58 protein-coding genes and 1 riboswitch (2 of these 59 running past the window's edge) are annotated in these 55,061 nt (G+C 60.6%); of the genes, 39 read left to right on the top strand and 19 right to left on the bottom strand.

All coding sequences use genetic code 11. From position 1 onward, the window contains the following. The 3 genes in view from B9Z48_RS07865 to B9Z48_RS07855 are tightly spaced (each overlapping or abutting the next) and all read right to left on the bottom strand, a layout consistent with a single transcriptional unit that may run on beyond the window. Positions 1-363: the beginning of a M14 family metallopeptidase gene (locus tag B9Z48_RS07865; RefSeq protein WP_108377746.1), read on the bottom strand. The gene continues 708 nt to the left of window position 1, outside the view; only the first 363 of its 1,071 coding nucleotides appear in the window; the start codon lies at positions 361-363; its stop codon lies beyond the left edge, outside the window. Then, a complete protein-coding gene (locus B9Z48_RS07860; protein ID WP_108377745.1) occupies positions 360-1,235 on the bottom strand; it encodes a DMT family transporter in 876 nt (291 codons plus the stop codon). Before B9Z48_RS07860 ends, B9Z48_RS07865 begins: the two co-directional genes overlap by 4 nt. Further along, positions 1,232-2,191, bottom strand: coding sequence for a helix-turn-helix domain-containing protein (locus tag B9Z48_RS07855; protein WP_158273234.1), 960 nt, complete (start codon positions 2,189-2,191; stop codon positions 1,232-1,234). Before B9Z48_RS07855 ends, B9Z48_RS07860 begins: the two co-directional genes overlap by 4 nt. A gap of 155 nt (positions 2,192-2,346) precedes the next feature. On the opposite strand from B9Z48_RS07855, the gene B9Z48_RS07850 reads away from it, so the two are divergent. The 10 genes from B9Z48_RS07850 to B9Z48_RS07805 all read left to right on the top strand — a co-directional run bounded on the left by B9Z48_RS07850 (position 2,347) and on the right by B9Z48_RS07805 (position 13,649). Then, positions 2,347-3,084, top strand: a complete 738-nt coding sequence (locus tag B9Z48_RS07850; protein ID WP_108377743.1) for a type 1 glutamine amidotransferase — start codon at positions 2,347-2,349, stop codon at positions 3,082-3,084. Then, the gene (locus B9Z48_RS07845) at positions 3,081-4,346 is read left to right on the top strand and encodes a cytochrome P450 (RefSeq protein ID WP_108377742.1); all 1,266 of its coding nucleotides are present in this window, start codon (positions 3,081-3,083) and stop codon (positions 4,344-4,346) included. The genes B9Z48_RS07850 and B9Z48_RS07845 overlap by 4 nt, the downstream gene beginning before the upstream one ends. 23 nt (positions 4,347-4,369) lie before the next feature. Further along, entirely contained in the window at positions 4,370-5,662 is a 1,293-nt protein-coding gene (locus B9Z48_RS07840) for a glutamine synthetase family protein (RefSeq protein ID WP_108377741.1), read from the top strand. An 18-nt stretch (positions 5,663-5,680) separates the two neighbouring features. Beyond that, positions 5,681-5,995 carry a 2Fe-2S iron-sulfur cluster-binding protein gene (locus B9Z48_RS07835; RefSeq protein ID WP_108377740.1) on the top strand — a complete coding sequence of 105 codons (315 nt, stop codon included), beginning with the start codon at positions 5,681-5,683 and terminating at the stop codon, positions 5,993-5,995. A 41-nt stretch (positions 5,996-6,036) separates the two neighbouring features. Next, positions 6,037-7,521, top strand: coding sequence for an aldehyde dehydrogenase (locus B9Z48_RS07830; protein WP_108377739.1), 1,485 nt, complete (start codon positions 6,037-6,039; stop codon positions 7,519-7,521). Positions 7,522-7,538: 17 nt separating this feature from the next. Continuing rightward, positions 7,539-8,903, top strand: coding sequence for an aminotransferase class III-fold pyridoxal phosphate-dependent enzyme (locus B9Z48_RS07825; RefSeq protein ID WP_108377738.1), 1,365 nt, complete (start codon positions 7,539-7,541; stop codon positions 8,901-8,903). Then, entirely contained in the window at positions 8,900-10,159 is a 1,260-nt protein-coding gene (locus B9Z48_RS07820) for a Tm-1-like ATP-binding domain-containing protein (RefSeq protein ID WP_108377737.1), read from the top strand. Before B9Z48_RS07825 ends, B9Z48_RS07820 begins: the two co-directional genes overlap by 4 nt. Further along, the gene (locus tag B9Z48_RS07815; protein WP_108377736.1) at positions 10,152-10,832 is read left to right on the top strand and encodes an HAD-IA family hydrolase; all 681 of its coding nucleotides are present in this window, start codon (positions 10,152-10,154) and stop codon (positions 10,830-10,832) included. Before B9Z48_RS07820 ends, B9Z48_RS07815 begins: the two co-directional genes overlap by 8 nt. 186 nt (positions 10,833-11,018) lie before the next feature. Then, positions 11,019-12,014, top strand: coding sequence for a tripartite tricarboxylate transporter substrate binding protein (locus B9Z48_RS07810; RefSeq protein ID WP_089960923.1), 996 nt, complete (start codon positions 11,019-11,021; stop codon positions 12,012-12,014). 75 nt (positions 12,015-12,089) lie between these two features. Beyond that, complete coding sequence (locus B9Z48_RS07805; RefSeq protein WP_108377735.1) at positions 12,090-13,649, top strand: malonyl-CoA synthase; 1,560 nt, start codon at positions 12,090-12,092, stop codon at positions 13,647-13,649. A gap of 75 nt (positions 13,650-13,724) precedes the next feature. Here the strand turns inward: B9Z48_RS07805 and B9Z48_RS07800 are convergent, their stop codons facing one another. Both B9Z48_RS07800 and B9Z48_RS07795 read right to left on the bottom strand, forming a co-directional pair. Beyond that, entirely contained in the window at positions 13,725-15,035 is a 1,311-nt protein-coding gene (locus B9Z48_RS07800) for an ABC transporter substrate-binding protein (protein ID WP_108377734.1), read from the bottom strand. Positions 15,036-15,147: 112 nt separating this feature from the next. Next, the gene (locus B9Z48_RS07795) at positions 15,148-15,591 is read right to left on the bottom strand and encodes a universal stress protein (RefSeq protein WP_108377733.1); all 444 of its coding nucleotides are present in this window, start codon (positions 15,589-15,591) and stop codon (positions 15,148-15,150) included. Between the two features lie 107 nt (positions 15,592-15,698). Between B9Z48_RS07795 and B9Z48_RS07790 the strand changes: the two genes are divergently transcribed. From B9Z48_RS07790 to B9Z48_RS07750, 9 genes are all read left to right on the top strand, one after another. Beyond that, a complete protein-coding gene (locus B9Z48_RS07790; protein WP_108377732.1) occupies positions 15,699-18,101 on the top strand; it encodes a cation-translocating P-type ATPase in 2,403 nt (800 codons plus the stop codon). 20 nt (positions 18,102-18,121) lie between these two features. Beyond that, entirely contained in the window at positions 18,122-18,259 is a 138-nt protein-coding gene (gene ccoS / locus B9Z48_RS07785) for a cbb3-type cytochrome oxidase assembly protein CcoS (protein WP_108377731.1), read from the top strand. Positions 18,260-18,330: 71 nt separating this feature from the next. Then, complete coding sequence (ccoN, locus tag B9Z48_RS07780) at positions 18,331-19,767, top strand: cytochrome-c oxidase, cbb3-type subunit I (protein ID WP_108377730.1); 1,437 nt, start codon at positions 18,331-18,333, stop codon at positions 19,765-19,767. Positions 19,768-19,780: 13 nt separating this feature from the next. Continuing rightward, positions 19,781-20,407, top strand: a complete 627-nt coding sequence (ccoO, locus tag B9Z48_RS07775; RefSeq protein WP_108377729.1) for a cytochrome-c oxidase, cbb3-type subunit II — start codon at positions 19,781-19,783, stop codon at positions 20,405-20,407. A gap of 9 nt (positions 20,408-20,416) precedes the next feature. After that, positions 20,417-20,557, top strand: coding sequence for a cbb3-type cytochrome c oxidase subunit 3 (locus B9Z48_RS07770; protein ID WP_090046611.1), 141 nt, complete (start codon positions 20,417-20,419; stop codon positions 20,555-20,557). 41 nt (positions 20,558-20,598) lie between these two features. Next, on the top strand, positions 20,599-21,531 hold the full coding sequence (ccoP, locus tag B9Z48_RS07765) for a cytochrome-c oxidase, cbb3-type subunit III (RefSeq protein ID WP_108377728.1): 933 nt from the start codon (positions 20,599-20,601) through the stop codon (positions 21,529-21,531). A 131-nt stretch (positions 21,532-21,662) separates the two neighbouring features. Continuing rightward, complete coding sequence (ccoG, locus tag B9Z48_RS07760; protein ID WP_108377802.1) at positions 21,663-23,057, top strand: cytochrome c oxidase accessory protein CcoG; 1,395 nt, start codon at positions 21,663-21,665, stop codon at positions 23,055-23,057. A 27-nt stretch (positions 23,058-23,084) separates the two neighbouring features. Then, complete coding sequence (locus tag B9Z48_RS07755; protein ID WP_108377727.1) at positions 23,085-23,426, top strand: nitrogen fixation protein FixH; 342 nt, start codon at positions 23,085-23,087, stop codon at positions 23,424-23,426. 18 nt (positions 23,427-23,444) lie between these two features. Beyond that, positions 23,445-23,681, top strand: a complete 237-nt coding sequence (locus B9Z48_RS07750) for a hypothetical protein (protein WP_108377726.1) — start codon at positions 23,445-23,447, stop codon at positions 23,679-23,681. A 15-nt stretch (positions 23,682-23,696) separates the two neighbouring features. Here B9Z48_RS07750 and fnr read toward each other — a convergent pair whose 3' ends face one another. Then, positions 23,697-24,419, bottom strand: a complete 723-nt coding sequence (gene fnr / locus B9Z48_RS07745) for a fumarate/nitrate reduction transcriptional regulator Fnr (RefSeq protein WP_089960881.1) — start codon at positions 24,417-24,419, stop codon at positions 23,697-23,699. 206 nt (positions 24,420-24,625) lie between these two features. Here fnr and hemN point away from each other — a divergent pair, with 206 nt between their 5' ends. From hemN to B9Z48_RS07730, 3 genes are all read left to right on the top strand, one after another. Next, positions 24,626-26,008: an oxygen-independent coproporphyrinogen III oxidase gene (hemN, locus tag B9Z48_RS07740; RefSeq protein ID WP_108377801.1), complete on the top strand. Its 1,383-nt coding sequence runs from the start codon at positions 24,626-24,628 to the stop codon at positions 26,006-26,008. A 64-nt stretch (positions 26,009-26,072) separates the two neighbouring features. Continuing rightward, on the top strand, positions 26,073-26,750 hold the full coding sequence (locus B9Z48_RS07735; RefSeq protein ID WP_108377725.1) for a sulfite exporter TauE/SafE family protein: 678 nt from the start codon (positions 26,073-26,075) through the stop codon (positions 26,748-26,750). 101 nt (positions 26,751-26,851) lie between these two features. Then, a complete protein-coding gene (locus B9Z48_RS07730; RefSeq protein WP_108377724.1) occupies positions 26,852-27,592 on the top strand; it encodes an SIMPL domain-containing protein in 741 nt (246 codons plus the stop codon). A 46-nt stretch (positions 27,593-27,638) separates the two neighbouring features. On the opposite strand, the gene B9Z48_RS07725 is transcribed toward B9Z48_RS07730, so the two are convergent. The 3 genes from B9Z48_RS07725 to B9Z48_RS07715 all read right to left on the bottom strand — a co-directional run bounded on the left by B9Z48_RS07725 (position 27,639) and on the right by B9Z48_RS07715 (position 29,258). Beyond that, entirely contained in the window at positions 27,639-28,454 is an 816-nt protein-coding gene (locus tag B9Z48_RS07725) for a sulfite exporter TauE/SafE family protein (protein WP_089960870.1), read from the bottom strand. A 268-nt stretch (positions 28,455-28,722) separates the two neighbouring features. Beyond that, on the bottom strand, positions 28,723-29,034 hold the full coding sequence (locus B9Z48_RS07720) for a cell division protein ZapA (protein WP_108377723.1): 312 nt from the start codon (positions 29,032-29,034) through the stop codon (positions 28,723-28,725). Positions 29,035-29,045: 11 nt separating this feature from the next. Further along, a complete protein-coding gene (locus tag B9Z48_RS07715; RefSeq protein WP_108377722.1) occupies positions 29,046-29,258 on the bottom strand; it encodes a DUF904 domain-containing protein in 213 nt (70 codons plus the stop codon). Between the two features lie 105 nt (positions 29,259-29,363). Next, a riboswitch (cobalamin riboswitch) is annotated at positions 29,364-29,611 on the top strand. 67 nt (positions 29,612-29,678) lie between these two features. Here B9Z48_RS07715 and B9Z48_RS07710 point away from each other — a divergent pair. Genes B9Z48_RS07710 through B9Z48_RS07675 form a run of 8 tightly spaced genes read left to right on the top strand, consistent with a single transcriptional unit; the run spans position 29,679 to position 37,577 of the window. Then, positions 29,679-31,532: a TonB-dependent receptor gene (locus tag B9Z48_RS07710; protein ID WP_108377721.1), complete on the top strand. Its 1,854-nt coding sequence runs from the start codon at positions 29,679-29,681 to the stop codon at positions 31,530-31,532. Between the two features lie 13 nt (positions 31,533-31,545). After that, a complete protein-coding gene (locus B9Z48_RS07705; protein WP_108377720.1) occupies positions 31,546-32,349 on the top strand; it encodes a cobalamin-binding protein in 804 nt (267 codons plus the stop codon). Further along, complete coding sequence (locus B9Z48_RS07700) at positions 32,342-33,259, top strand: ABC transporter substrate-binding protein (RefSeq protein WP_108377719.1); 918 nt, start codon at positions 32,342-32,344, stop codon at positions 33,257-33,259. The genes B9Z48_RS07705 and B9Z48_RS07700 overlap by 8 nt, the downstream gene beginning before the upstream one ends. Continuing rightward, on the top strand, positions 33,256-34,260 hold the full coding sequence (locus B9Z48_RS07695; protein WP_199233477.1) for an iron ABC transporter permease: 1,005 nt from the start codon (positions 33,256-33,258) through the stop codon (positions 34,258-34,260). The genes B9Z48_RS07700 and B9Z48_RS07695 overlap by 4 nt, the downstream gene beginning before the upstream one ends. Beyond that, entirely contained in the window at positions 34,257-35,024 is a 768-nt protein-coding gene (locus B9Z48_RS07690) for an ABC transporter ATP-binding protein (protein WP_108377717.1), read from the top strand. Before B9Z48_RS07695 ends, B9Z48_RS07690 begins: the two co-directional genes overlap by 4 nt. A 38-nt stretch (positions 35,025-35,062) precedes the next feature. Further along, positions 35,063-35,305, top strand: coding sequence for a glutaredoxin domain-containing protein (locus B9Z48_RS07685; protein WP_089961140.1), 243 nt, complete (start codon positions 35,063-35,065; stop codon positions 35,303-35,305). Positions 35,306-35,343: 38 nt separating this feature from the next. Continuing rightward, a complete protein-coding gene (locus tag B9Z48_RS07680; RefSeq protein WP_108377716.1) occupies positions 35,344-36,327 on the top strand; it encodes a TauD/TfdA family dioxygenase in 984 nt (327 codons plus the stop codon). 2 nt (positions 36,328-36,329) lie between these two features. Next, on the top strand, positions 36,330-37,577 hold the full coding sequence (locus B9Z48_RS07675; protein ID WP_108377715.1) for a serine hydrolase: 1,248 nt from the start codon (positions 36,330-36,332) through the stop codon (positions 37,575-37,577). On the opposite strand, the gene nth is transcribed toward B9Z48_RS07675, so the two are convergent. Beyond that, complete coding sequence (gene nth, locus B9Z48_RS07670) at positions 37,571-38,212, bottom strand: endonuclease III (RefSeq protein WP_108377714.1); 642 nt, start codon at positions 38,210-38,212, stop codon at positions 37,571-37,573. The genes B9Z48_RS07675 and nth overlap by 7 nt on opposite strands. Positions 38,213-38,280: 68 nt before the next feature. Between nth and B9Z48_RS07665 the strand changes: the two genes are divergently transcribed. The 3 genes from B9Z48_RS07665 (at position 38,281) to B9Z48_RS07655 (ending at position 41,023) form a co-directional block, all read left to right on the top strand. Then, positions 38,281-39,480 carry a PLP-dependent aminotransferase family protein gene (locus B9Z48_RS07665; protein ID WP_108377713.1) on the top strand — a complete coding sequence of 400 codons (1,200 nt, stop codon included), beginning with the start codon at positions 38,281-38,283 and terminating at the stop codon, positions 39,478-39,480. 474 nt (positions 39,481-39,954) lie between these two features. Beyond that, positions 39,955-40,773 (top strand): alpha/beta fold hydrolase, encoded by an 819-nt coding sequence (locus B9Z48_RS07660; RefSeq protein WP_108377712.1) that lies wholly within the window; start codon positions 39,955-39,957, stop codon positions 40,771-40,773. A gap of 25 nt (positions 40,774-40,798) precedes the next feature. Continuing rightward, the gene (locus tag B9Z48_RS07655; protein ID WP_108377711.1) at positions 40,799-41,023 is read left to right on the top strand and encodes a DUF3820 family protein; all 225 of its coding nucleotides are present in this window, start codon (positions 40,799-40,801) and stop codon (positions 41,021-41,023) included. On the opposite strand, the gene B9Z48_RS07650 is transcribed toward B9Z48_RS07655, so the two are convergent. From B9Z48_RS07650 to serB, 8 genes are all read right to left on the bottom strand, one after another. Continuing rightward, positions 41,024-41,860, bottom strand: coding sequence for a 2OG-Fe(II) oxygenase (locus B9Z48_RS07650; protein WP_158273233.1), 837 nt, complete (start codon positions 41,858-41,860; stop codon positions 41,024-41,026). It abuts the gene before it with no gap. 32 nt (positions 41,861-41,892) lie between these two features. Then, the gene (locus B9Z48_RS07645) at positions 41,893-42,312 is read right to left on the bottom strand and encodes a VOC family protein (protein ID WP_233261051.1); all 420 of its coding nucleotides are present in this window, start codon (positions 42,310-42,312) and stop codon (positions 41,893-41,895) included. Positions 42,313-42,328: 16 nt separating this feature from the next. Then, complete coding sequence (locus B9Z48_RS07640) at positions 42,329-42,631, bottom strand: c-type cytochrome (protein ID WP_108377708.1); 303 nt, start codon at positions 42,629-42,631, stop codon at positions 42,329-42,331. Beyond that, positions 42,632-43,165 (bottom strand): lactoylglutathione lyase, encoded by a 534-nt coding sequence (gloA, locus tag B9Z48_RS07635; RefSeq protein ID WP_089960815.1) that lies wholly within the window; start codon positions 43,163-43,165, stop codon positions 42,632-42,634. Between the two features lie 128 nt (positions 43,166-43,293). Then, complete coding sequence (locus B9Z48_RS07630) at positions 43,294-43,665, bottom strand: ribbon-helix-helix domain-containing protein (protein ID WP_108377707.1); 372 nt, start codon at positions 43,663-43,665, stop codon at positions 43,294-43,296. A gap of 53 nt (positions 43,666-43,718) precedes the next feature. Further along, entirely contained in the window at positions 43,719-45,287 is a 1,569-nt protein-coding gene (locus B9Z48_RS07625; protein WP_090139422.1) for a GMC family oxidoreductase, read from the bottom strand. Between the two features lie 48 nt (positions 45,288-45,335). Further along, on the bottom strand, positions 45,336-45,962 hold the full coding sequence (locus B9Z48_RS07620) for a twin-arginine translocation signal domain-containing protein (protein ID WP_089960805.1): 627 nt from the start codon (positions 45,960-45,962) through the stop codon (positions 45,336-45,338). A 163-nt stretch (positions 45,963-46,125) separates the two neighbouring features. Then, positions 46,126-46,854 carry a phosphoserine phosphatase SerB gene (gene serB, locus B9Z48_RS07615; protein ID WP_108377706.1) on the bottom strand — a complete coding sequence of 243 codons (729 nt, stop codon included), beginning with the start codon at positions 46,852-46,854 and terminating at the stop codon, positions 46,126-46,128. A 165-nt stretch (positions 46,855-47,019) separates the two neighbouring features. Here serB and B9Z48_RS07610 point away from each other — a divergent pair, with 165 nt between their 5' ends. The 3 genes from B9Z48_RS07610 (at position 47,020) to B9Z48_RS07600 (ending at position 50,261) form a co-directional block, all read left to right on the top strand. Beyond that, the gene (locus B9Z48_RS07610; RefSeq protein ID WP_108377705.1) at positions 47,020-47,523 is read left to right on the top strand and encodes a hypothetical protein; all 504 of its coding nucleotides are present in this window, start codon (positions 47,020-47,022) and stop codon (positions 47,521-47,523) included. A gap of 134 nt (positions 47,524-47,657) precedes the next feature. After that, entirely contained in the window at positions 47,658-49,052 is a 1,395-nt protein-coding gene (locus B9Z48_RS07605; RefSeq protein ID WP_089960794.1) for a M20 family metallopeptidase, read from the top strand. Positions 49,053-49,061: 9 nt separating this feature from the next. After that, positions 49,062-50,261 (top strand): M20 aminoacylase family protein, encoded by a 1,200-nt coding sequence (locus B9Z48_RS07600; protein WP_108377704.1) that lies wholly within the window; start codon positions 49,062-49,064, stop codon positions 50,259-50,261. Positions 50,262-50,507: 246 nt separating this feature from the next. On the opposite strand, the gene B9Z48_RS07595 is transcribed toward B9Z48_RS07600, so the two are convergent. Next, complete coding sequence (locus B9Z48_RS07595; protein ID WP_108377703.1) at positions 50,508-51,662, bottom strand: succinylglutamate desuccinylase/aspartoacylase family protein; 1,155 nt, start codon at positions 51,660-51,662, stop codon at positions 50,508-50,510. 126 nt (positions 51,663-51,788) lie between these two features. Here B9Z48_RS07595 and B9Z48_RS07590 point away from each other — a divergent pair, with 126 nt between their 5' ends. The 3 genes in view from B9Z48_RS07590 to B9Z48_RS07580 are tightly spaced (at most 9 nt apart) and all read left to right on the top strand, a layout consistent with a single transcriptional unit that may run on beyond the window. Then, positions 51,789-53,579: a peptide ABC transporter substrate-binding protein gene (locus B9Z48_RS07590; protein WP_108377702.1), complete on the top strand. Its 1,791-nt coding sequence runs from the start codon at positions 51,789-51,791 to the stop codon at positions 53,577-53,579. 9 nt (positions 53,580-53,588) lie between these two features. Next, positions 53,589-54,548, top strand: coding sequence for an ABC transporter permease (locus B9Z48_RS07585; protein ID WP_089960751.1), 960 nt, complete (start codon positions 53,589-53,591; stop codon positions 54,546-54,548). After that, a protein-coding gene (locus B9Z48_RS07580) for an ABC transporter permease (protein ID WP_089960747.1) crosses the window boundary here: on the top strand, positions 54,514-55,061 show its 5' portion. Its footprint extends 385 nt past the window's final position; 548 of the gene's 933 nt are visible here — the first part of the coding sequence; it begins with the start codon at positions 54,514-54,516; its stop codon lies beyond the right edge, outside the window. Before B9Z48_RS07585 ends, B9Z48_RS07580 begins: the two co-directional genes overlap by 35 nt.

The following is a 55,061-nucleotide window of genomic DNA, read 5'->3' as shown; positions in this document are numbered from 1 at the left end:
AATGAAGTTGCGGTTGAGGTCGACGTTGTCTTCGTTCACCCGGCGCGCATGTGAAAACCCATGCGGGTTGACTGCGTGCACATGCACCACGGCCACTCCAGGCGGCAGCGTCAGGTTTTGCAGCAAGCCCGTCTGGATGGCCGAGCCGCAAAACCCCTCGATGCCGTGCACTGCGCTGGTGGTCATCAGCACTTGTGCGGCATCGGCCGGGCCGTGCACGGCCACATCCATGGCGAGTTGCTCGCCATTTGCACCTGGCAGTGACATGGCGTTAATGTGCAACTGTGCGTTGCAGGCTTGCGCGGCCAGCACAAATCGAGCGCGGGCCTCGCGATAGCTGGGGCTGAAAAGCGGTGTGCTCATGGTGTGGCCTTGTGTTGGTTGAGCCAGCCTGCGGCGAGGCCAAAGCCCGCGATCATCCCCATGCCGCACAGGGCCAGGGCGTCAGGCAGGTGGTCAAACATCCACCAGCCGCCCAGGGCAGAAAACCCGATGGCCGTGTAAAGGTAAGGCGACAAAACCGAGGCGGGCGCTTTGGAAAACGCCAGCACCATGAAGTACTGCCCGTAAGAGCCCGCCAGTGCTACGAAACCCAGCAGGGCCAAGTCGGGCCAAGGCATCTGGGCAGGCCAGAAAAACGGCACCACGGCCGACATGAGCGCCAAGCCCAGCGCGCTGGTGCACAGCTGGATGGTCAGCGGCGAGTCCTGCCGCGCCAAGTACCCTGTCAGGGTTTGAAAGCCGGTGTAGCAGACCACCCCCAGCAGTGCCAGGCAGGCACCCGTCGGGTCCACATGGCCCCCTGGACGCACCACCAGCAGAGCACCCGTCATGCCGCCCGCCACACACAGCCAGCGCAGCCAGGACACGCTTTCTTTCATCACAAAGCGGGCGACCAAGGTCACGGCCAGCGGCACCAGGCAATAAATGGCTGTGAACTCGGCCACGGGCATGCGCTGCAAAGCGCCATAGCCAAACACGCTGCCCCCCACGACCAGCGCGCCTCGCAGCCACTGCAGACGCCACTGCCGTGTGCGCCACAGTTCGGGCGATTGTCTGCGCCAGATTGTGGCGCTGACCAGCGCGGTCTGCAGGGCATAGCGCGTCCAGATGATGATGACGGGCGCCACGCTGAGCATCAGCTTTTTGCTGAAGGTGTCTTGCGTCGACAGGCAAGCCATGGCCGCGACCATGGTCAGGATGGCGGTGAGCTGGGTTTGGCGGGCGGTGCTCATCGCTTGTGCAGCGTGTCGGAGGGCAGCTCGCCAAACAGGCGACGGTAGTCCTGGGCGAATTGGCTCAGGTGCCAAAAGCCCCAGTGCGAGGCGATGTCCTGGATGGTGACGCCTGGGGCGGCCTGGCGCAGGGCGCGGCGCACGCTGTTCAGGCGCAGCGAGCGCAGGTATTTGATGGGCGTGGTGCCCAGCACATCCTGAAAGCAGTAATTGAGCTTGCGGCGGCTGGTGCCCAAGCGGCTGCAGACCTCGAGGATGGACAGGGGCTCGTCGGCGTGGCCCAGCATCAGCTCGCAGGCGCGGTCCACCAGTTTTTTTCTCCGCTCCAGGGTGGGCAACTCCGAGGTGTCGACCTTCGCAGGCAAGGCTTCGAGCCATTCCATCAGGATCTCGTCGCGCAGCTGGCGCAGGGCCTGGGGGTCGTGCTGGCGGTGGGCCAGCGCGCTGGCCTGGTCCAGGACGGTGAGCTGCATGTCGCGCAGGTTCTGGGCTTTGATGTCGGTGGTTTGCAGCACCAGCTGCTTTTCGAGCCAATGCGCCAGGGGTTTTTGGTACATGCGCTCCCACAGCGGGTTGAGCAGGCTGCGGTTGACGACCACGGCCATCAGGGTGAAGTGGGGCGGGGTGGTGAGGTCCACCTCGTCGCCCTTGCCACACATGATGGCGTGGGCGGGCACCCGTTGGCCGTTGAAAAACAGGTCGGAGGAGTCCTGCAGCGCCATGGCAAAGCCGTACACGCTCTCATGCAGCCGCCCGCGCTGGCGTAAGGCGATGCTGGTGTCTTCGCGCAGCAGCGTCACCTCGGGCAGGTGAACCTGGTGGATACGCCCCTTGAACTGGCCGGGCGAGAGCTGTTCGTACTGCAGCGCCCAGCCTTGCTGGGCCAGGGCGTGCTGGTCCATGTCCTGGGTGTCGAGCACTTGGACCCAGGGCGAATCGGGGGTGGGTGAGGTCATCAAAAAGTCAAAACAGTCAGCTGGGGCATGGACCTGAGTGTGCCTGTTTCGCATGGGCAGGCTTTTTCGTGAAAACCCGGGGTGTGTGATGCCCAAACTTGATAGCGCCATGAGCGCCTTGTGCATAGCATGGCTGTTAGCTTGAAAGACACCCGATGAACCTGCCGAACTTGCATATCGCCGTTTTGCTGACCAACAACGACACCTCGGCGTTTGCCGCGCATTTTCCGAACGACGGACAAAAGGTCGTCCAGCTGCTGCAGCCCTTGCGGCCTGACTGGTCTTTTGAAGTGGTTTCGGTGAAGGACGGCATGTTTCCGAGCGGCCCTGAGGCTTTTGATGGCTATGTCATCACCGGCAGCCCGGCTTCGGTCAACGACGACAGCCTGCCCTGGGTGGGGCCGTTGCTGGATTTCATCCGTGCCGTGCATGCCGCACGCCAGCCGCTGATCGGCCTGTGCTTTGGCCACCAGGCGGTGGCCCGGGCGCTGGGCGGGCAGGTGGCGCGCAACGCTGCAGGCTGGGGTCTGGGCACAGCGCCCACGCACTGGCATCACACCCGCCCCTGGATGCTTCCTGCGCAAAGCACCACCACCTTGATGGCGGCCCACAACGAGCAAGTCACCCACATGCCCGAGGGGGCCGAATGCCTGGGGAGCAGCGATTTTTGTCCCATCGGCTCGATGCAGATCGGCCAGCACATCTGGACCACCCAATACCACCCCGAAATGCCGCTGGTTTTTATGCAGGCGCTGCTGGGCTACCTGGCCGACAAGCTCGACAACGACACCCTGGCTCGCGCCCACGGCAGCCTGCAGCAGGCCGCCGATGTGCCGCTGTTTGGCCAGTGGATGGCGCAATTCATTGAACACGCGAGGAACACCCGCCCATGACCGTCTGGCACCCCACCGACGATGGCCACGCCGACTTGGCGGACCACGACAGCTATGTGAACGGCACGCCGCACAACACCTTCAAGCGCCTGCGCGACGAGGACCCGATGGCCTGGTGCGATTGGTCCGAAGGCAAGGGCTTTTGGTCGGTCACGCGGCATGCCGACATCCTGGAGCTCAACCGCAACCATCAGCGCTTGTCTTCGGCCCAAGGCATCCGCATGGAGGACCAGACGCATGAAGAGTACATGGCGCGGCGGACCTTTCAGGAGACCGACCCGCCCGAGCACACCCGCACCCGCATGCTGGTGGCCAAGGCTTTTTCCAAGCCCATGATGGCGCTGTACGAAGACCAGATCCGCGAGCTCTGTGTAGGCATCCTCGACCAAGCGCTGGGGCTGGGTGAGTTTGACGCCACGCACCAGATCGCCCGCCAGCTGCCCATGCGCATGCTGGGGCGCATCGCGGGCTTGCCCGAAGAAGACCTGGACTGGCTGGTGGACAAGGGTGACGCGCTCATGGCCAACACCGACAGCGACTTCACCAGCCATGTGGTCGACAAAATGGACACCGAGGCCTACCGCTTCATGCCATTTCGCTCACCTGCCGGGGCTGACTTGTTCGACTACGCGGCCCAGATGATGGAGCGCAAACGCGCAGCGGGTGACACAAGCGGCGTGCTGCACCTGATCACCCAACCCGATGCGCAGGGCAACGTGATCAGCGACACCGAGTTCCGCAACTTCTTTTGCCTGCTGGTGGCAGCGGGCAACGACACCACCCGCTATTCGATCGCCGCCGCCTTGCACGCGCTGGCCAACCAGCCCGGCCTGATGCAGCAACTCAAGGCGGTGCAGGGCGAGGCCGCTTGGGAAGGCGTGGCCGACGAATTCATCCGCTGGGCATCACCCGCCACCCATTTCCGCCGCACCGCGACCGAGGACTTCGAGTACCACGGCAAACAGGTCAAGGCAGGCGACAAGGTGCTCTTGTGGTTCATCTCGGGCAACCGCGACGAGCGGGCCTTTGAGCAGCCCTTCACCGTCAACCTCAGCCGGGGCGTGAACCGCCACCTGTCGTTTGGGCAGGGTGGGGCGCACGCCTGCCTGGGCATGTGGCTGGCGCGGCTGGAGTTGCGCGTCTTGCTGCAAGAGTTGATCCAACGTGTCGACCGCATTGAGCAAACGGGCGAACACGCCTTTTTGCGCTCGAATTTTGTTTGTGGCATCAAACGCCTGCCGGTGCGCATGCACCTCATCTGAGCTTAGGTTTGAAAGGAATCACCATGTCGAATGTTCAAGAACGCCTGCGGGTGCTGTTTTGCGACCACCTGGCCATTGCGCGGGGCAAATACGTCACGCTCCAAGCCGGTCAGGGCGGCGGTGCCCGCTTTTGTCGCGGCACCTTTGGGGTGACTTATGAAAAAGAGCTGATCCCGGCCCCTGGCGCCATGGTCATGGAAGGCCTGCCCGACATGGAAGCGGCCTACACCGCCGAAGACATCCGCCCCGGCTGGCAGCCGTTCACCCAAGTGGCCATTGGCGACCTCAAAGCCAACGATGGCACGCCTCTGCCCATGTGCGGGCGCAGCGCCTTGAAGCGCGCCGTGGCCGACTGGCAGGCCATGGGCTACGACCCGATGGTGGGCATTGAGCTCGAAGCTTTTGCCTTCCAGATTGAGCCCGACGGCTCGCTCAAACCCTACGACACCCCTGCGGCCCATGTGTATTCAACCGGTCCATTCTCCGACCCGAGGGGCTTCACCGATGCCCTGTGGGAAAAAGCCACGGCCGCGGGCTTTCGCATCGACAGCATGAACACCGAATACGACGCGCCGCAGTTCGAGTTCACGCTGAAATACGACCGCGCCGTCAAGGCGGTGGACGACATCTTTTTGTTCCGCCTCTTGGCGCGTGAAGTCGCTTTCCAGCACGGCATCGTGCTGACCTTCATGCCCAAGCCTATCCTCACGGTGGGGGGCAGCGGCGTGCACATCAATTTCAGCCTGCGCGATGCTCAGGGCCACAACGCCATCTCGGGTGGGCACGACGCCAGCCAGTTCAATGCATTGACGCTGGGCTGCACAGCCGGGCTGATGCACCACCACCAGGCCCTGGCGGGACTGCTGGCCCCCAGCGCCAACTCCTACCAGCGCCTGCAACCGGCCAGCCTCTCGGGCTTTTGGCAAAACTGGGCGGTGGACCACCGGGGCGTCACGGTGCGGCTGTCGGCTGAAAGCGGTCCGGGCGCACGCATCGAGCACCGCATGGGCGACGCTGCCGCCAACCCTTACACCCACACTGCCGCCGTGCTGCAGGCTGCCCGTTTGGGCGTGGCCAACGCTTACAAGCTGCAGCCCGCCGAAACCGGCGATTGCCTGGAAAACAAGGATGCCACCCACAGCGTGCCGGGCACCTTGGCGGGCGCACTGGATGCGCTCGAAGCTGACACCGTACTGACGCAAGCCCTGGGCGAAGGCCTGGTGGCCAACCATGTGGGCATCAAGCGCCACGAGATCGAGCGCACGGCAGGCCTCGAAGGCGATGCCCTGCGCGACCACTACATCCGATTCATCTGATCTGAAAGAACCCACCCCATGCCCCAAGTGCACTGGATCATGAGCAATGGCGACCGCGTGAGCGATGACGTGAACGACGGCACCAACCTGATGGACGCCGCGCAGATGAACGGCATCCCCGGCGTGGCGGGCGAATGCGGCGGCTGCCTGTCGTGCGCCACCTGTCATGTTTATGTCGATGAAGTCTGGCTGGCCGCTTGCCCGCCGATGGATGAGGTCGAAAACGCCATGCTCGACATCGTCATTGCGCCACGCCAAAGCGGCAGCCGCTTGAGCTGTCAGTTGATGGCCTCTGCTGCGTTGGACGGCATCGTGCTGCATGTGCCTGACTGAAAATTTTTCGGATACTGATCCATTGAACGTAGGGAGAAATCATGAAACAAGAACACATCGACGCGCTGCGTCACCTGCCGATTGCCCACCAAGGCCTGCTGATCGACGGCCAGTGGCAGCCTGCAGCGTCGGGCCAGACCTTGCCTGTGGTCTCGCCCATCGACGGGCAGACGCTGTGCAACATCGCCTCTGCCGGGACTGTGGACGTCGACCGCGCTGTGCAAGCGGCACGACGTAGCTTTGAGCAGGGCGTGTGGTCGCGCATGGCGCCTGCCGAGCGCAAGAAAATTTTGCACCGCATTGCCGACCGCATCGAGGCGAACCATGCCGAGCTGGCGGTGCTGGGCGTGCGCGACAACGGCACCGAGATTGCGATGGCATGGAAGGCCGAGCCGGGCAGCGCGGCGGGCACCTTCCGCTATTACGCCGAGTGTGTGGACAAGATCAACGGCGAGATCGCCCCCACGCCAGAAGGCACGCTGGGCTTGATTCACAAGGAAGCGGTCGGCGTGGTCGGGGCCATCGTGCCCTGGAACTTTCCGCTGATGATCGGCGCCTGGAAGATCGCGCCGGCCTTGGCAGCAGGCAACTCGGTGGTGCTCAAACCTTCTGAAGACGCCTCGCTGTCTTTGCTGCGTCTGGCGCAGCTGTGCCTGGATGCGGGCTTGCCGCCGGGTGTCCTCAATGTGGTCACCGGTACAGGTGCAGAGGCGGGCGAGGCACTGGCGCGGCACATGGATGTGGACATCTTGACCTTCACCGGTTCCGGCCCGGTGGGGCGCATGTTGCTCAAGGCTTCGGCCGAGTCCAACCTCAAGCGGGTGTACCTGGAGCTGGGCGGCAAGTCGCCCAACATCGTTTTTGACGATGCGACCGATCTGGCGCAGGCGGCCAAGGTCTCGGCCATGGGCATCTTCCGTAACAGCGGGCAGGTGTGTGTGGCGGGCTCGCGCCTTTTGGTGCAGCGCTCGGTACACGATGAATTTGTGGATCGGCTGCAAAACATCGCATCCAGCCTGCGTGTGGGTGACCCGCTGGATGTGACGATGGACATTGGTGCCGTGAGCAGCGCCCGCCAACTGGCCCGCAACCAGAGCATGCTGGCCCGTGCTTTAGAGCAGGGCGCGCGTCTGCGCACCGGTGGTCAGGTGATTGCGCCTGTGCCTGGTGGCCAGTTCATGAGCCCCGCCGTGCTCGATGGCGTTCAGCCCGAGATGGAGATTGCCCGGCAGGAAGTCTTTGGCCCGGTGCTGGCCGTGATGCCGTTTGAGGACGAGGCCGAGGCCGTGCGCTTGGCCAATGGCACCGAATACGGCCTGGCCGCAGGGGTGTGGACGGGCAGCCTGTCTCGTGCCCACCGCATGGTGCGCGCCATCAAGGCCGGGCTGGTGCACGTCAACACCTATGGCGGCCCCGACATCACCGTGCCGCTGGGCGGGGTGCGTCAGTCGGGCAATGGGCACGACAAATCGATGCACGCCTTGGACAAATACCTGGACCTGAAAACGGCCTGGATTCAGCTTTGATTTTGAAAGTAAGCGACATGAACCACGAGCAACTCAAGGCCGACAACGCCCAATACCTGTGGCACCCCATGGCCCACCCGGGGGCGATGAAAAAGTCCACGCCCGACATCATTGCCAAAGGCGAGGGCTGCTGGATCTGGGACGTGGACGGCCACAAGATGCTGGACGGCGTGGGGGGGTTGTGGGCCTGCAACCTGGGCCACAGCAACAAGCCGGTGCGCGACGCCATCGTGGCGCAGATGGACGAGCTGCCGTTCTACAACGTGTTCCGCGGCACCACCCATGTGCGGGCCATTGAGCTGTCCAAACGCCTGGTGCAGATGATGCAGCCCGAAGATGTGGCCACGGTCATGTTTTCCAACGGTGGCTCGGACGCGGTGGAGGGCGCATTGAAGGTGGCCCGCCAGTACTGGAAGTTGAAGGGCCAGGCCGACCGCTTCAAATTCATCAGCCTGCGCCAGGGCTACCACGGTGTGCACTTTGGCGGCATGAGCGTGAATGGCAACACCAATTTCCGCCGAGCCTACGAGCCGCTGCTGCCCGGGTGCTTCCACATCGACACGCCTTGGGCTTACCACAACCCCTACACCGATGACCCTGTGCGCCTTGGCGAAATCTGCGCCGAGTTGCTGGAGCGCGAAATCGTGTTCCAGGGGCCGGACACGGTGGCCGCTTTCATTGCCGAGCCTGTGCAGGGCGCGGGCGGGGTGATCGTGCCGCCGCCCAACTACTGGCCGCTGGTGCGCCAGATTTGCGACAAGTACGGTGTGCTCTTGATTGCCGACGAGGTGGTGACCGGCTTTGGCCGCAGCGGCGAGCTGTTTGGCACCCGCCTTTGGGGGGTGAATGCCGACATGTGGTGCCTGGCCAAGGGCATTTCTTCGGGCTACATCCCGCTGGGGGCCACGGCCATCAACCGCCGCATTGCCGATGTGTTTGACGCCGACATCACGGGCACGGCTTCGGTCTCGCACGGCTACACCTACAGCGCGCACCCGGTGGCGGCTGCTGCGGCACTCGCCACGCTCGACCAGATCGAGGCGCTGGACATCACCGGCAACGCCGCCCGCGTGGGCGCGCACCTGCAGACCCGCTTGCGCAAGTTGGTGGACACCTGCAGCTTTGTGGGCGATGTGCGTGGTGTGGGCCTGATGCTGGGCATCGAGATGGTGAGCGACAAGGCCAAACGCACGCCGATGACCCGCAGCAGCGACATCCCGGCGCGGGTGGCCAAGGCGGCCTACAAAGCGGGCCTGATGGTGCGCATCTCCGGCCCCAACCTGATCCTGTCGCCGCCGCTGGTCATCACCCTTAAGGAAGTCGACTTCATGTGCGACGTGCTCGAAGCCGCCTTTGCCGCCGTGCAGGAGGGCCGCGCATGAAGAGCCCGGTCATTCTGATTGTCGGCACCGTCGACACCAAGAGCGACGAGATTGGCTTCATGCGCGAGCAGGTGCTCGCCGCAGGCGGCCTGGCGCTGGTCATGGACGTGGGGGTGCTGGCCAAAGGGCGAGTGGTCCCGGACATCGCCAACACCGATGTGGCTGCGGCTGCGGGCGTGACGCTGCAGCAGGTGATGGACAGTGGCGACGAAAACAGCGCCATGGCGCTCATGGCGCAAGGCGCATCGGCCTTGGCTGCCCAACTGCAGCGCGAAGGCCGCATGGACGGCCTGCTGGTGCTGGGCGGCACCATGGGCACCGACCTGGCGCTCGATGTCGCCAGCAGTTTGCCGCTGGGCGTGCCCAAGGTGGTGCTGTCCACGGTGGCGTTTTCGCCGCTCTTGCCGCCCGAGCGCATGCCGCCCGATCTGATGATGGTGCTGTGGGCCGGGGGCTTGTATGGCCTCAACAGCCTGTGCCAGTCGGCGCTGGCCCAAGCCGCAGGCGCGGTGGTGGGGGCCTGTCGCGTGGCACGCGTGCCGCGCTTCGAGCGGCCCGTGGTCGGCATGACGTCCTTGGGGTCGAGCTGCCTGAAATACATGGTGCAGCTGCAGCCCGAGCTGGACAAGCGCGGCTTTGACCTCGCCGTGTTTCACACCACGGGCATGGGGGGCAGGGCGTTTGAATCGTTGGCCGCCCAAGGGCAGTTCGCCTGCGTGATGGACTTCAGCCTGCAGGAGATGGTCAACCAGATGGGCGGCTCGGTGGTCAGTGCAGGCCCCGACCGCTTGATGGGCGCAGGCCTGAAAGGCGTGCCCATGATCGTCGCCCCGGGTGCGACCGACCTGGTGGATTACCCCGCTTGGGGTCAGATGCCCGAGCGCTTTGCCGGGCGGCCCTCGCACGACCACAACCGCTTGATCGCTTCGGTGGGCATCGACGCCGACATGCGCCGCGAATTCGCCCGCGAGCTGGCCAGCCGTTTGCGTCAGGCCCGTGGCCCGGTGCACCTGGTGCTGCCACTTCAAGGGATTGAAGAGTGGGACCGACCCGGCGCGCCGCTGCACGATGCCGAAGGCCTGGCGGCCATGATGGACGAATGCAAGCAATGCGATTGGGGCGCGGCCGAAGTCTCGCGCATCGACGCGCACATCAACGATGCGGGCTTTGTGCAGCAGGTACTGGCGGTGTTTGACGATTGGCTGGCGCGTGGTCGGGTCTTGCCCATGCAGGCGAAGAAAGCAGACCATGTCTAACGCCGCCCCACACACCGTTCAGCCCTCAGACAAAGCCCTGATCTTGGACTTTGGCGGCGTCATCAGCCGCACCTTGTTTGAAACCCACGCCCTGAGTGAAGCGGCTTTGGGCTTGCCGGCGGGCACGCTGACTTGGCAAGGCCCGTTTGCCCCCGAGGCGGACCCGCTTTGGCAGGACATGCAGGCCGACCGCATCAGCGAGCGCGCGTATTGGCTGCAGCGCACGCAAGAAGTGGGGCGTCTGGTGGGTGAGGACTGGACCGAGATGCAGACCTTTGTTCAGCGGGCGCGGGGGGCGGATGTGCAGGCCGTGATCCGGCCCGAAGCAGTGGCTGCCATCCGCCAGGCCAAGGCGCTGGGCTACAAGCTGGGCATTTTGTCCAATGAGCTGGATCTGTTTTATGGGGCGGATTTTCGCGAGCGTTTGCCCTTGCTCCAGCAGTTTGACGTGATCGTGGACGCCACTTACACCCAGATCCTCAAACCCGACCCACGCGCTTACCAGACGTGTGTGCAGGCCTTGGGCGTGCAGGCCGAGCATGCGGTGTTTGTGGATGACCAGTTGCGCAACGTGTTGGGGGCTCAGCGCTGCGGCTTGCCCGTGGTGCATCTGGATGTTTGCCAACCGGCTGCTGGTTTTGCCACCGCCTTGCAGCTGCTGTCGGTGCTGTGATGCGCTGTTTGGCCCGTCGGTCAAGGGTGATGCCAAGGGCAAAGCAGGGCATGAACTGGGCATTCACTGTGCGACTTGACAAGGAAGTGGGCTGGTGGCACGGGGATCGGAGGTGACACCCCGGCCCGCGCCCGTGTTTGCAAAAACTTTATGATGCCGTTTCCGAACAAAACCAGGAGACACAACATGAACGATTTGAACCCATGGGGCCAGCGCCGCGACTTTTTGAAGGCCATGGCTGCCGTCACGGGCTCCCTGCCGCTGTGGGCCCAGGCTCAAAGCAGTTGGCCCAGCAAGCCTGTGAACATGGTCGTGCCCTTTCCTGCGGGCGGCGGAACGGACGCGTTTGCCCGGCCCATGTCGGCCGCGTTCGCCAAGCTCACGGGCAAGCAGCTGATCATTGACAACCGTGGGGGTGCCGGTGGCACGCTGGGGGCGGGCATCGCGGCCAAGGCCACGCCCGATGGCTACAACTATTTCATGGGCGCCGTGCACCACACCATCGCGCCCAGCATGTACCCGCGACTGGACTACGACTTGGAGCGTGACCTGATCCCCCTGATCCAGGTGGCCAGCGTGCCCCAAGTGCTGGTGGTCAACCCCAAGAAAGTCCAGGCGGCCGACTTCAAGGATTTCCTTGACTTTGTGAAAAAGAACCCGGCCCGCTTGAACTATGGCTCTGCAGGTGGTGGCACCTCGCACCACTTGGCGGGTGAGTTGTTCAAATTGCAGACCAAGACCTTCATCACCCACATCCCTTACCGGGGCGCTGGCCCGGCCTTGCAAGACCTGATCGCCGGCAACGTGGACATGATGTTTGACGGCCTGGGCTCGTCGGCGGCGCACATCAAGGGCGGCCGCATCAAGGCCCTCATGGTCTCGGGGGCCAAGCGCAATGCAGCATTCCCGGATGTGCCTTGCTCGGCCGAGCTGGGTTTGCCCGATTACACCGTGTCCACTTGGTATGGCGTGTGGGCCCCCAAGGGCACACCTGCGGACGCTCAGGCCCGTGCCATCGAGGAGTTCCGCCGAGCCTGCCAGACCGACGAGGCCAAAGCCGTCTGGGCCAACCAGGGCGCGGAGTTCCCCAACCTCACGGGCGGCCAGTTCGATGCGTTCATCAAAAAAGAGTTGGCCAAGTGGTCGCAGGTGGTCAAGGCCTCGGGGGCCAAGCTCGACTGAGTGCGGCACTGGGTGTTCAACGGGCTCTGATCGGGCCCTTTTTCATGTCTTTTTTCACCTTGCAATTTTGAAACCATGACCCACAACAACCTGTTTTCGGCCCTGCGGGCTGCTTTTCCGGCCGACATGACTGCTGTGGCGGTCGAAACCGATGAAGGCCTGCGCTACAGCTGGCATGACCTGGACCGCGCCACGGCCATGGTGGCCAATTTGCTGCAATCGCTGGATTTACCCGAGGGCAGTCGGGTGGCCGTGCAGGTCGAAAAATCGGTCGAAGCCATGGTGCTTTATCTGGCTTGCTTGCGCGCAGGCTGCGTGTTTTTGCCACTCAACACCGCCTACCAAAGCGCCGAGATCGAATACTTCATTGGCAACGCCGAGCCGGCTGTGGTGGTGTGCAGTGGGGCCAATTTTGGCTGGGTCAGCAAGATCGCCTTCAAGGCAGGCACCCAGCATGTGTTCACCTTGAATGACGACCGCACCGGCAGCTTGCTCGACCGTGCAGCTCAGCACAGCGACCAGCACACCCCCGTACCGCGACTGGCCGATGACCTGGCCGCCATCCTTTACACCAGCGGCACCACCGGCCGCAGCAAGGGGGCCATGCTCACCCACGGCAATTTGCTGAGCAATGCACTCACGCTCAAGGATTACTGGGGCTGGACGGCAACCGGTGGGCCTGCAGGCCAGGGGGATGTGCTCATCCACGCCTTGCCCATCTTCCATGTGCACGGCTTGTTTGTGGCCATCCATGGCGCCCTGATCAACGGCAGCAAGATGATCTGGATGGCCAAGTTCGACCCCAAGCGCGTGATTGCCCGCATGAAAGAGGCGACCGTGTTCATGGGCGTGCCCACGCTGTATGTGCGCATGCTGGCCGAGCCCACCCTCGACAAGGCGGCGGTCAGCCAGATGCGCTTGTTCATCGCGGGCTCTGCGCCTTTGTTGATCGAGACCTTCACTGAATGGCAGCAGCGCACGGGCCACACCATCTTGGAGCGCTATGGCATGAGCGAGACCGCCATGCTGACCTCTAACCCCTATGCGGCTGACCCGCGTTATGCCGAGCAGTCTGAGCGGCGCGGTGGCACGGTGGGCTTTCCCTTGCCGGGCGTGTCCTTGCGCGTGCGTGGCGACGATGGCCTAGACATGCCCGTGGGTGAGATCGGGGGCATTCAGGTGCAAGGTCCCAATGTCTTCAAGGGCTACTGGCGCATGCCTGAAAAAACCGCTGAGGAGTTCACCGCTGACGGCTTCTTCAAAACGGGCGATGTGGGCAAAGTGGATGAACGTGGCTATGTGACCATCGTGGGCCGCAGCAAGGACCTGATCATCAGCGGTGGCTACAACGTGTACCCGGCCGAGATCGAGGGTTACATCAACGAGATGCCCGGTGTGGCCGAAAGTGCCGTGATCGGTGTGTCCCATCCCGATTTTGGTGAAGTGGGCGTGGCGGTGGTCATTGCCAAATCCGGGGCTGACGTGAAGCCTGAAGCCATTTTGGCCGAGCTCAAAGCCAAACTGGCCAACTTCAAGATCCCCAAGCGCTGTTTTGTGGTGCCCGAGTTGCCGCGCAACACCATGGGCAAGGTGCAAAAAAACCTGCTGCGCGATCAATACAAAGCTTTGTTTTGATTTGAACTGCCATGGATCAGGTCGGGTCTTTTTCAAAGCGAATGACCCGGCCAAGCGGTCATTCACCTCAGTGCCTCACTTCAGGTAGGCATTTTTTTCATGCACACCCTGAATGTGCTTGGCCGCTTGTTCTGGGCTCATTTCCTGGTTGAGGACTTTGACATTGACGTGCCAAAGTTCCTCTTCCATAGAGGGCCAGACGCGGTTGATTTTTTGGGCGTTCAGGCGAATGGTGTCTTGGCATGTTTGTCGCCAGCTTTGCATTTCTTTGCCCAGTGGGTCATCGATCTTGATGGGGTGGTCTGCCAGTGGAAAGTAGCCTGTCAGGGTGTCGGTGAGCAACTGCGCAAAATCTGCTGTACCCAACCAAGCCATGAATTTTTGGGCTGCGGCTTGATGAGGGCTGTTTTTGTTCACCCCGATGCCGAAATCTGGGTGTACCGAGATGTGACAGGATTGCCCCGGGTGTTCGACGGGCGGCTTGAAAACGCCCAGATCGATGGGTTTTTTGTAAGCAAAGCTGGTACTGCGCAAAAAGTCGATGTCCCAAGAGCCTGATGGATAGACCGCTGCATTGCCCGTGGCAAACAGCAACTGAATGTCGCTGTTGGACATGCTGTTTTGTGCGGGATGCATGTAGGGTTTGAGTTGGGCCATCATTTTCCAGGCCCTGATGAAACCAGGGTCGGTGAATTTGACCGTCCCCTCCATCAGCCCAAAACGTGCTTTTTCGCCTTCCCAGAAGTTGGGACCCAGGCCGGTGAAGACCACTTGGGTGGACTCCCACATGTCCGCCGTGCCCAAGGCCAAAGGCGTCACCGTCTTGTGGTCTGCCACTTGGCTCAGCAATTGGTAGAGCTGCTCCCAAGTGGTCGGGGCTTGCAATTTCAGGTCTCGCAAGATTTTTTTGTTGTAAAACAGCCCATGCATGACATAAGCAACGGGCATGCAGTAGGTGGTGGCACCGTCGTCGGTGGTCCAGGCCCTTCGGGCTTGGGGATTGAAGTTTTTGAGTGCCTCTTCTTTGAGGGGGACCAAATAACCTTTGGCTTGTATGCGCACGCTGGCATCAAAAGGACGGCAAAAAATCAAATCCCCCGCCCGCCGAGTCGACAACCTGGCCTCGAGTCGAGAATCGTAGGCCAGGGGTTCTTCGGGCTTGAACTTCAATTGGATGCCCGGGTGCTGTCGCTGGAAAGCCGGAATCAGGACCTTGTCCCAAAAAATCTGGTCATCCTTGCGCCAACTTTCGATGGTCAACTCTTGGGCCTGGGCGGTGTTGATGCCATACAGGCTGGCCCACAGCAAGCCGCATGCGATCAGCGTGCGGCCAACACAATGACTCTCTTTAACAATGAGCCCATGCGTAGTGCGAAATGAATTCATGAATCATGCCACCATAAAAAATGAATTCATTTTATTTAAATTCAATGTACTGTCGATTCAAAACATGATCGACGCGATGAATGTGCCAAGCAGTTATGCCGCCTGGGACCTTTCAACGCAGCACCAGCACAGGAATATGCGAGTGCGTCAGCACCTGTTGGGTTTCGCTGCCCAGCAACAAGCGTTTGATGCCTTTGCGGCCGTGTGAGGCCATCACGATCAAGTCGGCTTTGTGTTTTTTGGCAGAGGCAATGATGGCGTCTGAGACCGCGTCTGATTTGACAGTGATCACTTTGACGAGCACAGATTTGGATTTGGCTGACTTTTCGACGGCTGCTAATTGGGCTTTTGCCGACTCCGCCCACTGTGCTTCCACACGAGAAATTTCCTCTGCAGACAAGGGAATGCTGCCTTCAAAGTAGGCCTGAGGGTAGCGTGGCACCACCTTGAGGGCGACCAGTTCTGCGTTGCAGGTGGCGGCCAGTTCAATGGCGCCGGCCACGGCTTTTTTGGACAAGGTGGAGCCGTCCGTGGCCACAAGAATGCGTTTGTACATGAGTTGCTCCTGTTCAGATGGATAAAACCTGAGCTTAGAAGAGCTCTAAGTGAGCTCGCTTGATGCACATCAAGCTTTGTTCGGGTCGCCTGTCGTATCTTCGAAACATGACTCAAGTCAATGTTTCTTCCGTTCCCGGCGCAAGCCATCCAGCTGCCGTCCTTGCCCATTCGCGCCAGACGCAGGGTGTCGAAAGTGCTCAGGGGCAATCGCCTGAGCAGCGCTTGCATTTGCTCGATGAACCTGAAGAGTGGGCGGCATTCAGTTTGCCGGAAAAGACCGAATCGGGTTGTTGGCGTTCCAGTGTGGTGTTTGAGAGCATGCACTGCGCCGCATGCGCCATCACCCTGGAAGATGCCTTGCGTGCGGTGCCTGGCGTGCAGTCGGTGCAAATCAGCGGTGCCAGCCACAGAGGGCAGATTGTTTGGTCCCCTGAGCACACGCGTCCCTCGGAATGGATGCGCTCGGTTGAAAGCCATGGTTACAAGGCCTTGCCTGCCAATGACGCGCACGCTCACGAACGCCGCCGCAAGGAGGCTCGGGTCATGGTTTGGCGCTTGTCCGTGGCGGCCATGTGCATGATGCAAGTCATGATGTACGCCACCCCGACCTACCTCACGCAGCCGGGTGAGATCTCGGACGAAGCCCTGTATTTGTTGCGCTGGGCGTCTTGGGTGTTGTCATTGCCTGTGATTTTTTTCTCATGCACCCCTTTTCTGAGCAACGCCTGGCGAGACCTGCGCCAGCGCCAGATCAGCATGGATTTGCCCGTGGCGCTGGGCATGGTGGTCACTTTTACGGTCAGTACTTTGGGCACCTTTGAACCCGAGGGGCCATTCGGGGCCGAGGTCTTTTTTGACTCGTTCACCATGTTTGTTTTCTTTTTGTTGATGGGTCGCTGGCTGGAGCAGCGCATGCGTGACCGCACGGCCGGGGCGCTGGAGGCCGTGCTCAACCGCTTGCCTGACAGTGTCCGCAAGCGCCAGAGCGATGGCAGCTGGGTGCTTTTGTCGATTCGCCGTTTGCAAGTGGGGGACGTGATCGAGGTCATGCCCGGTGAGGCGTTTGCGGGCGATGGCCTGGTGTTGCTGGGACAGACCCAGGTGGACGAGGCTTTGTTGACGGGCGAGTCCCGGCCGCTGGCGCGGCGTGCTGGCGATCGGGTGATTGCAGGCAGCCATAACTTGACGGGCACGCTGCAGGTGCAAATTGAGCAAATCGGTGCGGCCACGCGTTACGCCCAAATTGTTGCCTTGATGGAAAGCGCCTCGATCTCCAAGCCCAGCATGGCCTTGCTGGTGGACCGCTGGGCCAAGCCATTTTTGGTGGCCGTGCTGCTGGCTTCGCTGGCTTCGGCCATTTTCTGGTGGCCCAGTGACCCCGCGCATGCCGTGATGGTGGCTGTGGCGGTGTTGATCGTGACCTGTCCCTGCGCTTTGTCGCTGGCCACGCCCGCCGCCATGCTGGCCACGGCCGGGGCGCTGGCCCGCCGTGGTGTGTTGGTGCGCAGGCTCAGTGCTTTGCAAAACCTGGCCTACATTGATACCGTGATTTTTGACAAAACCGGTACGTTGACCCGCGACGCTTTTCAGGTGGTGCACACGCACACCCGAGAGGGCTTGACCAAGGCACAGGTGCTGGCCTGGGCGGGCAGCTTGGCACGCCACTCTTTGCACCCGGTGTCTCGTGCCCTCTGGTCCGAGGCGCGCAGACAAGCCGATGTCGCGCAACGGTTGCCCGCGCTCGAGGCGCTGACTGCGCAAGAGGTCACTGAGTTGGCCGGACAGGGCGTTCAGGGGCGTGTGATGGAAGGGGCGCAGCCTTTGGATTTGCGTTTGGGTTCACCCCGTTTTTGTGCCGCCCCGGCGATCGGGGGCCACCACCTGCAAGTCAGCTTGGCCGATGCATCGGGTTGGCTGGCCACGTTTGAGCTGGCCGAAGAAGTTCGCCCCGAAGCCGCAAAGGTGGTCCAGCAATTGAAGGACATGGGCTTGTCCCTGAAAGTATTGTCGGGCGATGGCCAGGCGGCCGTGACCCAAGTGGCACAGGCTGTCGGCATCGCGGATGCCCAAGGGGGATGCAGCCCGCAGCACAAATTGCAAGCACTGCAGGCCATGCAGTCCCAGGGGCACAAAGTGGCCATGGTGGGCGATGGCCTGAACGATGGGCCGGTGCTCGCGGGTGCCGATGTGTCATTCGCTTTGGGGCAGGCCGTGCCCTTGGCCCAATCCAAGTCTGACTTTGTCCTGATGGGGGGACACTTGGGTGCCCTGGTGGACACCGTCCAGCGCAGTCGCAGGACTTTGCGCATCGTCAAACAAAACCTGATCTGGGCAGGTGTCTACAACGCCGCGTGCGTGCCCTTGGCCCTGATGGGCTGGTTGCCCGCTTGGGCCGCTGGCTTGGGCATGGCGCTCAGTTCTTTGCTGGTGGTGCTCAATGCCTTGCGTTTGTCGAAAGCTTTTGTTGAGCTTTCGCCTCGAGCCACGCCTGAACTCAACCCTGCTTGAAATGTGGAAGAAAGCACCCCATGGATATCCTGTATTTGTTGATCCCTTTGTCTGTGGCCTTGGTGTTTTTCATCCTCATGGGTCTGTGGTGGGCCATTGACCGAGGCCAATTTGAAGACATTGAGGCCGAAGGCGAGCGTATTTTGCGCAACGATTGATTTTGATCAAGTGTTCAGGGTATACACCGAGGCAAACTCGAAGTGAAGTTTTTAAAAAAGAAGAGGTGAAAATGAAATTTGCCAATGTGCAGGCGACCACCTACAACGATAAAGTTGTCAGGCAGTTCGCCATCATGACGGTGGTTTGGGGTGTGGTGGGCATGCTGGTTGGCGTGATCATTGCAGCCCAACTGACTTGGCCGGAACTCAATTTCGGCATTTCCTGGCTCAGCTATGGCCGTCTGCGGCCCTTGCATACCAACGCGGTGATTTTTGCGTTTGGTGGTTGCGGCTTGTTTGCCGCCGCCTATTACGTGGTGCAGCGCACCTGTAACGTGCGCTTGATCAGTGACAAGGTGGCCGCTTTCACCTTCTGGGGCTGGCAGCTGGTCATCGTCTTGGCCGCCATTTCTTTGCCTCTGGGCCTGACCCAAAGCAAGGAATACGCTGAGCTGATTTGGCCCATCGATCTGCTGATCGCGGTGGTCTGGGTGGCTTTTGCTTTTGTGTTCTTTGGCACGGTGGGCATCCGTAAGGTGCGTCACATTTATGTGGCCAACTGGTTTTTCGGTGCTTTCATCATCGCCGTCGCCTTGTTGCACATCGTCAACAACATTCAACTGCCGACCGGTCTGTTGCACTCTTACTCAGCCTACGCGGGTGTGCAAGACGCCATGGTGCAGTGGTGGTACGGCCACAACGCGGTGGGCTTTTTCTTGACAGCTGGTTTCCTGGGCATGATGTATTACTTCATTCCCAAGCAAGCCGAGCGGCCCGTCTATTCATACCGCCTGTCGATCGTGCACTTCTGGGCACTGATCTTCACTTACATGTGGGCCGGCCCTCACCACCTGCATTACACCGCTTTGCCTGACTGGACACAGTCTGTGGGCATGGTGTTCTCGCTCATCTTGTTGGCCCCCAGCTGGGGCGGCATGATCAACGGCATCATGACCTTGTCGGGCGCCTGGCACAAACTGCGCGACGACCCGATCCTGCGCTTCTTGATCGTGTCCCTGTCTTTCTACGGCATGTCGACCTTCGAAGGCCCGATGATGTCCATCAAAACTGTGAACGCGCTGAGCCACTACACCGATTGGACCGTGGGCCATGTGCACTCGGGAGCTTTGGGCTGGGTGGGTTTGGTGACCATGGGCTCCATGTACTACCTGATTCCCCGCCTTTTTGGTCAGAAGCAGATGTACAGCGTCAAAGCCATTGAAATCCACTTCTGGACGGCCACCATCGGCATCGTGATTTACATCGCCGCGATGTGGATTGCCGGTGTGATGCAAGGCCTGATGTGGCGTGCCATCAACGCCGACGGCACCTTGACCTACACCTTTGTGGAGTCCGTCAAAGCCACCTTCCCGTTCTATGCCTTGCGTTTGCTGGGTGGTTTGTTGTACCTGGGTGGCATGGTCATCATGCTTTGGAACACTTTCAAGACCGTGTCCATGGGCCGGTCGGTGGAAGTCCAGATTCCGACACTCGCACCTGCACACTGAGGAGAAATAAAACATGGCTCAAAACCCAAAATCAGGCGGCTTGTCTCATGAGAAAGTCGAGACCAACAACTTTTTGATGATCGTCCTGATCTTCATCGTCTTGTTGGTGGGCGGCATGGTCGAAATCGTGCCCCTGTTCTTCCAGAAATCCACCACCGAACCGGTGCCTGGCTTGAAGCCTTACACCGCTTTGCAAGTGGTGGGGCGCGATGTGTATGTGCGCGAAGGTTGCTACAACTGCCACTCGCAGATGATTCGCCCCTTCCGTGCTGAAACCCTGCGCTACGGCTCTTATTCTTTGGCGGGTGAATTCGTCTATGACCGCCCCTTCCAATGGGGCAGCAAGCGCACCGGTCCTGATCTGGCCCGTGTGGGCGGCCGCTACAGCGATGAGTGGCACCGCATTCACTTGACCAATCCCCGTGATTTGGTGCCCGAGTCCAACATGCCTGCTTACCCTTGGTTGGAAAAGACAGCGGCCGACCACGGCACGGTGGTGGCGCACATGTCGGCTTTGCGGACCTTGGGCGCACCTTACACCGATGAAGAGTTGGCCAAAGCACCCGATGAAGTCAAAGGCAAAACCGAGTTGGATGCGGTCATTGCTTACCTGCAAGTGCTCGGCGTTCACCGCAAATAAGGCACAGCCATGGACATCAATACTTTGCGATCCATCGTGACCGTCCTGGCCTTCTTGGCATTCATCGGCATCGTGGTCTGGGCTTGGTCGCGGCGCAACCAAGCCAGCTTTGACGAAGCGGCGCAATTGCCGTTTCGTCAGGACGACTGAGCGGTCCTCCAGAACTCTAAAAAATACTTCAAGGAAACTCCATGAGTGACTTCATCAGCAACTTCTGGCACTTGTATGTGGCCGGCATCACGCTGGTCAGCATCATTGCCTGTCTGCTTTTGTTGTGGTTCAGCGGCAAGGCCAAGGCCATGACCGCCAACGACAACACCACCGGCCACGTCTGGGACGGTGACCTGCGCGAGATGAACAACCCCTTGCCCCGTTGGTGGGTGGGTTTGTTCATCATCACCGTTATTTTTGCCTTCATCTATTTGGCCATGTACCCCGGTGCGGGCAACTTTGCCGGTAAATTCGGCTGGTCGTCTGCCGGTCAGTACGAGGCCGAAGTGGCCAAGGGCAATGCCGAGGTGGCACCGCTCTACGCCAAGTTCTCGGGCATGCCACCTGAAGAGGTGTCCAAAGACCCTCAGGCCTTGGCCATTGGTGACCGTTTGTTCATGAACAACTGCGCCCAGTGCCACGGCTCTGACGCACGCGGCAGCAAGGGTTTCCCCAACCTGGCCGATGCCGATTGGTTGTATGGCGGCACGCCCGATGCGATCAAAACCACCTTGGTGCAAGGTCGTATGGGCAATATGCCGCCCATGGCCGCCGCCGTGGGCACGCCTGAAGACGTGCGCAACGTGGCCCACTATGTGCTGAGTTTGTCCGCGAGCCCACACGATTCATTGCGTGCCTCTCTGGGCAAATCCAAGTTCGGTGCCTGCGCTGCCTGCCACGGCATGGACGGCAAAGGCAACCACGCCATGGGTGCGCCCAACCTGACCGACGACATCTGGTTGCACGGCTGGGGTGAGAACGCCATCGTGAACATCATCAACAACGGCAAGGTCAACCAAATGCCCGCTCAAGCCACCAAGTTGACCGAAGGCCAGATCCATGTGCTGGCTTCGTACGTCTGGGGCTTGTCCAACAACACGGTGGCCAAGGCCTCTGTCAGTCCTGCCAAGTGATGTAACCCCCTTTGCAGCAGGCGGCCCTGCTGCAGAGTTTGACCAAGGTCTCCATTTTGTCCACCCCAGATCGTCCTACCCGTGCCGTGATCCCGATCACTCCCATTGCGCCTGCAGAGGACGATGTGGTCATGGTGTCTTTGTACCAAGCACAACAAAAAATACACCCTCGCAGCGTGCAAGGGGTTTTTGCACGGTGGCGTTGGCTGATGGTGGTCATCACTCAGTTGGCTTTTTACGGCTTGCCCTGGCTGGAGTGGGGGCAGCGACAGGCCGTTTTGTTTGACCTCGGGGCGCGTCGGTTTTACATTTTTGGCCTTGTGCTGTACCCGCAGGATTTCATTTACCTCACGGCTTTGCTGGTCATCTCGGCCTTGTCGCTGTTTTTGTTCACCGCTGTGGCCGGTCGTTTGTGGTGTGGTTTTGCATGCCCACAAACCGTCTACACCGAAATTTTCATTTGGTTCGAGCGTCAGTTTGAGGGTGACCGATCAGCCCGCATGCGTTTGGATGCTGCGCCCTGGAGCTTGAACAAGGTTTGGCGCAAAACCGGCAAGCAATTGACTTGGATTGTGTTTTCACTCTGGACGGGTTTCAGCTTTGTCGGCTATTTCACTCCGATCCGTGAATTGTCGGCTTCGGTGCTGTCCCTGGGTTTTGGCCCGTGGGAAATTTTCTGGATTCTGTTTTACAGCTTTGCCACCTATGGCAATGCGGGCTTCATGCGCGAGCAGGTGTGCAAATACATGTGCCCCTATGCCCGCTTTCAAAGCGCCATGTTTGACAAAGACACGCTGATCGTCACTTACGACGAAGCGCGTGGTGAACCCCGTGGCCCCCGCTCCAAAAAGGCCGACCCCAAAGCCCTGGGCTTGGGCTCTTGCGTGGACTGCACGCTGTGCGTGCAAGTTTGCCCCACCGGCATCGACATCCGCAAAGGCTTGCAATACGAGTGCATTGGTTGTGGTGCCTGCGTGGACGTGTGTGATAGCGTGATGGACAAGGTCGGCTACCAGCGAGGCTTGATCAAGTTCTCGACACAAAACGCCATGGACAAAGGCTGGAGTTGGGCGCAAACCGTGCGTCGCATTTTCCGTCCTCGGGTGCTGGTCTACACCGCTGTGCTGTGGGCCATCATCATCGGTGTTGGCGTGTCCTTGTGGCTGCGCGAGCCGTTTAAGGTGGACATTGTGCGTGACCGCGCCACCATGGCGAGGATTGTGGCGGGCGGCAAGATCGAGAATGTGTACCGATTGCAGATCATGAATGCGGCTGAAGAGGCGCTGATTTTCCGCTTGAAAGTTGATGGCTTACCGGGTCTGGCGTTGGCCAGTGAGCCGGAAGTTCAAGTCAATGCCACCGAATCGCGCTGGGTCTCTGTGCAGTTGCAAGTGCCCTATGATGCGGCTGCTTCTGGCTCTCACCCGATTCAGTTTCACATTGAGGCGCGAAAGTCTTCCAGTGCTCCTGCTGATGCCTCGGTGGGACATTTGAGTGAAAAAACTGTTTTTCTGATTCCCCGCTGAGCGGCTTGTCCATTGAGAAAGAACCCCATGAGCAGCACTTTGAATTCGCAACCGACTGGTCAGCCCTGGTGGCGTTTTGGCATGGTTTGGATGGTGCTTGGCGGGCCAGCAGTGGTGGTGGTGGCGGGCTTGACGACCTTCTACATTGCCGCGAACAACCCCGATCCGGTACTGACCGTGACACCACGCACCGCCACTCAAGAACGCCAAGGCATCACCCTTGCACCGGCCATGCAAGGCCGCAATCATGCGGCTACGGGTGAGTTGCCCAAGTCCAAGGATGCTGTGGGCAGTGCCGCCGCGGTTGATGGACATTCGGGCGTCCCATCTTCGGCATCTGCCCCGGCTCCAGCACCCTCTAAACCCTGAGTGGGAAGGATAAACACCATGCGCTCACAACGTTGGATGTGGATCACTTGGCCATCCTTTTTGGTGGCAGGTTTGCTGGAGGTTTTGGTGTTTGCTTTTGTTGACCCCTTGGATCTGCACTGGTTTGGTCGGGATCTTGACCTCACACGTCAGGCCATTTACTCCTTGGCATTTTTTGCTTTTTGGGGTTTGGCCATGCTGTCCAGCGGATTGAGCTTGTTCTTGGGTTTGCCATCCACTGAAGTCAACCGCTGATCAGCCGTCTCAGTCTCAGTGGCAGGCTGAGGTGTTGTTGACCAGTTTTTGCAAGCCTTGCGTGCTCAAAATGCGGACATGTCGTTGTTTGACTTCAACCATGCCTTCTTCGACGAACTTGGAAAAAGTGCGACTCACCGTTTCAAGTTTGAGGCCCAGATAGCTGCCGATCTCTTCGCGGGTCATGCGCAGGACCAACTCAGATTGAGAGAAACCTCGGGCATGAAGGCGTTGAACGAGGTTCAATAAAAAGGCGGCCAAGCGTTCCTCGGCCCGCATGCTGCCCAACAGCAGCATCACGCCGTGTTCGCGCACAATTTCACGGCTCATGATTTTGTGCACATGGTGCTGAAGCGCCGTCACTTCGCGGGAAATTTCTTCAATCCGGTCAAAAGGCATCACACACACTTCGGCGTCTTCTAACGCCACCGCGTCACAGCTGTGTTGGTCGTTCACAATGCCGTCCAGACCAATGATCTCGCCCGCCATCTGAAAGCCCGTGACTTGGTCGCGCCCGTCTTCTGTGGCCAAGCAGGTTTTGAAAAAACCCGTTCGAATGGCGTAAAGCGAGGTGAATTTTTCGCCATTGGTGAACAAGGTGTCGCCCCGCTTGACTTTGCGCCGCACAGCCACCAGGTCGTCAAGCCGGTTCAAGTCATGGTCGCTCAGTCCCATGGGCATGCACAGTTCACGCAAATTGCAGTTGGAGCAAGCGACTTTGATGGTTTCGGGATTCATGGTTTATCTCGGGTAGTGCTTTGGATTTGCCTTGGATCAAGGTTTGAGCTTAAACCGAAAAATCTTTCAAAATCGCATGAGTACCTGATCTGTGCGGGAAATCCTCTAAAACAAGTACACCCTTTGACGTGCGTCAAAACTCATGTATTTCCAAAAGGGCACAGTCACATGGATCTTTTGAAAACGTTTGAGTGAAGGGCCAAGCCATGTCTGTCATCACCCCCGAATTGTTGGTCCGTTTTGACGTGCCTGGGCCCCGATACACCTCCTACCCAACGGCGGACCGTTTTGTGGACGCCTTTGGTGAAGCCGACTACATCCAAGCCTTGGCCCACCGTCAAACGGGTGCGGTGGGCAAGCAGCCGCCCTTGTCGTTGTACCTGCACATACCGTTTTGTGAATCCCTTTGTTATTACTGTGCCTGCAACAAAATCATCACCAAACACAAAGAGCAGGCGGCAACATATCTGCATTACCTGAACAAAGAGCTGGCGCTGCACACCCGCCATCTGGGTCGCGGCCAAGCGGTCAGTCAACTGCATTTGGGGGGCGGAACGCCCACATTCTTGAGCGATGCCCAGTTGCGCCAACTCATGGCCATGCTGCGTGAACACTTTGCCTTTGTCCCCGGCGGTGAATATTCGGTCGAGGTGGACCCGCGCACCGTGGATGAAAGCCGTTTGGCAGTTTTGGCCGAGCTGGGTTTCAATCGCTTGAGTTTGGGTGTCCAGGACTTCGATCCGGATGTGCAAAAAGCGGTGCACCGCATCCAGCCCGCCGAACAAGTCTTCCAATTGGTTGCAGCGGCCCGTCGTTTGGGATTTGAGTCGGTGAATGTGGACCTGATTTACGGTTTGCCATTGCAAACGCCCGAATCGTTTGAGCGCACTTTGGCACAGGTGAATCAGCTGCGCCCAGACCGCATTGCCCTGTATGCCTACGCCCATTTGCCCGAGCGTTTCAAGCCGCAGCGGCGCATCCACGCACACGAATTGCCATCGGCTGCTGGCAAGGTGGCAATGCTCTCTCGCTCACTCGATGCCTTGACCGATGCGGGTTATGTCTACATCGGCATGGACCACTTTGCTTTGCCTGAGGACAGCTTGTCCGTGGCCAAAAGGCAAGGGCGCTTGCACCGCAATTTTCAGGGCTACAGCACGCAAGCCGACTGTGACCTGATTGCCTTGGGCGTGTCATCCATTGGGCGAGTGGGTGCCACCTACAGCCAAAACGCCAAGACCATGGCCGAGTATGCCGATTTGCTGGATCAAGGGCGTTTTCCAGTGGTTCGGGGGCTGTCGCTCACACGCGATGACCTGATCCGACGCTCGATCATCATGGCACTCATGTGCCAAGGACATTTGCAATACGAGTCCATCAATCTGGCTTGGTTGGTGGATTTCAAGACGGTGTTTGACGCAGAGCTGCGCCAGCTGGAAGCGATGCAATCGCAAGGACTGGTTCAATTGAGCGATTCGGGCATTCAGGTCACGCCCATGGGGTGGTTTTTTGTTCGCGGCGTGGCCATGGTGTTTGATCGTTATGTGCAAAAAGACCGGGATCGCAGCCGTTTTTCCAAAATCATTTGAACGCTGTGCTTGATGTTGGCTGCATCGCAGACAATGCAGTTCACGAGCAAAAAGCGGGTATTGCATGCAAAGTTCTTTGGCCATCACGGCCTTGATGATGGGGGTGTTGGGTGGGCCGCACTGCGTCGCCATGTGCGGCGCGGCCTGTGCGGGGCTGGGTCAGGCGGCGGGTGAGCGCCGTGGCCAGGCTTTGCTGGCTTTTCAGTTGGGGCGCTTGGGGGGCTACTCGCTGCTGGGTGCCGTGGCCGCAGCCAGCGTCCAAGGTCTGGGCTGGTTGACCACCCAGTCGGCCGCCATTCGACCGCTTTGGACTTTGCTGCATCTGGCCGCCTTCGCATTGGGCTTGTTGCTCATGCTGCAGGCACGTCAACCCGTGTGGCTCGATGGTGCGGCACGACGATTGTGGGCGCGTGTGCGAGCCTTCAACACCCGCTGGGGGCGCGCCGCACCCTGGATGGTGGGCGGGTTGTGGGCCTTGATGCCCTGCGGTTTGCTGTATTCGGCCCTGATGGTCGCGGCCTTGACCAGCCAGCCTTTGGAAGGCGCAGCCACCATGGCCTTGTTTGCGCTGGGCAGCAGCATCAGCCTGTGGGCCGGGCCATGGCTGTTTTTGCGCATGCAGACCCTGGGCGATGGGGCCTGGGGCATGCGAGTGGCGGGCTTGGCGTTGTCGGCCGTGTCGGCCTGGGCCGTGTGGATGGGGCTGGTGCATGACCAGGCCCCTTGGTGCGTTACACCCTGACACCAAAGTGCAGGGCCCGGAGCGTGTGACACCTGCTGCGGCGTTCACAATCATGGCGGCAAGTGCCCGTTGTTTTTGCCACCTTCCGCGAAAGACTCCCCATGAAACTGATCCAAACACCCTCGATGGCTTGGGCCCTGATGACGGCGCTGGCCCTGCCTGTCGCATCCGTGCAAGCCCAAAATGCAGCCATTTCCCCCCATGCCGCACATGCCCCACTGAACCAAGTCCTGCATTTGAGTGCCTCGGCCCAGACCGAGGTCGCGCAAGACTGGTTGGTGATCACCCTGTCGGTGCAAAAAGAAGGCTTGCAGGCCCCTGCCGTGCAAAAACAGCTCAACGCCATTCTTTCCTCCGCTTTGGCTGTGGCCACCCCCATGGCCAAACCCGGGGCCTTGGAGGTGAAAACGGGCGAGATGAATGTGTCGCCGCGCTATGGCCGTGACGGCAAGATGAACGGCTGGGTGGGCTCTGCGCAACTTGTTTTGCAAGGCCGTGATGTCGAGCAAATCACCACACTCGCAGGGCGCATGCCCGATTTGACGGTGTCGCAGATCGACTGGCGGCTGAGTCCTGAACAGAAAACTGCGGCCGAATCGCGCATCCAGGCCGAAGCGGTGGCAAATTTTCAGAGCAAAGCCCAATCCCTGACGAAGCAGTTTGGCTTTGCGGCTTACACGATCAAAGAGGTGCGCGTGAGCGCCCAGGAGGCGGGCGAGGGCCAGGTCATGCCGCGCATGGCCATGGCCCAGATGGACGCGCCGTCGCCGATGCCGGTGCCAGCGGTGGCCGGCAAGTCACGCGTGGTGGTGAATATTTCGGGCAGCATTGTGCTGCGTTGATTTGGTTGGCCTGCAGCCTGAATCGGTGGCTGCGGGCCTCGCTCCATCAAGCGGACAGGCCCTTGTAGAGCATGTAAGCGGCCAGCAAATACAGCACGCTGGCAAATACGCGCTTGAGTTGCTTGACGGGCAACTTGTGCGCGGTGGACGCCCCAATCGGGGCCATCAGCACGCTGCACACCGCAATCACCACCAAAGCGGGCAACCACAAGTAGCCAAAGGTGTAGTCCGGCAGGTTTTGCACGTTTTGCCCGCTCACGATGTAGCCGGCCACGTTGGCCAGCGCGATCGGAAAGCCCAGTGCGGCGCTGGTGGCCACCGCGTTGTGGATGGCCACATTGCACCAGGCCATGAAAGGCACGCTGATGAAGCCGCCGCCAGCGCCCACCAAGCCCGAAAGCAGGCCGATCAGGCCACCTGCGCCGAGCAATCCCTGAAAACCAGGCACTTGACGCGAGGGTGCAGGTTTTTTATCCAAAAACATTTGTGTGGCCGAAAAACCCACAAAGAGGGCAAAAAACAAGGCCAGATAAGCGCCCTTGGCAAATGCAAAAATGCCCATGCTGCCAATCAGGCTGCCCAGGACAATGCCAGGGGCCAGGCCTTTGACCAAGTCCCAGCGCACAGCTTTTTTCTTGTGATGGGCCCGCACACTGGACACCGAGGTGAAGATGATGGTGGCCATGGACGTGGCGATGGCCATTTTGACTGCCAGGTCAGGGCTGACACCGCGAGCGCCCAGCATGTAGGTGAGAAATGGCACCATCACCATGCCGCCACCGATTCCTAAGAGGCCTGCCAAAAAGCCAGTGCACAGGCCAAGAACGGCCAATTCAGCCAACAGCAAGGGTTCGATGATCATTTTTGAGCGGGGGAGTGAGGAAAGGTGTCTGCAAGTGCCACCGGACCGTCATCCTGAACCGGGGGTTCAGGTGGGCGAGGGCAGACTGACGTTGGGTTCATCTGACGCGAGATGATCACGCTCACCAGCCAATGTTCCAAGCCCGGGCTCTAAGAGCATTGGTTCAAGGAAATATAAAGCCCGGCATGCACCGCAGACCTGTTCATTGTAGGGGCATTTGTGGCCGCAAGATGCAGCACGGGCGAGATGACCTGCGCGGCGAGAAATCCTAAATCAACTGACCATCTTGATTCAGAGAGCCATCGAGCTTTTCCAGCAATTGCATCAGGCGTTGTTGTGTATTGGCCGGGATCGCTTCAGGCGATGAGGCGGGGGGCGGCTCGTTTTGTTCAAAGGCCACATTCAAGGCGGCCAACACGGCAATGCGCTCACGGGCCTTGATCTTGCCAGCGTCGCGAATTTTGCACATGGCTTCATCCACTTTGCGAACAGCCCCCAGAAGGCGTGCTTGCCCCCCTTCCGGGCAGCCCAGAACATAACTCTGGCCCATGATCTGGACGTCGATTTGTTGTGTGGTCATGGAGAAGCCTTTCAGGGCGAAGTTGCAGCACTGGGCAGGCGATCGATCAAGGCGTCGACCCGGGCCCTGGCCGCAGCGAGGCGCGATTTGAGATGGTCGCGTTCTAGGCTGAGAGACTGGACTTGCTGGGACAGCAAAGTGTTGGTCTTTTGAAGCTCTTCGTGGCGCAGCAACAAGTGATCCACACGTTCGGCAATTTGATCGATGGTGTCGGAATTGGCCATGGCTTACAAGAAAACAGATGTACCTTATTGTAGGGGAGTCATTCAGTGGCCACTGAATTTGTTGGTTTGTTCTAGGTCAAGTGTAGGTTTGCCGACAGCTTCACTCCTAAAATGGGCGCTGTTGGTGCTCGCGCTGCCGGTTCACGGCTCGCAGTTCAACGGGAAGCAGGAGGGACAAGCCAACTCGGCCCACCTAACCTGCGCTGCCCCCGCAACGGTAAGCAGACGGGTTTTCAGTCAAACGGAAACCCAGCTTTCATCTCAAACCACTGGCCGCCCTGAAACAGACGGCTGGGAAGGTGATGAAGGTCGCTCTGTCAGCCCGGATACCGGCCAACAAGGTGACCTGTCGCAAGACGGGTTGTAAAGCCCATGCACTGTCGGGGAAGGCGGTGAGGGCGTTTGACTTGTTCGTTTTCCATGAAAAATCGTTCTCTTTGTGCGCGGCGTGTTGCGCCTGCACTGTCTTTGCTGTCATTGGCTTCAGGTGTGGCCTGGTCGCAAGGCCCAGCGCCCGAAATGGTGGTGACGGCCAGCCGTACTGAACAAATTCTGACCGAGGTGTTGCCCCACACGACCGTGTTGGGGCGAGATGCCATTGAGCAATCTCAGGTCTTGGACTTGCCAACTTTGCTTGCACGCGAGGCTGGATTTCAGTTCACTCAAAGTGGTGGTCGGGGCGGTCAGTCCACAGTTTTTCTGCGTGGCGCGGCCTCCTTGCAGGTGCTGGTTTTGGTGGATGGCATCCCCATGACCAAACAAGACACCACAGGTGCGGTCAGCCTGGAGCACATCATGCTTGACCAAGTTGAGCGCATCGAAATTGTGCGTGGAAATGTCTCGGCCATTCATGGCGGGGGGGCCGTCGGGGGCGTGATTCAGGTTTTCACCCGTCAAGGAAAAGGTCAGCCGACGGTCTATGTCACCGCTGAGCAGGGCTCGCTGGGGGCCCAGCGATGGAATGCCGGGACAACTGGTGCGGTGGGCTCTTTCGCTTACGCTGTGTCCCTGGGGAAAAACCGAACCGATGGCATCAATGCAGCCAACCCCGCCCAAACCCTCAATACCCATCCCGATCGTGATGGGTATCGCAACGACAACCATGCCTTGAATCTGTCTTACCAGCTGAGCCCTGACTTCAAATTGGGTTTGCGCTCATCGCATACCGAGGGGCGCTTTGATTACGATGTGTCTGGCAGTTTTGCCGAACCCACAGATGTTCATCAAGGCCGCACCCAACTGGACAGCCACACCGTGTATGCATCTGGGCGCTTGGGTCCTTTGTGGACGTCTCGCCTGAGCTTTTCAGACGCCAAAGAGCTCAATGACACCCACACCGTGGGGGGCTACTCTTTCACCACACATGCCCAAACGCAGACCCGATTGCTGTCGTGGACCCATCAGTTTGATTTGCCATCCATGGTGTTGTCCGCTGGCATGGACCATCAAACACAATCCATTGACATGGCCACCGACGGTGTGTCGGGCTTGACCCGTGATCGCACCGCCAAAGCCATTTACGGTGGTGTGGTCTACAGACAAGCCGCCCACAGTTTGCAATTCAACTTGCGCCGAGATGACGTTCAAGGCTTGTCTGCCAAAGATTCCGTGTATTTGGGCTATGGTTTGGATCTGAATGCGCAATGGAAATTGATTGCCAGCCATGCCACAGCGTTCAACATGCCCCCGCTGGGTTATTTGTTTGACCCCTACAGCGGTAACCCTGACTTGCGCCCAGAGTCTGCCAAGACACGAGAGGTGGGGGTGCAATGGGCGCAGGGTCCTCACCGTTTGCGTTCAACTTGGTTTGTTTCACGCACACGCGACTTGTTGTTGTATGACATGAACACATGGCTGTTCAGCAACATCAGCAGCGCCAAAAACAAAGGCCTTGAAACGAGTTACAGCGGTCAATTGAACACGACCGATTTGCGTGCCAGCTTGACCTTGCAAGACCCGGTGAACGAAGAAACGGGTCAAAGATTGGTTCGCCGGGCCAAGACCCTGGCTTCGGTGTCGGTCTCCCAAGCTCTGGGTTTGTTGACCATGGGGGTCAGCGTTCGCTACACAGGACCACGCCCGGACATTGAGGGTGTGCCCGGCTTGCGCAGCAACACCTTGCTGGATGTGACGGCTCGTTACAACCTCAGCCGGGACTGGACACTGTTTGGGCGCGTGGAAAATGCCACGAACAGCCCGTACCAAACAGCTTATGGCTACAACCAGTTGCCGCGCACCACCACGGTGGGCTTGAGTTGGAAAATGAAACATTGATTGGACCCGGCCCATGCAACACCTCTTGCCTCAACGCATCGTTTGTCTCACCGAAGAGACCACGGAGTGGCTCTATTTGCTGGGGCAGGAGCAGCGCATCGTGGGCATCTCGGGTTACACGGTGCGCCCGCGCCGGGCCCGGGAAGAAAAGCCCAAGGTCAGTGCTTTTTTGAGCGCCAAGATTGACAAAATTCTGGCGCTCAAGCCCGATTGCGTATTTGGGTTTTCGGACCTGCAGGCCGAGATCGCGTCTTTGTTGATCAAGGCCGGCGTGCAGGTCACGGTGTTCAACCAGCGCAGCGTGGATGAGATTTTTTCCATGCTCTACCAAGTGGCGGCCATGGTGGGGCAGGCCGAGCAAGGCCTTGTGCGCTTGCAGGGCATGCGTGCCGAACTCGATGCCATCGCGCAGCGGGCCGCAGGCTTCAAGCGCCGCCCCAAGGTGTTTTTTGAGGAGTGGGACGAACCGCACATCAGCGGCATCCGCTGGGTGTCTGAGTTGATGGGCATCGCTGGCGGCGACGATGTGTTCCCAGAGCTGGCGGTGCAGTCGCTGGGCAAGGACCGGATCATTGCCAACGGGCAAAGCATTGTGGAGCGTGCGCCCGACATCATCATCGGCTCGTGGTGCGGCAAGAAGTTTCGCCCCGAAAAAGTCGCGGCCCGGCCTGGTTGGCAAGACGTGCCGGCCGTGCGCACCGGGCAGATTTTTGAAATCAAATCGGCCGACATTTTGCAGCCCGGGCCTGCCGCGCTCACCGACGGCGTGGCGCAGATGCACCGCATCTTCAGCCAATGGGAAGCGCTGCATGGCTGAGCGCTTGCGACGCTGGGCTCCATCCTTGGCCCTGGTGGTTGCCGTGTGGGCGTGTGCGCACGCCGCACAAGCCTCACAAACAGTCACCGTGCTCGACGACCGCCAACAAAAAGTGCAGATCGCCCAAGCCCCGCAGCGCATCGTGAGCTTGCTGCCGTCCCTCACCGAAACCGTTTGTGCCTTGAAGCAGTGCCACAAACTGGTGGGTTTGGACCGGTATTCCAATTGGCCTGAGTCAACCAAGTCGGTGCCGCGTGTGGGCGGAGGGCTGGACCCGAACATCGAGAGCATCGTCGCGCTCAAGCCCGACCTGGTGCTGGCGGCAGGTTCCACCCGGGGTGCAGACCGTTTGCAGGCGCTGGGCCTGAAGGTGCTGCGCCTGGAGCCTCGCAACCACGCCGACGCGCAGCGTGTGTGGCGCACCGTGGCGCAGGCGCTGCATGTGCCCGCCGCTGAGAGCGACCGGGTGTGGCAGGGCATTCAGGCGGGCGTGCAGGCAGCGGTGCAATCGCTCAGCTCCGCTGCACGGCAGCAGCGGGTTTACTTTGAGGTGAGCCCTGCGCCCTATGGCGCAAGTGAATCGTCCTTCATGGGTGAGACGCTCATGCGCATGGGGGTGGCGAACATCTTGCCAGCATCGTTGGGGCCGTTTCCCCAGGTCAATCCCGAATGGGTGGTGCAGGCCCGGCCCGACGTGATCATGGCGGGCGACAGCAGCCGCGCCAGCATGCTGCAGCGCCCGGGCTGGAGCCGCTTGCGGGCCATGCAAGGTCAGCGCCTGTGCGTGTTCAAGCAGGATGAGTCGGACATGTTGGTGCGGGCCGGCCCGCGCATGGCCGAAGGCGCACAGCTGATGGCCGACTGCCTGAACCGCGCAGCGGCCCAAGCCGACACGGGCGTGCAGCGGTGAACACGCACAGCCAAGCATCTCGCTGGGCGCTTCTGCTCTTGGCCGTGGGCCTGTCCGTGGTGGTGCTGGGTACAGCCGCTGGCAGTCAGGGCTGGCAGGCCTGGTGGACGGCAAGTGCCGATGCGGTGTCGCGCCAGATCGTGTGGGACATCCGCTTGCCGCGCAGCTTGGGCGCTTGGCTGGGCGGGGCCTTGCTGGGCCTGGCCGGGGCGGTGGCGCAAGGCTTGTTTCGCAATCCGCTGGCCGATCCGTATTTGCTGGGCAGTGCCTCGGGCGCGTCATTGGGCGTGGGGGTGTATTTGAGCTTGTGGGGTGGCAGTGCCTGGGCCATGAACGCATGGTTGGGTCTGGGCTTGACGGGCGCGGCCTTTGTGGGCGCGGTGCTGGCCGTGGTGTTCACGCTGCTGCTGGCGCGTGGTGTGCAGCAAACCCTGCGCCTGCTGTTGGCGGGCGTGGTGGTGGGCGTGGTGTTGGGGGCGGTCACGTCTTTGATCTCGCTGCTGCAGCCCCAAGTCTTGCAGGCCATGCAGGGCTTCATGCTGGGCTCGACCGCGTTTGTCAGCTGGAGCGCCTGCGCCACCATGTCGGTGGTGCTGGCCTTGTGCGTGGTGCTGGCCTGGATTTTTGCCCGTGTGCTGGACGCTTTAAGTTTGGGCGAAGCCACGGCGCAAAGCCTGGGCGTGCCGCTGCCACTGGCCCGCATGGTGCTGGTGGGGGTGGTTTCTTTGGCCACGGGGGCGGCGGTGGCGCACATGGGGCTGGTGGCGTTTGTCGGTTTGGCCGCGCCGCATTTGGTGCGCTCGCTGGTGCGCTGCACACACGCCTGGCGCTTGCTTTTGTCGGCTCTGATGGGTGCGGCCTTGCTGGTGCTGGCCGATGTGATGGCCCGTGTGATGTTGGCACCACAAGAGCTGCCTGTGGGGGTGCTCACGGCGGTGCTGGGCGGGGGCTATTTGCTTTGGCGCGTGTACCGTGATGCCGACACGGGGGCGCGTTCATGAGCCCCGCGCTGCAAACCCGGCAACTGTGCGCCGAGTTGGGGGGACGTCAGGTCCTGCAAAACATTGACCTGCAGATCGCGGCGGGACGCTGGACCTGTGTGGTTGGCCCCAACGGGGCGGGCAAATCGAGTTTGCTCAAGGCGCTGGCGGGTTTGTTGTCGCACAGCGGGCAAGTGCTGTGGCAGGGCCAGCCGCTGGCCTCACTCACCCGCCAGCAAAGGGCGCTGCAACTGTCCTGGCTGGGCCAGGGCGAAGCCAGCACGCTGGACTTGCGGGTGTGGGACGTGGCCATGCTCGGCCGCTTGCCACACCAAAGCTGGCTGAGCGCACCCTCAGCGCAAGACGCACTGATGGTCGAAGCCGCCCTCAAGGCCACACAGGCCTGGGATTGGCGCGAGCGCATGCTGGGCGAGCTGTCTGGCGGCGAGCGCCAACGCGTGCTGCTGGCCCGCGCCATGGCGGGCAATGCGCCCACCATGCTGATGGACGAGCCCCTGGCCAATCTGGACCCGCCGCACCAAGTCGACTGGTTGGAGCAGGTCCATTGCCTCTTGGCGCAAGGCACCACCGTGCTCAGTGTGCTGCACGAGATCGGTATGGCGCTGCACGCGGATGACATCGTGGTCATGCGCGAAGGCCAAGTGGTGCACCACGGCGCAGGCCGCGATGCGGCCACGCACGCCGCCATCGAGGCGGTGTTTGACCAGCGCATCCGCATCCATGCGCTCGATGGGCAGTGGGTGGTCTTGCCGCGCGTGGCCTGATGCCGCCTGCGGGCATGGCCATGGCTAGAATCCAAGCCATGGAACTCAAAATCGTTGTCTACTCCAAGTCCGCCTGCCCACAGTGCGAATCCGCCAAAATGGTGCTCAAGTCCAAGTCATTGGCCTTTGAAGAAATCAAAATCGATGGCGAAGCCGAGCGCATGGCCTTTTACGAAAAATGTGGCCCTTCGGTGCGCCAAATGCCCCAAATCTTCATCAACGACCAGCGCGTGGGTGGTTTGGCGGGTTTGCAAGCCGCCTTGGTGCAATTGGGCCGTTAAAACTCTTTTGTGGCTGTGTCCACGTTCAAGGAATCGCCATGAGCCTGATCATGAAACAAGCCATCACCGGGCCAGCGGTCTGGAAGGGCGCCGACATGGTCGGCGACACCACTTGGATGCATGTCTTAAGCCCGAAAGTGTTGGCAACCCTTGACGCCGCTCTGGCCCATGTCAAGGCCAAAGGGCTGACGTTTCCCAATTTCAGTCGCGAAGACTTTCCCATTGGCGACTGGGCGCAGGACCTGAAAACCTACAGCGACGAACTGGAAAACGGTCGGGGATTTTTGGTGCTGCGTGGCTTGCCGGTCGAGCGTTACAGCGAAGCAGACATTCAGATCATCTACTACGGCATTGGCCTGCACATGGGCGTGCCTGTTCGGCAAAACCCCAAGGGCGACCTGCTGGGCTTGGTCATGAACGTGGGTGATGTGACGAAAAAGACCACCCGCGTCTATGAAACCAACCTCTACCTGCCTTACCACTCAGACCCGTCGGACGTTGTGGGCCTGTTGTGCATGCGCAAGGCCAAGCAGGGTGGTTTGAGTTCGCTGGTGAGTGTGGCGGCGATTTACAACGAAATTTTGCAAAAGCACCCTGAGTACCTGGGTCTGTACTATCGCACCTGGTATTTTTCGCACCTGTGTGAAGACCTGCCCAGCCTGTCACCGATTTTTAGCCACCACCAAGGCAAGCTCAGCTGCCGCTACCTGCGCCAGTACATTGAGCTGGGCCATGAAATCCGCAATTTGCCGCTGTCCCAAGTCGAAATCGAAGCGCTCGATTTGTTCGACGAGATCATGCACCGCGAAGATTTCCGCCTGAGCATGATGTTGGAGCCCGGCGATCTGCAATTTGCCAACAACTACGCCGTGCTGCATTCGCGCAATGGGTTTGAAGACCATGGCGTGCACGAGCTCAACCGCAAGATGTGGCGCTTGTGGGTCAAGATGCCCAATGCCCGGCCATTGGCACCCGAGTTTCCCGGGCGCAACGGATTTCCGGCTCCAGTGGCTTTGGTTTGACCATGACCCATTCCCTGACGCTTGGGTGGGCGCTGGTGTTGGCTTTGGCCGTGTGCCCTGCTGCCCATGCTGAACCCGATGAAGAGGCGCTGGGCAAATCGCTGGGCTACCCCAATGGGCCACGCTGGACGGCCATGGAAAACCGGGTCGGTGCTTGGTCTGCACTTGACCGTGTGCAAGGCGTTTTGACTGAAACCGTGGCGCGGGGCAACAGCGTTTTGCCTTTGCCACAGGCCAGTGTGCCTGCAGTGATCAAATACCGCTACCGCAACCTGGGCTACACCCTGGACGAGTACCTGGAGCGTCGCCGCATCACGGGCTTGTTGATCCTCAAAAATGGCGAAATCGTGGCCGAGCGTTACCGTTACGGACGCACCGAAGATGCCCGCTTCTTGTCTTTTTCCATGGCCAAAAGCGTGACCTCGATGCTGGTGGGGGCCGCCTTGCAAAGGGGCTTGATTGCCTCGCTCGATGACCCGGCTGGCCAATACGCCAAAGACCTGCAGGGCAGCGCCTATGGGCAGACCCCGATACGGCACTTGCTGCGCATGAGCTCTGGCCTGACCTTCACCGAACGCTACGACGGGCAGGACGATGTCTCGAAACTCTCGCGCAGTTTTGCCACGGGCAGCCCAACGGTTGCCAGCGTGCTGCGCTCGTTTTCAGACCTCCACAGCCCATCAGGGCAAAAATTTGTCTATGCCAGTGCCGAAACCGAAGTGTTGGGCCGCGTTCTGACGGGTGCCACGGGCCGCAGCATGGCCGAGTTGACCAGTGACTGGCTCTGGAAACCCATGGGGGCCGAACGTGATGCCTTTTGGTGCCATGGCCGAGACCGGCAGGCCGGGGCGTATTTTTGCTTCAACGCCAGCTTGCGCGACTGGGGGCGGCTGGGCGTTTTGATGGCCAAAGACGGCAAGCTGGGCGAGCAACAAATATTGCCCGCAGACTATTTGCGCGAGGCGACCGATGCTGCGTTGCAGCCGCCCGCCTTTGCGCCCTACAAGGCCACGCCTTATTTTGGCTACGGCTACCAGTTTTGGTTGCACCCCTTGAAAGAGCGCAGTTTCGGCTTTCAAGGGGTGTATGGTCAGACGGTGTTTGTGCAACCGGCCACCGGCATCGTGATGGTGCAAACCGCCGTCTATGCCCAAGCCAGCGGCCACCAAGACCCTGAGCCCTATGCCGAACGCGCTGCCTTTTGGCTGGGGGTGCTGCAGTCGCTGGGCGGGCGCACTGAGCGTTACTGAACCGCGCTGGTTTTGGGCTTGAAGTCACAAAACGCGGCCACGGCGCACTGACCACACAGCGGTTTGCGGGCCTGGCACACATAGCGCCCGTGCAGGATCAGCCAGTGGTGCGCATCCACCAAATACTGGGCGGGAATGCGCTTGAGCAACTTGAGCTCGACCGCCAAAGGTGTTTTGCCCGGGGCCAAGCCTGTGCGGTTGCCCATACGAAAGATGTGCGTGTCCACCGCCATGGTGGGCTCGCCAAAGGCCGAGTTCAGCACCACATTGGCCGTTTTGCGGCCCACACCGGGCAAGGCTTCGAGGGCTTCGCGGGTGCGGGGCACTTGGCCGCCGTGCTGTTCCACCAAAATTCGGCAGGTTTCCATCAGGTGTTTGGCTTTGCTGCGGTACAGGCCAATGGTCTTGATGTAGCTCTCCAGCCCTTCCAGACCGAGGTCCAGAATCTTTTGGGGTGTGCCCGCCACGGGAAACAGCTTGCGCGTGGCCTTGTTCACGCCCACGTCGGTGGCCTGGGCCGACAGCAACACGGCGGCCAGTAACTCAAAAACGCTGGTGTATTCCAGCTCGGTCACGGGCATGGGGTTGGCGGCTTGCAAGGTGGCAAAAAAAGATTCGATCTGTGCGGGTTTCATGGGAATAAAAAGTAGGTGTACAGATGTTGGCAAAATGTCGGCCAAGACAACCTGAAAGATACACCACCATGCCTTTGCAATTTGCCGACCGCCTGAACAATGTCGAAACCTCCGCCATCCGAGAGCTGTTCAAGCTCTTGGGCAAGCCGGGCATCATCAGCTTTGCGGGCGGCTTTCCCGACAGCGCCATGTTTGACGTGGACGGCATCCGCGAAGCCAGCAACGCCGCCCTGAGCCAAGACCCGGGTGCTGCCCTGCAATACGGTGCGACCGAAGGCTTTGGCCCGCTGCGCGAGCAACTGGCGCACTTCATGGGCCAAAAGGGTGCCCAAGACGTGGCCGCCGACCAGCTGATCGTGACCACCGGCAGCCAGCAGGCGCTGGATTTGATCGGCAAGACCATGATCAGCCCTGGCGACAAGGTGATCGTGGAAGGCCCGACATTCCTCGCCACCATTCAGTGCTTCCGTTTGTATGGGGCCGAACTCATCAGCGCCCCGGTGGACGGCCAGGGTGTGAAGACCGACGAGCTGGAAAAGCTGATTGCCGAGCACCAACCGAAGTTTGTGTATTTGATCCCCACCTTTGGCAACCCCAGCGGTGCCTTGCTCAGCGCCGAGCGCCGCCAACAGGTGCTGGAGATGGCCGTCAAGCACCAGACCCTGATCGTCGAAGACGACCCCTATGGCGATTTGTATTTTGGCGAAGTACCACCGCCGAGTCTGCTGGCCATGAGCGCATCGGTGCCCGGCAGCCGTGAGCTGCTGGTGCATTGCGGCTCGCTGTCCAAAGTGCTCTCGCCTGGCCTGCGTGTGGGCTGGATGGTGGCCCCCGCCGAATTGCTGGCCCGCGCCACCATGTGCAAACAGTTCAGCGACGCCCACACCAGCACCTTTGCCCAGGCCACGGCCGCGCAATACCTGTTGGCGGGGCGCATGCCGGCCACGCTGAACAAAGTGCGTGCTGTGTATGCCCAGCGTGCCCAAACCATGGGCGATGCGCTGCGCCGCGAATTGGGCGATGCGGTCGAGTTTGTGCAGCCCCAAGGTGGTTTGTTCGTTTGGGCACGCCTCACGGGCGCTGGCGGCAAGGTGGCCGACGGCAATGTGTTTGCCAAACGCGCGATCGACAATGGCGTGGCCTTCGTGCCGGGCACGCCGTTCTTCTGCGCCAACCCCGACCACGCTACCTTCCGCTTGAGCTTTGCCACCGTGGGCGAAGACAAGATCCTGGAGGGCGTATCCCGCCTGGCCAAGGCGCTGGACTGAGTTTGGGGTGTGTCTTTTGTAGGAGCGACGCCCTCGCCGCTATTTGGGGAGCTTTCCATTTGTAGGAGCGGCGCCCCCGCCGCGATAGACCGGTTGCAGACCACCAGCCATCGCCCCGGGGGCGGGGCTCCTACAACAACAGCCTGTAGGGCTTTCCATTTGTAGGAGCGGCGCCCCCGCCGCGATAGACCGGTTGCAGACCACCAGCCATCGCCCCGGGGGCGGGGCTCCTACAACAACAGCCTGTAGGGCTTTCCTTTTGTAGGAGCGGCGCCCCCGCCGCGATAGACCGGTTGCAGACCACCAGCCATCGCCCCGGGCGCGGGGCTCCTACAACAACAGCCTGTAGGGCTTTCCATCTGTAGGAGCGGCGCCCCCGCCGCGATAGACCCCTCGCAGACCACCAGCCATCGCCCCGGGGGGCGGGGCTCCTAGAACAACAGCCAGTGCCCATTTTTTTTCAGGACTTGTGCCATGAGCTCCAACACCACAGACATTTGCATCACCGTCCAAGGCACCGAAGTCTGGCTGCAAGGCCAGGGCGACGAAGTCATCCTCATGCTGCACGGATGGCCCGACACCCGTGCGCTTTGGGACGGCACCGTGGCCGCTTTGCAAGACCGCGCCACCTGCGCCCGCCTGACGCTGCCCGGTTTTGAAACCGGCCCCTCTGCCATCAGCTTGGATGAGATGTGTCAGCTGCTGCGCCAGATCGTGGACCGGATCAGCCCTGGCAAAGCCGTGACCCTGATGCTGCACGACTGGGGTTGCATCTTTGGTTATGAGTTCGCCATGCGCCACCCTGATCGTGTGGCCCGCGTGGTGGCGGTGGACGTGGGTGACCACAACTCGGGTGCCTTGTTGCGCAGCTGGGGCACCAAGGAAAAACTGTCGGTCATGGGTTACCAGGTTTGGCTGGCGCTGGCCTGGAAGCTGGGGGGGCATTTCAGTGAAAAAATAGGCACCCGCATGACCCGCGCCATGGCCCGCTGGCTGCGCTGCCCCACAGACCCGGCAACCATCACCCACACGATGAACTACCCCTACGCCATGCGGTGGTTCGGCACAGCGGGTGGCTTCAAGGGCGCGTCGCAAATCCAGTTGCCCATGCCGCTGCTGTTTGTTTATGGTGAGCGCAAACCCTTCATGTTCCATTCGGCCAAGTGGCTGGAAAAAGTTGCCGCCACGCCCGGCAGTGCGGTGCAGGGCCTGCCCTGTGGGCATTGGGTGATGATCTCGCGGCCCGAGGCCTTCCACGCGCGAGTGCGCCACTGGTTGTGGGGCGAAGCGTGAACGGTCAAGGCAGGCAGGTGGGCCCATGAAGCCCGAAGACCTGATGAAGCTGGTCACCATGACCATGCCCTTTGGCAAGCACAAGGGCGTGGTGATCGCCGACTTGCCCGGCAATTACCTCAACTGGTTTGCACGCGAGGGTTTCCCCAAAGGCGAGGTGGGTCGATTGCTGCAGCTCATGCAGGAGATCGACCACAACGGTCTGAGCGATTTGCTCAAGCCCTTGCGCAACGCCCCCCGGCGCAGCTGATCACTCCTGCCCGAACATGATGTTGATGCGGGCCACGTATTTGGACACGCCTGGCCCCACCTGACGGCCTTCGTGCACCACCGAATGAGGGCCAAAGCCGTGGCGAAAGAACAGGGCCGATCCTTTGCGCGGCAACACATCGACCCCGCTGCCATCGGGTCTGAACAACCGGGTGCAGCCGCCACTGACGCCGTCTTCCGGGCCATTGAGGTAAAGAATCATGGTCAGGCCCGAGCGCACACTGTTGCCCCATTGCAACATGTCTCGGCGGTCTTCGCTCAGGCTGTAGCCGGGCCATTCGCCATCCACATGGCGGTTGAACACGTCGTTGGCGTCGTAGCGGTACATGTTCAGGCGCTGGCTGAGCAGGCCGTAAAGGGGTTGGCCGTCGATGCTGGGGGGCAGCAGGTGCCGCATGCGGCTCATCAAAGGGTCGAGCAAACGGTCGTCGGCCACCCAATGCACCGATTTGTTCATGCGCATGCCCGGGGGCGTCTGGATGCCGGGGGCTTCGTCGCGGTAGCCCAGCAGTTCGCTGGCGGTGACCAGGGCGTCGGCTTCTTCACTGGTCAGCAGGTCTGAAATTTCAAACGCCAGCAGACCTCCCAAGGCGATGTCGGTGCGCACGGGTTTGAGGCCCGTTTGTGTTTTCAGGCGCAAGGCACGCGGGCTGCTGCTGAAGGCGTGGATGGGCGTCATGGGCACGACGCCCCCCATGGGCAAGGAGCCGGGCATGTGGGCGACGGGCCAATGAGGGGGCCATTCGGCCGACCCGTCGTTGGCGTCTGCGGTGTCCTGGCTGGGGGTGTCGAATGCGGGGGGGGCTGTGCAGTTCATGGCCGTGGCGGGTGAGTCAGTGTTAGGGTGATTTACCACTGACCGATGTTGGGCATGGACACCCAAGGCTCGGCAGGTGGCAGGGGGGCGCCGCATTGCAGCAGCTCAATGGAAATGTGGTCGGGTGAGCGCACAAAGGCCATGTGGCCATCGCGGGGCGGACGCACGATCTGCACGCCGTGGTCTTGCAGCCTTTGGCAGGTGGCATAAATGTCGTCAACGACATAGGCCAAGTGGCCGAAATTGCGGCCTTGTGTGTAGGACGACTCGTCCCAGTTGTGCGTCAACTCGATTTGCGCCTGACTGTCGCCGGGGGCGGCCAGAAAGGCCAGCGTGAAGCGGCCACTGGGCACATCGAATTGCCGCAGCAATTGCAGCCCCAGCGCATCCCGGTAAAAGCGCAGCGATGCGTCGAGGTCTGCGACCCGGACCATGGTGTGAAGGTATTTCATGGCTTGGGTCTGCCGATCACTTGGTTTTGAGCACCCACAGGGCCAGCTTTTGGGCATCGCCTACGGACAGTTGGGCCTGGGGTGGCATGGCCATCTGCCCCCACTTGCCCTTGCTGCCTTGGCGAATGCTCTGGATCAGCTGGTCTTTGGCGTCGGCTTGGTCTGCGTATTTGGCGGCCACATCCTTGAATGCCGGTCCGACCAGGGTGCTGGCCATGGCGTGGCAGCCCGTGCAGCCGTTTTTCTTGGCCAGCGCTTCATTGGCCCAACTGTGGCTGCCCAGCAGCAAGCCAGCGCTCAAAAGCAGAGCGGTTTTCATTCAACGCCCCAGGTTTTTGAGCAGATCAGGCTGGACGATTTCGATCCAGTAACCGTCGGGGTCCTTGATGAAGGCGACGTCTTTCATCTTGCCTTGGTCGGGGCGTTTCACATAGCTCACCTGGTTTTCGTCAAACCAGGACACGGCCGCAGCCAGGTCGGGCACCGAAAAGCAGATGTGGCCAAAGCCTTGGGGTTGGGCGTTGCCGTCGTGGTATTTGAAGTCGGGGTCGCTTTCGGTGCCCCAGTTGTGGGTCAGTTCCAGAATGCCGCGCTGGCTGAAGGTCCAGGCGGTGCGCTCACCCTCGTCGCTTGGGGCGGAGTCGCCGCTGGGGCGGTGTAGAAAATACAGCGAGAACTTCATCTCGGGAAAATCCAACTTGCGCAGCACCAGCATGCCCATGATGCGGGTGTAAAAGTCGAGGCTGACCTGAGGGTCCTTGATGCGCAGCATCGAGTGGTTGAACACAAAGCCGCGTGTCTGTTCGGGGGTGGTGGGGCTCACACCGGGCAGGTTTTCTGTGCGAAAGGTCATGGCAAAAGGATGAATTGAATAAGGGATGGAACGAGGGATGGGATGGCTGACAGGCTCGCCAAACTGCACGCGTGGCGAGTCGTCTGGCGAACGCTCGGATCGCCAGGTCAGTGCAGTGATGAGATGAATTACCTGCCCACTGCCGCGAGCATCTTTGGGGGGGCGATGGTCTCCCCAGAGCGAGCAGAGACGGGCAGAGCCACCGGGTTTGGCGGGTTGAGCTGCTTTTCCAGATTCATCATCGAGCGGTGCAGGTAACGCATGCTGGTGACCCGCAAGAACGATGCAAAGTTGGGCACCTCGCCCCGGTGCGCCATGATTTCTTCGTGAAATTTGGCGATCAGGGCATTGGTGGTGCAGCCTTCTTCTTCGGCCATTTCGGCCAGGATGTCCCAGACCATGTTTTCCAGCCGGATGCTGGTCAACACGTTTTTGATGCGCACCGTGCGTGAGCGTTGCTCATACTGGATGGGGTCAGCTTTGACAAAATATTCACACATGGTGCGCTCCTGTGGCTACAGCAATCTGGGACATCTTGGGTGGCGCTTTCAGCTCAAAGCGCTTTTTCGGTCATCAATTTGGCGATCTGATCGGCTTGGCGAATGGCCAGCGTCACGATCGTCAAAGTGGGGTTTTCTGCGCCGCCAGTGGTGAACTGGCTGCCGTCGCTGACAAACAGGTTGCTGATGTCGTGCGATTGTCCCCATTTGTTGACCACGCCGTCTTCGGGTCTGGCGCTCATGCGACAAGTGCCCATGTTGTGGGTGGACGGGTAGGGCGGCGTGCGGAAAGTCTTGATGGCCCCGGCCGCGTTGTAGATGCGCTCGGCCTGTGTGAAGGCGTGGTTGCGCATGGCGATGTCGTTGTCATGGTCGTCAAAGTGGACGTTGGGCGCGTAGTTGCCGTACTGGTCCTTGACGTTCTTGTTGAGTGTGACGCGGTTGCTTTCGCGGGGCATGTCTTCACCCACCAGCCACATGCCGGCCAGGTTGGTGTAGTGGTCCATCCACCAGGCAAATTCAGGGCCCCAGCCGCCGGGGTTCAGGAAGGCGGCCATGAAGGGGATGCCCAGCGACAGGGTTTCCAGCTCGTAACCGCCCACAAAGCCCCGGCTGGGGTTGTGTGCCGCTTCGTCGCGCACGATACCGGCCATGGTGGTGCCCCGGTACATGTGGACAGGGTTCTTGAAGGCGGCATACACCGAGCCGGTCATGTGGCGCATGTAGTTGCGGCCCACTTGGCCCGAGGAGTTGGCCAGGCCGTCCTTGAACTTGCTGGACTCCGACATCAAGAGCAGGCGGGGCGTTTCGATGGCGTTACCGGCCACGCAGACCACGCGGGCTTTTTGGCGCTGCTCTTTGCCGTCTTTGTCAAAGTAGACGACGCCGGTCACTTTGCCTGCTGCGTTGTGTTCGATGCGGGTGACGTGCGATTGGGGACGCAACTCAAAATTGCCGGTGGCTTCGGCGCGTGGAATCTCGGTGTAAAGCGTGGACCATTTGGCACCGCTCTTGCAACCCTGAAAGCAAAAGCCCAACTGCAGGCAGCGGCCTCGGCCATCTCGGGGCTGGCTGTTGATGGCCATGTTGCCGGTGTGCACTTCCTTGTAGCCCAGCTTGGTGGCGCCCGCGTGCATGACCTTGAAGTTGTTGTTGCCGGGCAGGCCGGGGATGCCGTTGGTGCGGGTCACGCCCATTTTGTTTTCGGCTTTGGCGTAGTAGGGGGCCAGCTCGTCCAGCGTCACTGGCCAGTCCAGCAAGCTGGCACCAGCGACGTTGCCATAAACGGTTTTGGTGCGGAACTCATGCTCTTGAAAGCGCAGTGAAGCCCCGGCCCAGTGGGTGGTGGTGCCGCCCACGGTCTTGCAGATCCAGGCAGGCAGACCGGCAAAGTCTTTGGCCACGCGCCAGGAGCCCGAAGTGGTGCGGGCGTCCAACCACGCCAGCTGGCTGAACGACTTCCATTCGTCGTTGATGAACGATTCTTGCGATTGGCGTGCGCCCGCTTCGAGCGACACCACCTTGATGCCTTTTTGGCACAGTTCGTTGGCCAATGTGCCGCCGCCTGCGCCTGAACCAATGATGACGACCACGGAGTCGTCATTGAAATCAAATTTAGCCATGTCAATCCTCTGTATTCGGTGTGGAGTCAATGTGGAGAGCAGCCGGGATCAGCCCATGAAGGGCGGTGGGCTGGCTTCTTTGGACGGAGCAGGCAACCATTTCAGGTCCTGAAAGCCGCGGGTGATGTAGCCGCCTTTTTCCCAGGCCGAGCCGGGGTAGCCGAACACCGCATAGGCCATGTCGTTGTCATACAGGGAGGTGACGCACTGACCGCGCACGGTGGCAAAGAACGCCGTGCCTTCCATGCTCAGCACCAGCTCGTATTGCTGCTTGGCGCTGGCCTTGGCAAAGTTGCCGCCAGTGGATTTGTTCAGGTAGGCCACGCCGTCCTGAAGCATCTTGGCAGCGCCTGCGTCACCAGCAGCTTTGGCGTCCAGGTCTTTGGACAGCAGGGCATAGACCGCATCGGGCAGTTTTTTGTGGGGAAACAAGACCCGGCCCATGGCCATCAGGGTTTTGCCTTCGGCGGTGGAGAGTTTTTTCAGCTCCAGCGCCCAAGCGGTAGACGGGGCCAGGGCCGCAAGCATGGTGCCCGAAGCGAGGCTGCCAAACAGCAGGCCGGACCCTTTGAGGAAATCGCGGCGTGCCAAAGGCATGTTGACTTTGCGGACAACGCCGCTTTCTTCGTCGCAGCCAGCGGCTTCGACATTCTGGGTGATGGGTATGACGCGCATGAAAGTCTCCGTTGATGTGGATGTCTTTGCATGGTTTGCAAAGGACAGGTCCAGTATTTCAGCGGAGGCCCATCAGCGGGTGATAGCTGGCTACTTACAAAGCGCCAAGCCCTCAGGGTTTACACGGGGAATCAGTCACTTGCATGACTGATTTGGGGGGTGATCAGGGCTTGAAGACTTCCAACAGGCGGTCGAGCCCGCCCGTGTGAATGGCGACCATGGCTTGCTCGCGCACCTTGGGTTTGGCGTGGTAGGCCACTGACAAACCCGCCACGCCCATCATGGGCAGGTCGTTGGCACCGTCACCCATGGCGATGCATTCGTGGGCCTCAATGCCCAGCAGCGAAGCCACTTCGAGCAGGGTGCGGCGTTTTTCAGCGCCGTCGCAAATGTCGCCCCAGCTTTGCATGACCAGGCCGCCCGTGAGTTCGCCGTCCACGATCTCCAGTTGGTTGGAACGGGCGAAGTCGATGTTCAGCCGTTCTTTCACGCGGTCGGCAAAGAAGGTGAAGCCGCCCGACACCAGCAGCACCTTCATGCCTGCCTTCTGGCAGGCGGCGATCAACTCGGCTGCGCCGGGGTTGATGTTCAGGCGCTCGGTGTAGACACGTTCCATGTCGGCCAGCGTCACGCCCTTGAGCAGGGCCAGGCGGCGGCGCAGGCTTTCCTTGAAGTCGGTGATCTCGCCGCGCATGGCGGCCTCGGTGATGGCCGCCACCTCGGCCTTGCGGCCGACGGCGTCGGCGATCTCGTCGATGCACTCGATGCTGATGAGTGTGGAGTCCATGTCAAACGCGATGAGTTTGAATTGGGACAAAGACAGGGGGGCGGTGAAGCCTTGGATGGCAAGGCCCGGGGCAAACTCGGTTGAGGTGGCGGAAGCAGTGGTCATGGGCACGATTATCAGGGGTATGCAGCACACCCCATCAGTCGCAGCAGGGCGACGTCAACGCTGGGGGCGTGCGAGGGCATGAATCGCTGCCTTTTCAGGTGCCGCCGCATGGTGAGGGGGTATTTCTTGAGGCATGATCCGCATCCAACGTTTTTTACAGCCCCCATGACCGACGACACACACGACATCCCCCTGATCCAGGAAGCCCGATGCTGGCAAAACGAGCAATGGACCGCCCAAGTCATCAAGAACGACGACGACGATGGTTGGGCGGTGGCCATGTACAAGTCGGGCGAGTCCGAGCCCGCTTTGGTGGGGCCCTGGACCATGGGGCGTGACAAAAAGAACCCCAAGCCGCTGGACGGCACGGCCTTCATCACGCTAGTCAAAACCGCCAGCGAGTTTGTACGCCGCAGCGAGCAGCAGCTGCACGCGCAGCTCAACCAGAGCGTGACCGTGAACGGACCGGACAGCCGCGTCACGGTGCTGCTGCGCATCGTGCCCGACGAGGACAACCCCTATGCGGTGCTGAGCGCGCAGGACGAAGGCGGTGACGAACTGGCCGAAGTCAAAGTCGATGCCGGTTTCAAGCTCAACCGCCAGACCGCGCAGGCCTGGGTCGATGCGGACTTTGCCAAGCCGGGCCAATCGGGCACTGGCAGGCGCTGAAGTCACGCCAGGCTGTCCAGGCTGTCACCTGCGGGCCAAGCCAGCACATGGGTGCTTGACTTGCTGGCGCTGTGCTGGCACCTTGGTGGTTTGACTTCACCTGCCACGACCTTTCGTGGCTTTGGAAAGACCCCATGAGCCGACAAGCCGCCATTGACCGAGCCCAGCGCCATTTTGACGAGGGCCATTTTCAGCAAACCCTGGCCCGCCGCGTGGCCGCCCCCACCGAGAGCCAAAACCCCGAACGGGCCGAGCAGCTGCAGGCCTACCTCACACAAGAGATGCAGCCCGCCTTCGAAGCCATGGGCTTTGCTTGCCGCCTGCTGCAGCACCCCAAGGCCAAAGCGCCGTTTTTGTGGGCCGAACGCATCGAAGACCCGGCCTTGCCCACGGCCCTGGGTTACGGCCATGGCGATGTGATCCGGGGCCTGGACAAGGAATGGCGCGAGGGTTTGTCGCCGTGGTCGCTGACCGAGCAAGCCGGGCGCTGGTACGGCCGGGGCATTGCCGACAACAAGGGCCAGCACAGCGTGAACCTGCAGGCCATGGCCTGTGTGCTGGCCGAGCGCGGGCGCTTGGGTTTCAACGCCAAATACCTGATCGAGATGGGCGAGGAAACCGGCTCGCCGGGTTTGCGCGATGTGTGCGCCGAGCACCGAGATTTGATGCAGGCCGATTTGCTGATTGCGTCGGACGGCCCCCGCCTGCGGGCAGACCGGCCGACGATTTTTCTGGGCTCCCGCGGCTGCGTCAACTTCGAATTGACCATCGAGGCCCGTGCGGGTGCGCACCACTCGGGCAATTGGGGCGGCTTGATCTCCAACCCCGGCATTCAGATGGCGCACGCGCTGGCCAGCCTGGTGTCGGCCACGGGTGAAATTCTGGTGCCCGAGTGGCGGCCGGCCGCCTTGCCCGCATCGGTGCGCCGCGTGCTGGCCGATTGTGAGGTGGACGGCGGCGTCGACGGGCCAGTGATCGAGCCCGAATGGGGCCAGCCGGGCCTGAGCCCTGCCGAGCGCGTGTTTGGCTGGTCATCGTTTGAGGTGCTGGCCTTCAAGACCGGCAACCCCGACACCCCGGTCAATGCCATTCCGGCGCGGGCTTGGGCCTGTGGGCAGCTGCGTTTTGTGGTGGGCATTGACCCGGATGACATCCTGCCTGCCTTGCGCAGGCACCTGGACCAACACGGGTTTGGGATGGTGAAGGTCAAAGCCGCGCGGGACGAATTGTTCAAGGCCACCCGCATCGACCCCGACGACGACTGGGTGCGCTGGGCGGTGGATTCGCTGGCCAGCACCACGGGCAAAAAACCGGCGGTGCTGCCCAACTTGGGCGGCTCTTTGCCCAACGACATCTTCACCGACGTGTTGGGCCTCAAAACCATTTGGGTGCCGCACTCCTACCCCGGCTGTTCGCAGCACGCGCCCAACGAGCATTTGCCCGCCGAGTTGCTGCGCGAGGCGCTGAGCGTCATGACCGGTTTGTATTGGGATCTGGGCTCGGGCGCTGTGCCTGCGCTGTCACGCTGAAAGTCTGAAATGAACGCACGCTACACCTGTTTTTGCCAAATCTCGGACCTGCTTGAGGCCGAGCCTTCGCTGCGCGAAGCGCGCCAGCACCTGCACAAGTTTCCTGAGCTGTCGTTTCAGGAAAAGTCCACCGCCCAATGGGTGGGTGACCGGCTGGAGGGCTGGGGCTACCGCGTCACGCGCCATGTGGGCGGGCACGGTTTGGTGGCCTCGCTGAGCAACGGACAAGGCCGTGGCATCGCCTTGCGTGCCGACATGGACGCCTTGCCGATCCACGAAGAAACCGGCAGGCCCTATGCCAGCGCCCATGCAGGCACCATGCACGCTTGTGGTCACGATGGCCACACGGCCATGCTCATGGGCGCGGCGCAGCAACTGGCCAAAACGCGGCAGTTTCAGGGCACGGTGCACCTGGTGTTTCAACCGGCCGAAGAGGCCGGCAAAAACAGCGGTGCGCAGCAGATGATTGCCGATGGCCTGTTCGAGCGCTTTCCGTGTGATGCCATTTTCGGCATGCACAACCACCCGGGTGCGGCGCAGGGCACGTTCATGTTTGGCAAGGGCGCTTTCATGTCGGCCTCGGACACTTGCCGCATCAAGGTCATTGGCCGTGGCGGGCATGCGGCCAGGCCCCACCAGGCGGTGGACCCGGTGATGATCGCGGGCAGTTTGATCATGGCCTTGCAAACCGTGGTCTCGCGCAACATCGACCCCACACAAACAGCGGTGGTGACCATTGGCTCGGTGCATGCGGGCCAGGCGTCCAACGTGATCCCCGAGTTCGCCACGCTGGGCCTGAGCATCCGCTCGTTCAGCCCCGAGGTGCGCAACCGCTTGCAAGAGCGCATCACGCATTTGGTGCGGGACCAGGTCAGCTCATATGGCGGCGAGGTTGAGGTCGAGTACGAACGCGGTTACCCGGTGGTCATCAACAGCGAGGCCGAAACCGATTTTGCACGCCAGGTAGCCGAAGAGTTGGTCGGCCCCGAGCAGGTGGTGTTTCCCTTTGGTCCCGTCACGGGCAGCGAAGATTTTGCCTACTACCTGCAGCACAAGCCCGGCAGCTTTTTGCGTTTGGGCAATGGCCTGGACAGCGTGATGCTGCACAACGCCAAATACGATTTCAACGACGCCAATTTGTCGGTGGGCGCGGCGTATTGGACGCGTTTGGTGGAGCGGTTTTTGAATGAACCCGCTGATGTTGTGTAGGAGCGACGCCCTCGTCGCGAAAACCCTCGCAGACCACCAAGAATCGCCCCGAGGGCGGGGCTCCTACAAACTGCATCTCGCCAAGGGCAGGGCTCTTTTTCCCCTGTAGGAGCGACGCCCTCGTCGCGAAAACCCTCGCAGACCACCAAGAATCGCCCCGAGGGCGGGGCTCCTACAAGCTGCATCTCGCCAAGGGTGGGGCTCCTACGGCGGTGCTAGGTGGGGTGCTTCGTGAAAATGTTCAGATCAGTCGTCCAGACCCGTGGCTCCGATGCGGTGGGGCAACGGTTTGGGGCCGCTGATGCGGTACATCACCTGGCCGGGCCAGGACAGGTAGCCGTCCAGACGCCGTGAAAACAGCACCCCATCGGTCTGGCTGGTGAAGGTGGTTCGGCCTTTGGGGCCGTTGGGGTTGGCCGGGTCGATCACATCGCAAATGGCCTGGCCTTTTTTGACCTTGGCGCCGGGCTTGACATGGAACACCAAAAAGCCGGTGCAGGTGCTGTAGCCCACGTCCATGCCGCTCATGGGGGCGGGCGCGGTTTTCAACTTTTTCAGCGGTGCGGCTTGGCCGCCCACCACGCCCTGGCGCACCAGCCAGCGGTACAGGTTCTGCGCATCGGATTGGCCCAAGGCGTCACTCACATCGTGCTGGCTGCGCATCTCGACCGTCACAGACATGCACGCTTGCGGGATATTGGCCTTCGGAAACTGCTCGGCCAGACGTGCCCACAGCACGCTGTTGACACCCGAAAACGTCAGGGCCTTGGGGTAGGGGTCGTTGTACATCGTGGCTTCCACGCCCAGGTCGGCCGCAAGCGTCGACAGGGTGCCTGTGGCTACATCGTTTTTAGCGCCAAACAGGTGCAGCGCAGCGTAAATGTCGCAATGCAAATCCAGCACAAAGTCGGCATCGCAGCTGAGTTTTTGCACCTCGACGCGCAAGGTGCCCAACTCGTTCAGGGGCTTCAAGGCCTTGAGGCTGTCTTGCGCGGCTTTGCGGATGGTGCGCACATTGGCCTCAGCGTCTGCGCCCAGCTTCTTGCCCACGCGTTCGGCCGCGGCATCGGTGAGGTCAATCCAGTTGCGGTTGAAGTTTTCGTAGCTCAGCAAGTTGTAGCGGCCTGCGTGCGAGTTGCCCACCAGCTGCGCTTGGCCAATCGGGTTGACCGTTGGCACCAAGATGATCTCGCCTTGAATCAAACCCTTCTTGTCGGCCTCGGCCAGCAAGGGCATGAGGTGGTGCATGGCCATGGTGCCGGGCATTTCATTGGCGTGGATGGCCGCTTGCATGTAGACCTTGGGCCGTGCACCGGCTTTGCCAAAGCGCAGCACCGGAATGCTGCGCTGGGTGCCGGGCGTCATGCTGGGCAAGGTGATGGAACTTTTGTGAATGGCCATGGTGTCTCCTTTGGGATTGTTGGGGGCTGTTTCTAAAGCATAACCCTAATGGTGTTTGTGTGATTTGGGGGTAACGTGTGCTACAGGCCTTGAGGCTTGTTTCATTTTTCAACACAGGAGACGACCATGGATGAAAACGGATTGCGCGGCTTGATTGAGCAGGTTCGAGAGCAAGGCATCAGCCGCAAAGACTTCATTCGAAAAATGATCGGCTATGGCCTGACCGTGCCCATGGCCTCGCAGTTGCTCATGTCGTCGGGCATTGCCATGGCGCAAACCGCCTCTACTTACAAACCCACCAAACGCGGGGGTGGTGGCCCCTTGAAGGCACTGTGGTGGCAAGGTCCGACCTTGCTGAACCCGCACTTTGCTGTGGGCACCAAAGACCAAGAAGGCTCGCGCATCTTTTACGAACCCCTGGCCGGCTGGGACAACGACGGCAACCTGGTGCCCTTTTTGGCGGCCGAAATTCCCAGCACCACCAACGGTGGTCTGTCACGCGACGGCAAATCGGTGACCTGGAAACTCAAACGCAATGTGCTCTGGCATGACGGCAAGCCGTTCACGGCCGACGATGTGGTGTTCACGGCCGCTTATGCCGCCGACCCGGCCACCTCGGCGGTGACCATTGGCTCTTACAAAGACATCAAGGTCACCAAAATTGACAGCCACACGGTGAAGGTGGAGTTTGCCAAGCCCACGCCTTATTGGGCCGACCCGCTGGTGGGCAACTTGGGCATGATCTTGCCCAAGCATTTGTTCGAAGCCTACAAAGGGGCCAAGTCGCGCGAAGCGCCCAACAACCTCAAGCCCGTGGGCACTGGTCCTTACAAGTTTGTGGACTTCAAACCGGGTGACATGGTGCGTGGTGTCATCAACAATGAATACCACGAAGCCAACCGCCCTTACTTTGACAGCATCGAAATGAAGGGCGGGGGCGATGCCGTGTCGGCGGCGCGTGCTGTGTTGCAAACGGGCGAGTTTGATTACGCCTGGAACCTGCAGGTCGAAGACGAGCTGCTGCTGCGCTTGGAGCAAGGCGGCAAGGGGCGCACCAACATTGTGCCCGGCGGCAACATCGAATTCATTCAGCTGAACATGACCGACCCGTGGACCGAGGTCGATGGCGAGCGGGCCAACAGCAAGACCAAGCATCCGATCCTGAGCGACATCGCGGTGCGCCAGGCGCTGAACATGCTGGTGGACCGCGATGGCGTGCAAAAGTTCATTTATGGTCGCACGGGTGTTGCGACGGCCAACTTTTTGAACAACCCGCAGCGCTTCGTGTCCAAAAACACCAAGTTCGAATTCAACATCGACAAAGCCAGCGCCTTGCTCGAAGGTGCAGGCTGGAAAAAAGGATCTGATGGCATTCGTGTCAAGGACGGCAAGCGTTTGAAACTGGTGTTCCAGACGTCCATCAACGGCCCCCGCCAAAAGACCCAGCAAATCATCAAACAAGCGGCGCAAAAAGCCGGTGTGGACATGGAGCTCAAATCCGTGACCGGTTCGGTGTATTTCTCGTCGGACCCCGCCAACCCCGACACTTACACCAAGTTCTTCTGTGATGTGCAGATGTTCACCACCACCATGCCGCAGCCGGACCCTGAGAAATTCATGGACCAGTACTGCTCATGGGAGTTCGCCACCAAGGCCAACAAGTGGCAAGGTCGCAACAGCACGCGTTGGTCCAACCCTGAATACGACGCCACTTACACGGCTGCGCAAAGCGAGATGGACCCCATCAAGCGTGCCGCCATGTTCATCAAGATGAACGAGCTGGCCGTGGCCGGGGTGTGCATCATCCCGGTGGTCTACCGCCCACGCACATCGGGCGCGGTGAACAACCTGGTGGCACCGCTGAGCGGCTGGGACAACGACTTCTGGCTGCTCAAGGATTGGTACCGCAACACCTGATCGACAGCCATGTTCAGTTACATCCTGCGGCGCATCCTGATCGCCGTGCCCAGCTTGCTGGGCATCAGCTTCGTGTTGTTTTCAGTGCTGGCACTGGCCCCCGGCGATCCATTTGGTGAGCTGGTCAACAACCCGAACATCCCCGCCGAAGTGGCCGCGTCCTTGCGTGCCAAGTTCGGTTTGGACGATCCGCTCATGGTGCGCTACTGGAATTGGCTGACGGCCATGATGCAGGGCAACTGGGGCTTTTCCTTCATCAGCCGGGTGGATGTGGAAACGCTGATCATGCAAAGGCTGCCCATCACCTTGTTGGTGATTGGCTCCTCGCAGATTCTGGCTTTGTGCATCGCCATTCCGGTGGGGGTTTATGCCGCATCCAAGCCGTATTCGGTGTTTGACCAAGTGGCCAGCACGCTGGCCTTCATTGGTTTTTCCTTGCCCACGTTCTTCACGGGCATCTTGCTGATCCTGTTTTTCAGCATCCACCTGGACTGGTTGCCTTTTGTGTACCGGGCCGACATTGCCGAAACAGGCTGGCGCTTTTACTGGGAACACCTCAAGCAGATGATCATGCCGGTCACGGTGCTGGGCCTGTTTCAGGCGGGTTCGTGGACGCGTTATGTGCGCTCGGCGGTGCTGGATGTGATTCGCCTGGACTATGTGACCACGGCCCGCTCCAAAGGCTTGGCCGAAAAAGTGGTCATCACCAAGCATGTGCTGCGCAATGCGCTCATCCCGGTGGTCACCCTGGTGGCCTTGCAGATGCCGGCCATTTTTGGCGGTGCCATTGTGACTGAGCAGATTTTCAGGGTGCCGGGCATTGGCTCTTTGATCATCAGCTCCATGCTGGCCAATGACACCCCGGTGATCATGGCGGTGACTTTTGTTTTTTCCGCGCTGGTGATTGCGTGCAACCTTTTGGCAGATATTGTGTATGGCTGGCTTGACCCCCGCATCTCCTTTGCCTGAGACGGCCCCCAAATCCAGGGCACCGGTGTCGCCGGGGCGCGAGGCTTGGCGACGTTTCAAACGCCACCGCCTGGCGGTGATTTGCACCGTCATTTTGGCCTTCATTGTGCTGGCGGTCTTGCTGGGCCCATGGCTTTGGCGGGTGCCCATCAGCGACATTGATTTTTCGGCCCGCATGCAGCCGCCTTCGTGGGCGCACCCTTTGGGCACCGACGATTTGGGGCAAGACCTGCTGGCCCGCATGTTGTACGGCGGGCGCATTTCGCTGGCCGTGGGGCTGGCCGCCATGCTGATTGCCATCACCGTGGGTGTGGTGGTGGGGGCGGTGGCGGGCATGTCCAAAGGCCCGGTCGATGTGTTCCTCATGTGGCTGACCGACTTGTTCTTGTCTTTGCCCCAACTGCCCTTGTTGTTGCTGATTTTTTACCTGTTCAACGACACGCTGAAGAAATGGGTGGGCACCGAGATGGGGGTGTTCATTTTGGTGGTGGCGGTGATTGGTGGCTTGCGATG

Origin of the sequence: Limnohabitans sp. WS1, from assembly GCF_003063265.1 — a bacterium.
Taxonomy (GTDB): Bacteria; Pseudomonadota; Gammaproteobacteria; order Burkholderiales; family Burkholderiaceae_C; genus Limnohabitans_A.
Note: the sequence above shows the minus strand (reverse complement) of the source record. Positions and strands in the feature narration are given on the sequence as shown.

Bases quoted from the DNA above. Each gene is read 5' to 3' on its own strand.
- B9Z48_RS07860 (WP_108377745.1), bottom strand. From the start codon at position 1,235: ATGAGCACCGCCCGCCAAACCCAGCTCACCGCCATCCTGACCATGGTC.
- B9Z48_RS07855 (WP_158273234.1), bottom strand. From the start codon at position 2,191: ATGACCTCACCCACCCCCGATTCGCCCTGGGTCCAAGTGCTCGACACC.
- B9Z48_RS07850 (WP_108377743.1), top strand. From the start codon at position 2,347: ATGAACCTGCCGAACTTGCATATCGCCGTTTTGCTGACCAACAACGAC.
- B9Z48_RS07845 (WP_108377742.1), top strand. From the start codon at position 3,081: ATGACCGTCTGGCACCCCACCGACGATGGCCACGCCGACTTGGCGGAC.
- B9Z48_RS07840 (WP_108377741.1), top strand. From the start codon at position 4,370: ATGTCGAATGTTCAAGAACGCCTGCGGGTGCTGTTTTGCGACCACCTG.
- B9Z48_RS07835 (WP_108377740.1), top strand. From the start codon at position 5,681: ATGCCCCAAGTGCACTGGATCATGAGCAATGGCGACCGCGTGAGCGAT.
- B9Z48_RS07830 (WP_108377739.1), top strand. From the start codon at position 6,037: ATGAAACAAGAACACATCGACGCGCTGCGTCACCTGCCGATTGCCCAC.
- B9Z48_RS07825 (WP_108377738.1), top strand. From the start codon at position 7,539: ATGAACCACGAGCAACTCAAGGCCGACAACGCCCAATACCTGTGGCAC.
- B9Z48_RS07820 (WP_108377737.1), top strand. From the start codon at position 8,900: ATGAAGAGCCCGGTCATTCTGATTGTCGGCACCGTCGACACCAAGAGC.
- B9Z48_RS07815 (WP_108377736.1), top strand. From the start codon at position 10,152: ATGTCTAACGCCGCCCCACACACCGTTCAGCCCTCAGACAAAGCCCTG.
- B9Z48_RS07810 (WP_089960923.1), top strand. From the start codon at position 11,019: ATGAACGATTTGAACCCATGGGGCCAGCGCCGCGACTTTTTGAAGGCC.
- B9Z48_RS07805 (WP_108377735.1), top strand. From the start codon at position 12,090: ATGACCCACAACAACCTGTTTTCGGCCCTGCGGGCTGCTTTTCCGGCC.
- B9Z48_RS07800 (WP_108377734.1), bottom strand. From the start codon at position 15,035: ATGAATTCATTTCGCACTACGCATGGGCTCATTGTTAAAGAGAGTCAT.
- B9Z48_RS07795 (WP_108377733.1), bottom strand. From the start codon at position 15,591: ATGTACAAACGCATTCTTGTGGCCACGGACGGCTCCACCTTGTCCAAA.
- B9Z48_RS07790 (WP_108377732.1), top strand. From the start codon at position 15,699: ATGACTCAAGTCAATGTTTCTTCCGTTCCCGGCGCAAGCCATCCAGCT.
- ccoS (WP_108377731.1), top strand. From the start codon at position 18,122: ATGGATATCCTGTATTTGTTGATCCCTTTGTCTGTGGCCTTGGTGTTT.
- ccoN (WP_108377730.1), top strand. From the start codon at position 18,331: ATGAAATTTGCCAATGTGCAGGCGACCACCTACAACGATAAAGTTGTC.
- ccoO (WP_108377729.1), top strand. From the start codon at position 19,781: ATGGCTCAAAACCCAAAATCAGGCGGCTTGTCTCATGAGAAAGTCGAG.
- B9Z48_RS07770 (WP_090046611.1), top strand. From the start codon at position 20,417: ATGGACATCAATACTTTGCGATCCATCGTGACCGTCCTGGCCTTCTTG.
- ccoP (WP_108377728.1), top strand. From the start codon at position 20,599: ATGAGTGACTTCATCAGCAACTTCTGGCACTTGTATGTGGCCGGCATC.
- ccoG (WP_108377802.1), top strand. From the start codon at position 21,663: ATGGTGTCTTTGTACCAAGCACAACAAAAAATACACCCTCGCAGCGTG.
- B9Z48_RS07755 (WP_108377727.1), top strand. From the start codon at position 23,085: ATGAGCAGCACTTTGAATTCGCAACCGACTGGTCAGCCCTGGTGGCGT.
- B9Z48_RS07750 (WP_108377726.1), top strand. From the start codon at position 23,445: ATGCGCTCACAACGTTGGATGTGGATCACTTGGCCATCCTTTTTGGTG.
- fnr (WP_089960881.1), bottom strand. From the start codon at position 24,419: ATGAATCCCGAAACCATCAAAGTCGCTTGCTCCAACTGCAATTTGCGT.
- hemN (WP_108377801.1), top strand. From the start codon at position 24,626: ATGTCTGTCATCACCCCCGAATTGTTGGTCCGTTTTGACGTGCCTGGG.
- B9Z48_RS07735 (WP_108377725.1), top strand. From the start codon at position 26,073: ATGCAAAGTTCTTTGGCCATCACGGCCTTGATGATGGGGGTGTTGGGT.
- B9Z48_RS07730 (WP_108377724.1), top strand. From the start codon at position 26,852: ATGAAACTGATCCAAACACCCTCGATGGCTTGGGCCCTGATGACGGCG.
- B9Z48_RS07725 (WP_089960870.1), bottom strand. From the start codon at position 28,454: ATGATCATCGAACCCTTGCTGTTGGCTGAATTGGCCGTTCTTGGCCTG.
- B9Z48_RS07720 (WP_108377723.1), bottom strand. From the start codon at position 29,034: ATGACCACACAACAAATCGACGTCCAGATCATGGGCCAGAGTTATGTT.
- B9Z48_RS07715 (WP_108377722.1), bottom strand. From the start codon at position 29,258: ATGGCCAATTCCGACACCATCGATCAAATTGCCGAACGTGTGGATCAC.
- B9Z48_RS07710 (WP_108377721.1), top strand. From the start codon at position 29,679: ATGAAAAATCGTTCTCTTTGTGCGCGGCGTGTTGCGCCTGCACTGTCT.
- B9Z48_RS07705 (WP_108377720.1), top strand. From the start codon at position 31,546: ATGCAACACCTCTTGCCTCAACGCATCGTTTGTCTCACCGAAGAGACC.
- B9Z48_RS07700 (WP_108377719.1), top strand. From the start codon at position 32,342: ATGGCTGAGCGCTTGCGACGCTGGGCTCCATCCTTGGCCCTGGTGGTT.
- B9Z48_RS07690 (WP_108377717.1), top strand. From the start codon at position 34,257: ATGAGCCCCGCGCTGCAAACCCGGCAACTGTGCGCCGAGTTGGGGGGA.
- B9Z48_RS07685 (WP_089961140.1), top strand. From the start codon at position 35,063: ATGGAACTCAAAATCGTTGTCTACTCCAAGTCCGCCTGCCCACAGTGC.
- B9Z48_RS07680 (WP_108377716.1), top strand. From the start codon at position 35,344: ATGAGCCTGATCATGAAACAAGCCATCACCGGGCCAGCGGTCTGGAAG.
- B9Z48_RS07675 (WP_108377715.1), top strand. From the start codon at position 36,330: ATGACCCATTCCCTGACGCTTGGGTGGGCGCTGGTGTTGGCTTTGGCC.
- nth (WP_108377714.1), bottom strand. From the start codon at position 38,212: ATGAAACCCGCACAGATCGAATCTTTTTTTGCCACCTTGCAAGCCGCC.
- B9Z48_RS07665 (WP_108377713.1), top strand. From the start codon at position 38,281: ATGCCTTTGCAATTTGCCGACCGCCTGAACAATGTCGAAACCTCCGCC.
- B9Z48_RS07660 (WP_108377712.1), top strand. From the start codon at position 39,955: ATGAGCTCCAACACCACAGACATTTGCATCACCGTCCAAGGCACCGAA.
- B9Z48_RS07655 (WP_108377711.1), top strand. From the start codon at position 40,799: ATGAAGCCCGAAGACCTGATGAAGCTGGTCACCATGACCATGCCCTTT.
- B9Z48_RS07650 (WP_158273233.1), bottom strand. From the start codon at position 41,860: ATGAACTGCACAGCCCCCCCCGCATTCGACACCCCCAGCCAGGACACC.
- B9Z48_RS07645 (WP_233261051.1), bottom strand. From the start codon at position 42,312: ATGAAATACCTTCACACCATGGTCCGGGTCGCAGACCTCGACGCATCG.
- B9Z48_RS07640 (WP_108377708.1), bottom strand. From the start codon at position 42,631: ATGAAAACCGCTCTGCTTTTGAGCGCTGGCTTGCTGCTGGGCAGCCAC.
- gloA (WP_089960815.1), bottom strand. From the start codon at position 43,165: ATGACCTTTCGCACAGAAAACCTGCCCGGTGTGAGCCCCACCACCCCC.
- B9Z48_RS07630 (WP_108377707.1), bottom strand. From the start codon at position 43,665: ATGTGTGAATATTTTGTCAAAGCTGACCCCATCCAGTATGAGCAACGC.
- B9Z48_RS07625 (WP_090139422.1), bottom strand. From the start codon at position 45,287: ATGGCTAAATTTGATTTCAATGACGACTCCGTGGTCGTCATCATTGGT.
- B9Z48_RS07620 (WP_089960805.1), bottom strand. From the start codon at position 45,962: ATGCGCGTCATACCCATCACCCAGAATGTCGAAGCCGCTGGCTGCGAC.
- serB (WP_108377706.1), bottom strand. From the start codon at position 46,854: ATGACCACTGCTTCCGCCACCTCAACCGAGTTTGCCCCGGGCCTTGCC.
- B9Z48_RS07610 (WP_108377705.1), top strand. From the start codon at position 47,020: ATGACCGACGACACACACGACATCCCCCTGATCCAGGAAGCCCGATGC.
- B9Z48_RS07605 (WP_089960794.1), top strand. From the start codon at position 47,658: ATGAGCCGACAAGCCGCCATTGACCGAGCCCAGCGCCATTTTGACGAG.
- B9Z48_RS07600 (WP_108377704.1), top strand. From the start codon at position 49,062: ATGAACGCACGCTACACCTGTTTTTGCCAAATCTCGGACCTGCTTGAG.
- B9Z48_RS07595 (WP_108377703.1), bottom strand. From the start codon at position 51,662: ATGGCCATTCACAAAAGTTCCATCACCTTGCCCAGCATGACGCCCGGC.
- B9Z48_RS07590 (WP_108377702.1), top strand. From the start codon at position 51,789: ATGGATGAAAACGGATTGCGCGGCTTGATTGAGCAGGTTCGAGAGCAA.
- B9Z48_RS07585 (WP_089960751.1), top strand. From the start codon at position 53,589: ATGTTCAGTTACATCCTGCGGCGCATCCTGATCGCCGTGCCCAGCTTG.